Below are 57,671 nucleotides of genomic sequence, written 5' to 3' on the forward strand. Positions count from 1 at the left end.
AACTGGCTGCCAAGCAAGGACTTGACCTCGCCGGTGGTCAACAGCGTCGGGCTGTTCTCCAGGGACAGCGCGACGGTCGCACCCTCGATGGTCGCGATGCCGCCAGCGACAATGCGGTCGCTGCTGGTTGGCGAGACTTCGACGGCGTAGGTCGACCCCGGCTCGAAGGTCACGTCACCGGCGACATTCAAGGTGCCGATGGAGTTGCCCGGGGCGACGGTGCCGCCGCTTTTCGCGGTCAGCGCGCCGATCCGGCCGTTACCGCCGAGGATGCCGCTGTCGTTGACCGTGACCGCTGAGGCCAGGGAACCATTGATCGCCAAGCGGCCCTGATTGACCAGGGTCGGGCCGCTGTAGGTGTTGGCGCCGGTCAGCACCAGAGTGCCGATGCCCTGCTTGGTCAGGCCACCGTGGCCGGAAATGTCGTTGCGCCAGGTATCGAGGCCGCAGGTGATGTCGTTGCACACCCGCTGGGTCGGTTTGCCCGCATCGAGAATCGCGCCGATGCCCGGCAGATCCGCGACGAACTGGCTGGAGCCGTAAGCCCCCTCGATGCGGAACTCCTCGGGAATGTCCTGCTCGGTGACGAACATCGCCGGGCCGTCGATGCCCTTGCGCAGGTTGATCATGCCCCAGCCATACAATGCGTCGACACCCGGTGCGCCGAGGTCGGTGGCGGTGGTGCGCAATACGCTGGCGACCTGCGCGCCGGTCATGTAAGGGAAGCGCTCCATCAGCACGGCCATGGAGCCGGCCACGTGTGGTGCGGCCATCGAGGTGCCGTTGTAGTTGGCGTAACCGGTGGTCAGGTTATCGGCGTTGGTGCCGCTGATGATCGAGCTGTAGATCCGCGTACCGGGCGCCGCCACGCAGAAACTCGCGGTGTAGCCGCAGCGCGAGGAAAACGTACTCATGATGTACGGATTGGCGCTGGCCTGGTCCGGGTTCCTTTGCAACGCGGCGACGGTCATCCAGTTCGGCGCGATCTCTGGGACGAAGTAACCGAGGCCGGCGATGGCATCCGGGTTATTCAGGTTGTAGTCGTTACCCGCAGCGAAGATCGTCACGATGCCGCTGCGCGCGGCCGCGATTGCACCGTCATAGGCGCCACCGGGTTTGGTCCCGAGCAGCGTGCGGATCTCGTTGAACTGCACTTGCGCGTCGTTGACGGTGAAGTGCGGATACGCCGGGTCGCGGCCACCGAGGTCGAACCGGTCGGTGATGCCGATGCCCCAACTGTTGTTGATGATCCGCGCGCCACTGGCGATCAGCGCATCCCAGCCGGCCTTGTACACCGCGCCGTCGTTCCCCCGGACGATGCCGTCTTCCGGGCCGGGGTCGCCGTTGTCGGCGCTGATGATCTGCGCGCCGAACGCCACGCCGTGCATCACCCCGCCATCGCGGCTGCCGGCGGCGATCCCGCCGACGTGGGTGCCGTGGGCGCCGAGCTTGCCGTCGGAGCCGACCGAGGGCGAACCGTCATAGCGGAACGCATCGCCGGCCTTCACCGGGATGTACGGGTCGGTGTATTCGCGAATGCCGCTGGTGACCAGCGTGACGACTTTGTTGGTGCCGGAGAACTCCGGGTGCGCGGCATACACCGGCTGGTCGAAGATCCCCAGCTTCACGCCCTTGCCGGAATACCCGGCGGCATACGCATGATCCGCACCGATGGCGCCCAGGCCCCAATCGGCCTGGAACTCGGTGCTGCGCCAACTGGCGGGATCGCCCAGCCGACCGTTCTCGACATAGGGCGCCGCTTGTGCGCTGCCCCAGCCGGTGAGTGCGCACAGAACGGCGCAATGCAAAGTTTTCAGGCGAAAGCGGCCACCCGATTGCGCGGGGGTGTTGTTGTTTTTCATCCAGCGACCTTCCTTAGTGATGTTGCTAAAAATCCGTTTCGTGCGCCACGCAGCGGTTTGCAGGAGCGCAGCCTCAGAACTGCCAGTTCAGACTCAAGCCGACCCCGTGATGCTTCTCGCGGCTGGCCAACTGGCCGCTGTAATCGACATTCACCCGCACATCGCGGCTCAGCGCCAGGCTGGCCTGCACGCCCACCAGCGCGGCATCGCGCACCTGTGGCGAACTCTCGACGGTGTACGGCGCACTGCCGCTGGCGAAGCGCAGATGCTGTTCGGATTCGATGTCGGTAAGGCTGTGCTGCCAGCCGACGTGCCCACTCAGATCGAGCGTGTGCGCGGAAGTCAGGTCAAACCTCTTGATCGCCCGTATCCCGAGGGTGCTCAGCACCGCGTCACGCTGGTCGTCGCCGCTTTTCAACGCGGCCGCATCGCCCTTCTCGGTAAAGCCATCGGTGTCCAGATGCACGTAGGCCAGGTTGGCGAACGGCTCCAGCGCCATGGTTTGCACAGGCAGCCGGTAAGCCGCCTCACCGAACACCTGAGTGGTGGCGGCATCGACCTTGGCTTTCTGCCGGGCGCTGACGTCGCCGTATTGCAGATCGCGTTTCACATCGGCGCGATGCCAGCTGTAGGCCGCACCGCTGCTCAGGCGCCAGGCGCCGATATCGTGGCCGACGTAAGCGCCGAGGTGATAGCTGTCGACCTTGGCCGAGGAATGCGTGCCCGAGCCCTGGCTCAGCGAGCTGTCGCTGTAGCCGGTGACCAGACCGATGCGGGTCTGTTCGTCCAGCGCACCGTCGACACCGGCCAGCAAACCGCCGATCGAGGTGTTGTAGCCGGCGGTGTCGTGGCGCGAATCCGTGGTGCCCCAGGCGCCGAGGGCCTTGATCCAGCCGTTGCTGTGCGCGGTTGGCGCGTCGTGCAGGCGTTCGCCGATGGCATTGCGCAGTTGCCGACTGTCATTGATCAACACCGAACCCAGGGCCGGGTAGATCTCTCCGCTCAACTGCTGGAAGGCCTGTTGCGCCGAACTCGCGTCGGGGGACAGCAGCAGGCTTTCGTACACCGAACTACCGGCGCCCAGGCCTTCGACAGCGGCGGCCACGGCGCGTTGATTCGGGGTCTGGCCAACACTGGCGAAGGACGTTGCGTTGCGCTCGACCGCCAGTCCGATGCCATTGGCCGTGTAGCTCAGGTTGCCGCCGATGAACAGATAGTCCGGCAGCACCGCTCCAAACTGCCCCTGAATGCCACCGGCCGCTTGCAGGATGTTGTACTGGCGGCCGAGCAGGCTTTTCGCTTCGGTGGTGCTGAGCAAGGTCGGGCTGTTTTCCAGCGCCAGGCTGACGGTGGCGCCGCTGACGGTGGCGGTTCCTCCAGCGACAATACGATCGCTGCTGGTCGGCGACAGCTCCACGGCGTAGGTCGAACCGGGCGCGAAGGTCACGTCACCGGCCACGTTCAAAGTGCCGATGGAGTTGCCCGGCGCCACGCGAGCGCCGCTGTTGACCATCAGCCCGGCGATTCGGCCGGAGCCGCCAAGGGTGCCGTTGGCATTGACGGTGACTGCCGACGCCAATGAGCCGTTGACCGTCAGCAGACCGCCATTGACGGTGGTCGGGCCGCGAAAGGTGTTGTCGCCGGTCAGCACCAGGCGCCCGGCGCCGGACTTGATCAGGCTGCCCTGGTAAACGCGGTTGGCCGCTGCGGCATCGCGGGCCATGCCCACGGCGTAATCGGTCTGATCCTGTTGACTGGCGCCTGCCGGAACGCCGTTCTGCCAGCCTTTGTTTTGCAGGGTCTGTTGCCAGGCCGTGTGTTCGGCGAGGTCTTCGCTCTGACGCTGGAGCAACGCCTTGTCGGAGATGTCGTTGCTCCAGACGTCACTTTGCCCCGTCGCCAGATTGGCATCGAACGCCCCGAGCAACTGCCCCGGCCCGCGCATCGCCCGGTTCAGGTTGGCCACGCCCCAGCCGACCCGCTCGGTCGGCGCATCGGTCACTGAGCCGTCGAGCTGCGTGGCGGTGGTCAGCAGCACTTCGAGCGCCTGCTGATTGTTCATGTAGGGGTAGCGTTCCATCACCAGCGCCAACGCGCCGGTGGCGTGGGGTGCAGCCATTGAGGTGCCGGACTTGATCGCGTAGCCGCCATCGGGAATGGTGCTGTCGATCTTCGCCCCCGGCGTGGTGATGCACCAGTATTTGGCGATGCCGCACTGGTTGTACTTCTGCTGATTGCTCTGATCCAGCCCTGACACTGCCAGCCAGTGACCCTCGAGATCCGGCTGAAAGTACGGCAGCGCCGAACGCACACTGGCATTCGGGTAGCCGCTGTTGCCGGCGCTGAACACCTGGATCACACCGCGACGTGAAACGTCCGCCGCCGCATCGAGCCAGGTGCCCTGGTTCCAGTGCTGGGCGTAGGCCGCGTGCAGGTCGGCAAGGGTCCGGTAGCTGACATCCGGCGGCTGGCTGCCCCAGCTGTTATTGATCGCCCGCACACCGGCGTCGGCCAGGGCGTCGTAGACCGCTTTGAAATAGCGCGGATCGGGTTTGGGACCGAACAGGAAACTGTCGTTTTTGTTGGTGTTGCCGACGAAAATCTGCGCGTTGTACGCCACGCCATGCATGCCGCTGCCATCGCGGGACGCGCCCATGGTGCCGACGACGTGGGTGCCGTGGGAGTCGTTGTTGGGGTTGAGCGTGCCGTTGACGTTGAACGGCGAACCGTCAACGTAACTGCCGGAGGCCAACACCGGGTGATAGCGGTCGGTGGCGAATTCGGGGTGGGCGGCATCGAAGCCGGAGTCGAGGGCACCGATTTTTACGCCTTTACCGGTGATGCCGGCCGCGTAGGCTTGATCGGCCTGTATGCGGCCCAGGCCCCAGTCGCGGAGGAATTCGGCCGAGCGCCAACTGCCGGGATCGCCGGGTTTGCCTGACTCAAGGTATTGCGCCTGGGCCTGCGTCGCAGAAATCACAAGCAGCAGGGCGCCGACCGAAATCGGCTTGATGTGTACGTCCATGTTCACCACTCATTTTTTATTGTTTGGTTTTGCGGGTTTCAGTTATTCCTGCGGTATCTGCCCCCTCACCCCAGCCCTCTCCCGGAGGAGAGGGAGCCGGTAGGCGGTCAGTCCCCTCTCCCTCCGGGAGGGTTAGGGTGAGGGCTGGCCCTCAAGCCGGGCACGTCAGGGCCGTCCGACCCCGAACGCTTCGTCCACCCGCGCCAGATCCTGCTCGCTCAAGGTGCCCGCGTAGTAATGCAGTTTGGTCCACGCCATCAGGTAGTCGTACCGCGCCTGCGCCAGATCGCGGCGGGTGGTGAACAGTTGTTGTTCGGCGTTCAGGGCATCCAGATTGGTTCGCTCGCCGCCGAGAATGCTTTGTTTGGTCGAGACCACCAGCGCCTCGGCCGAGGTCAGCGCCTTCTGATAAGCGCGCAGTTTGCTGACGCCGGACAGGCAGGCGCTGAACTGGCGGCGCAGTTCGATAAGGGTTTCGCGGGTCTTGCCGTCGAGTTCGTACTCGGCCTGCTCCATGGTGCGGCTGGCCTGGCGGGTCGATGCCGACACCCCGCCACCGGCATACAACGGCACGCTGACCTCGAAACCAATGGTGTTGGTCTCGTAACGCTGGTTGTAGGTGTTGCCGCTTTCCGATTCGTTCTGGCGCATCGCCGCATAGGCGTTGACTTTCGGCAGATGCCCGGCGCGATTGCGCTCCACTTCGTAACGCGCGACTTCCACCGCCTGACGTTGCGACGCCAGGTTCGGGTTGTTGCTGATCGCCAGCTCGTGCCAGGTGTCGTAGTTGGCCGGTTGCAGGGTGAATGTCTGGAAGTTCTGGTCCAGTGGCGCAAGGTCGCTGATGTCCACCGCCGGCGTGCCGATCAGAGCGCCCAGCTCACGCAATGCCGCGTCCTGCTCGTTGCGCGCCTCGATCTCCTCGGCGGTCGCCAGCTCATAGCGCGACTCGGCTTCGAGGATGTCGGTGCGCGTGCCCTCGCCCTGGCGGAACATGTGTTCGTTCTGTTGGAACTGCTGTTCGTAGGCCTTCTTCTTCGCCTGGGCGATGTCGATCTGATCCTGAGCAAACAAGGCCTTGGTGTAGTTATCGAGCACCCGCACCAACAGTTCCTGACTCTTGCCCCGGAAGTTTTCGTCGGCAAACAGCGATTGCGCCACGCCTTTGCGATACGCCGCGTAGGCTTCGTAGTCGAGCAGCGGCTGTTGCAGGGTCAGGGTCGAGCCATAACTGTTGTAGTTGCGGTCTTCGGTACGATTGCGAGCCCGCTCGTCGAGGGACGTGGCCTTCGACGTGTTGTGGCCCTTGTTGTAGTTGTAACCCAGTTTCGGCAACAGCCCGGCGCGGCCAATGGCGCGGTTTTCCAGGCCGGCGTCACGCTCCTTGATCGCACCGAGGAACACCGGGTCATTGCGCAACGCCTGTTCGTAGATCTCGAACGGCCCCATGGCCGCCACCGCACTGTTGCCCGCCAGCAGCGCGAACGCTGCCGCCAGCATCGAAAACTTATTCATACAGCCGAACATCCTTATTCCTCGGTCAACGCGGAGCCGGCCCGGTCGAGCAGCGGTTTGAACAGATAGTTGAGGAGTGAACGTTCGCCGGTGCGCACGAACATTTCCGCAGGCATGCCGGGCTTGATCACCAGACCGTTGAGTTTCTCCATGGCCTGATCGCTGACGCTGGTGCGCAACACGTAATACGGCGCGCCGGTTTTCTCGTCGATCATCTGGTCGGCGGAAATCAGGCTGACTTCACCGGCCACTCGCGGGGTCCTGCTCTGGCTGAACGCGGTGAACAGGATGTCCACCGGCAAGTGCGTGCCGACCTTGTCGATCAGGTTGATCGGCAGGTGCCCTTCCACTTCCAGTTGCGTGCCTTGCGGAACGATCTCCAGCAGGGTTTCGCCCTGACGCACCACGGCGCCTTCGGTATGCACACCGAGGTTGACCGCGACACCGTCGGAGGTGGCGAGGATTTCGCTGTGCTGCAGGTCGAAACCGGCGGACGTCAGTTGCTCCGACAGCGTGACGCTTTTCAGTTGCGCGTCGGCCAGTTGGCTGCGCACTTCTTTCTGATATTCCTCGCCATGCTGTTGCAGCTTCAGCCGCGACTCGAGGATGCCCTGCTCCACCCGACCGCTTTCACCGGTGTTTTCCGCCAGTTGCTGCTGCACTTGCGAGAGCTGACGCTGGTACTCCATCAAGCGGTTGCGCGGGATGTAGCCGTTGTCTGCCAGTGGTTGCAGGTTTTTCAGCTGCTGTTGCAGCGAGTCGGCCTGAGCGTTGAGGTCGGTGCGGGCGCGGCGCATGCCGGCCAGTTGCGAAGTGGCGCCTTCAATGCTGGCGCGCAACCCGGCCTGCTCGCGGGAATAGGCTTCGCGGCGGCTGCTGAACAGTTGCCGCTGGCCTTCGAGCACCAGCGCCAGACGTGGGTCCGGGTCGCTGCTCAGCTCGGCCGGGAATGTCACCTGCTTGAGGTTGTCCCGCTCGGCCTGCCAGCGCGCCAGACTGGCCCAGGCCATGCGGTACTGGGCCTGCAGCGATTGCACGTCGGCCGCGACCTGGGTCTGATCGAGGCGGAACAGCGGTTGCCCCTGCTTCACGATCTCGCCTTCGCGCACCAGAATCCGGCTGACCACGCCGCTGCTCATCGACTGCACGGCTTTACGCTTGCCGGACACCACCACCGTGCCCTGCACCGGAATCCCTTGATCCAGCGGCGCCAGTGCCGCCCAGGTGAAGAAACTGCCGGCGCCGACCAGCGCCAGAATCCAGCCCATGCGGGCGAAAAACTTCGCGTCGCGTTCCGGGCGCTCGGTGATGTAGGCGTGTTCCATGGTCGCTTCGTTTTCCGTGTTCATGCTTGCGCTGCTCATACACCCGAATTCCTTGTCGTGGGCTGGTACTGCCGGCTCATGCTGAGCCCGCCCGGTGCCTGCGCAGGTTTTTCACGTTGTTGTTCCTGGTGGCCGGACAGTGCCTTGAGCACGTCCTGGCTTGGGCCGAAGGCTTGCAGACGGCCATCGTTGAGCACCAACAGTTTGTCGGCCTGGGCCAGCACCGAAGAACGGTGAGTCACCAGCACCACCGTAGTGCCCTGGGCCTTGAGCTGGACAATCGCGCTGGACAACGCAGCTTCGCCGACGGTGTCGAGGTTGGAGTTCGGTTCATCCAGCACCACCAGGCTCGGGTTGCCGTACAGCGCACGCGCCAGGGCCACCCGCTGTTTCTGTCCGCCGGACAGGCCGCTGCCGTCCTCGCCCAATTGGGTGTCATAGCCTTTGGGCATGCGCAGGATCATTTCGTGAACGCCGGCCTGTTGCGCGGCGGCCACGACTTTCTGCGGATCGGCTTCGCTGAAACGCGCGATGTTCTCGGCGATGCTGCCGCTGAACAGCTCGATGTCCTGGGGCAGATAGCCAATGTATGGACCGAGCTGATCGCGATTCCAGCGATGGATATCGGCGCCGTCCAGACGCACGGTGCCCGCCAGGGTCGGCCAGACGCCGACCAGCACCCGCGCCAGAGTCGACTTGCCGGAGCCCGAGGCGCCCAGCACGCCGAGCACTTCACCGGCCGCCAGATTGAAATTGACCATGTGCAGCGTCGCCGCGTGCTGACCGGGCGGGCCGGCGCTGACCTGTTCAAAACCGATCTGGCCTTTCGGCGCCGGCAGAGCCATGGCCTCGTCGCTTGGCGGAAACGCCTGGAGCAGCGCGTCGAGACGGCGGTAGGCGAGCTTCGCCCCGCTCCACTGCTTCCACACTGCGATCAACTGGTCGATCGGGCTCAGCACGCGGCCCATCAGGATCGAACCGGCAATCATCATCCCGGCAGTCATGTCGCCCTTAATCACCAGCAAGGCACCGAGGCCCAGCACCAGCGATTGCAGGCACAGGCGCAGGGTCTTGCTCAGCGAACTGATCACCGCACCGGTATCGCTGGCCTGGTTTTGCAGGCCGAGGAAGCGCGAATGCACGTTGAACCAACGCTTGCGCAGCGAACCGAGCATGCCCATGGCTTGAATGGTTTCGGCGTTGTGCAGGTGGCTGGTGGCCAACTGGCTGGACTTCTGCGAGAAGCCAGCGGCCTCGCCCAGCGGTTTTTTGGTCATGTATTCGTTGAGGATCGCCAGGGCGATCAGCAGCACCGCGCCGGCGGTGGCGAGTACGCCGAGCCAGACGTTGAACAGGTAAATCACAAACAGATAGATCGGGAACCACGGCGCATCGAAAAACGCGAACAGCGCAGGCCCGGTGACGAATTGGCGGATGTGGGTCAGATCGCCCAGGGATTGCCCGGCGTTGCCTTCGCCCTTGAACAGGTTGCGCTCGAACGCCGCCTGATAGACCCGCAGGTTGAAACGACGCTCCAGCTGGCTACCGATACGGATCACGATAAAACTGCGCACCACTTCCAGCAGGCCGATGAAGGCGAAGAAGCCGACGACCATCAGCGACAGCATCGCCAGGGTCGTTTCGTTCTGTGAAGACAGCACCCGGTCGTAGACCTGAAGCATATATATGGAGGGCACCAGCATCAGCACGTTAATCAGTGCAGTAAAGCATCCGACGCTGATCAGAATGCTCTTATAGTCACCCAATGCCTTGAATAAGGGAGCGGTGGCTGGGGCCTTCGCCATCTTCATTGATTATTCCTGAAATGATATTCCCCGCCATTCTTTGGCGAGACGCTTCAATTATTGATCCGTGCAGTTGCCGGAATATGTCTTGCAAGTTTTCCGCTTACACTTCAATAACAACTTTTCTCTTCCAAAGAGCATTCGCGTTATTGATGCACTGCTTATAACTGCAACGTGGCACCTTATATTCAACTTGCAGTCATTACCGATGTTCATGGCTGTTGCGCGGCGCGTTTCAGCGTAATCACCAGGCCCGACTTCAAAGTGCTCAGATAAAGCCCATCACGTTGTCGGCTGAAGAACTGGATTCTTGAGCCTTCCTTGCCGGTGATCGACAGGCCGTCAGGGTCGGGAAACCAGCCGATCGGCGTCTGCTCCAGCCAGGCTCCCAGGCAATCGGCACCCTTGCCCAGGGTCTGGTCGGGTTCAAGGTCGATCTGACAGGTGTTCGAGGGCTTGTCTTGCAGTGCCTGGGCATCAGCGGCGTCAGTGGGCGCGGTCAAGGTCGCGTGCCAGTGGCCGGCGAATGCCGAGGGATCTTCGAGCCTGAGGCTGCTTGCCATGGTTGTTTCTCCGGAAATCATCAGCATCGGCAGCAGAAAGGTCGCGGCCATGCGGGTAAAAGCCTTTTCGATCATGGGAAATTTCGCTCCGAAGCGTAGCCTTGCTGACGAATCAAGGCGATGCAAGTGAAGAAAGCGGCGCATCGAGCGCCGCTTTCCCGTTTCACATCACGCCACGATGTCGCTGAGCGCTGCCTGGCCTACGGTGCTGACCTGGAAATCAGCCACGCCATGCCCGGAGAAGTCCACCGACAGCAGACTGTTGCCGCCCGACGAGGTCAGGACTGCGTCGCCCGCCGCGCCGGTGAAGGCGCTGACGAAGTGCAGGCCGGCGCCTTTGGTGATACCGGTCAGGTCGATTTTGTCCAGGCCGCTGACAAAATCGAGGATCTGATCGATCGCACCCGGCTTGGAGTCGGAGCTGGCCGCGAACACGAAGGTGTCCGAACCTGCGCCGCCCCACAGCTTGTCGGCGCCACCGGCCCCGTAAATGATGTCGTTGCCGGCACCACCCTTGAGCTCGTTGGCCACGCTGTTGCCGATCAGCAGGTCGTTGCCCGAACCGCCGATGGCGTTCTCGATGGTGACGCCCTTGGCGATGGACACGTTGCCCACCAGGCCGCCAACATCGGAGAACGAGGCTTCATTGAGGTTGATCTTCTGGTTCTGGGTAAAACCCGAGAAGTCGAAGGTGTCCTTGCCGCCCGCGTCCCAGACCGAGAACACCAGCTTGTCGGCCGACGACGAGGCGCTGAGGAAATCGCGACCGGCGTTGGAGTTGAAGCCGTAGGTGGTGTCACCGGTACGGGTGGTCATGTTGGCGCCGTAGAGCTTCTGGATCGCCGCGATATCGTCCATCAGCGGACCGGACGAATAGGCTTCCACCCCACCCTTGCTGAAGTTCTGGCTGGTGTTGCTCTCGCTCCAGTAACTCATGACGCTGTAGCCGCGGGTGTCTTGCCCGTAGGTGGCGTCGTTGTAGGTCGGGTTGCCGTTGCCGGCGTTGTAGTCGCCCGGATGCGCCAGGCCCAGGGTGTGACCGATCTCGTGGGTCAGAGTCTGACGGCCGTAGTTGTTCAGGTCCGGGGTCTTGTTCGGGGTGTAGCTGCTGTTGATCAAGTACCACGAAGTACCGTCATAACCGGCACCGGTGCCTGGCAGATAGGCGAACGCCGCAGCGCCGTCCTGGCCGCCACTGTAGTTGCCGAAGGTCATGTGACCGTCACCGCCCGAGGCTTTCTCGGTGAAGGTGACGTTGGCCACATCGGCCCAGGATTGCATGGCGAGCTTGGCCTGGGTTTGTTGTTGTGTACTGAACTGACTGAACCCGCTGATCCCGTGCTTGTTCATCGTGCTGGACGATGCCGAGGTCAGGAACGTGTAGGTGAGTTCGATCTTGCCGCTGCCATCCTTGTCCTGATAGGCAGCGCCGTCGCGCAGCAACTGGGTTGCGGCCTGGTCGACGGAAAAGGAGGGTTTGCCATTGACCGTGAGGTTGCCGCCACGATCGTATTGATGGCTGAAGCTATTGATCTGGTTATACGCCGTGCTGGCGGCTGCCAGAGGTTGCGGCGCCGCGCCCAGCTGGAAAGCCTGTTCGGCGGTATCAATAGCGTTAGCTTTTACTTTCGACATAAACACACTTCCTTGTTTAGCAATGGAACAGTTTTTGTCCGATAGCGACAATCTCTGGCGAGATCGTCCTATCACTCGCCCAATGAAGGCGAAAGAAAACTGACACAATTTGAAATCATGCGTCTAGCGTTTTTTTGAGTTCAAATCGGGCTGTTCCGGGGAAACTCCCGTAAACAATGCTTATGCCGCAGAAAGAATGTTTAATTATTGGTACATTTGCCTAATTGTCTGACGATTTCTTATTTAAATATTAAATATCGGTAAGTTATTTTTTGTTATGCGCGTCTCGTTTCTGCACTTTATCAGTGCAAATGCCAGTGTATTGATATCAATCAACTAACAGACGCCGGAAAAAGCTTTTGTGGGAGCGGGCTTGCTCGCGAAGAGGTCGTATCAGCCAGCATTGTTGTGACTGACACACCGCCTTCAAGGGCAAGCCCGCCCCGACAAAAGGGGGGGGGTGGCGGATTTTCAGTTGCCGGTACGAATCTTGTTCCACACCCGCGTGCGAATCCGGTCGATGTTCAGCGGCATCGCTTCCAGTGCGAACAGCTTGCCCATCATTTCGGGGCTTGGGTAAACCTTGGTGTCGTTCTTGATCGCCGGGTCGATCAGGCTGTCGGCCTGCTGGTTGCCGTTGGCGTAGTGGACGTAGTTGCTGATGCCGGCCATCACGTCCGGACGCAGCAGGTAGTTCATGAAGGCGTAACCAGCCTTCTCGTCCGGGGCGTCGGCGGGCATGGCAACCATGTCGAACCAGATCGCCGCACCTTCCTTGGGAATCGAGTAGCCAATATCGACGCCGTTCTTCGCCTCTTTGGCGCGATTCTCCGCTTGCAGGATGTCGCCGGAGAAGCCGACCGCCACACAGATATCGCCGTTGGCCAGGTCGCTGGTGTACTTCGAGGAGTGGAAGTAGCTGACATACGGCCGCACTTTCATCAGCAACGCTTCGGCCTTCTTGTAGTCCTCGGAGTTCTTGCTGTGGTGCGGCAAACCGAGGTAATTGAGCGCCGCCGGGAGCAGTTCCGGACCGTTGTCGAGAATCGCCACGCCGCACTTTTGCAGTTTTTCCATGTATTGGGGCTTGAAGATCAGGTCCCAGGAATCCACCGGTGCATCATCCCCCAGCACGGCCTTGACCTTGGCGATGTTGTAGCCGATGCCGGTGCTGCCCCACAGATACGGAAAGCCATGTTCGTTACCCGGATCATTGGTCTGCAAAGCCTTGAGCAGTACCGAGTTGAGGTTCTTCCAGTTGGACAACTGGCTCTTGTCGAGCTTCTTCAGCGCCCCGCCCTGGATTTGGCGCGCCATGAAATGGTTGGAGGGAAACACCACGTCATAACCGGATTTGCCGGTCATCAGTTTGCCGTCGAGGGTTTCGTTGCTGTCATAGACGTCATAGGTGACGCCGACACCGGTTTCTTTCTCGAAATTTTTCGTGGTATCCGGGGCGATGTAGTCGGACCAGTTGTAGACCTTGACCGTATCCGCCGCATGAGCGAGGGACACGGCGAACATCAGGGGCGCCAGAGCGAGGGTCTTTCGGATCATGGATCGATTCCTGTGTGGGCTGTTGTCTTTTTTGTTGAAGCTGGCAGGCAATCAAAGGATCGGAGAATCAGAAAATCAGGACGTAGCTCTTGCGCACGGTTTCCTGGATATCCCAGACGCCGAGCGTGTTGGCCGGCAACATCAGCGCGTCGCCACCTTGTATGTGCAGGGTTTCTCCTCCGCCATCCGGGGTGAAGGTGCAGCGCCCGGAGATGAAATGGCAGAACTCCTGGGCAGTGATCTGTCGGCGCCAGCGACCGGGGGTGCATTCCCAGACGCCGGTTTCGACGCCATCGTCGCGCTCGACGCTGGTGGTCGAGGCGATGGCCACCGGCGTGCCGATCGGCACGGCCACCGGGTTGGATTCGTCCAGTTGCAGGCTGGCGGTGTTTTTGAATTGGGTGATGCTCATGGCGTTACCTGTCTTGGAGAAAAACGACGTTTAGTGCATGAAACCTTCCATGAACCCGGCCACGCTGCTGGCGAGCTTGCGCCGCCATGGCGCGGTCGCCGGGTTGGCGAGGGTCTGGTCTTCGTGAACGAAGCTTTTGATGATCGCGTTGTAGCCGAGCCAGCGGCACGGTTCCGGCTCCCAGGCCCGCAGCGCATGAATACCGCCGTCGGGCAGCACCCAGGGCTGGCGCACCAGGTCGGTGTCGCGCTCGAGAATCAGGTCGGCCAGGGTACGCCCGCCCAGGTTGCTGGCGCCGACACCCTCCCCGCCGTAGCCGCCGGACAGCGCGATGCCATTGGCCCGATCGCAAAGCATGTGCGGCTTGAAATGCCGGGACATGCCGAGATTGCCGCCCCAGGCGTGGGTGATCTGGACGTTTTTAAGCTGGGGGAACAGTTCGCCGAACAGATAGCGGCGCAATTCCACCTCATCCCGGGTCAGGTCGAAGTTTTGGCGCAGTTTGCCGGCGAACTGATAACCGCCCCGAGCGCCGAAGATCAGTCGATTGTCGGCGCTGCGCTGACCGTAAGTGACCTGCCGACTGAATTCGCTGAAGGCCTGGCCACGATTGAGGCCGATCTCGTCCCAGGTGGCCGACGACAACGGCTCGGTGGCGACAATCAGGCTCTGCACCGGCAACTGATAACGCCCGAGCGGCGGCAGCGTCACCGAATAACCTTCGATGGCCGGCACGATCCAGCGACTGCGCACACTGGCCCTGTCGGTGCGCAGGCTGCCCGCCCGCCAATGGGTGACCGGGCTGTTTTCGTAAATCTTCACGCCCATGTTCGCAACAGTCCGTGCCAGACCCCGCACCAGTTTCGCCGGCTGAATGGTCGCCACATGCGGCGCATAAATCGCACCGTACGGTTTGGCGACGCGCAGCTGTTGCGCCAATTGTTCAGGGTTCAGCCAGCGGTAATCGTCGTCGGTCAAACCCTGGGCATGCAGCTCGTCGAGGTAGCGGCGCAGGCTCGTCTCCTGCTCCGGGTAACGCGCGGCGCAGTACAGCGCTCCGCCCTTGCGGTAATCGCAGTCGATGCCTTCACGTTCGAGGACGATTTCCACTTCATCGGGAATGCTGTGCAGCAAATCGAAGGAGGCTCGGCGCTGTTGCGGCGACAGCCCAGCGAGCAGGCGATCCTCGCCGAGCAGATTGCCCATCAGCCAGCCGCCGTTGCGTCCCGATGCGCCGAAACCGGCGGTCTGCGCCTCGATAATGGCGATGTCCAGGCCCGGCGCGAGTTTCTTCAGGTAGTACGCCGTCCACAGACCGGTATACCCGGCGCCGATGATCGCCACATCGACATCCAGGTCCTGCTCCAGCGCCGGGCGCGCGGTCAGCGTCTCGTCGAGTTGGTCCATCCACAAACTGATAGTGCGCCACGCCGACATGCAAGACTCCGCCAATCAAACTTTCGATGGCGTCGATCCTAGTGGCTGACCTCAGGGACTGTCTTGCGCGCGTGCCCGCAAAGAAATTTGTTTGGCGTAGGCCTTGGGCGACTGGCCGGTGTGCTGGCGGAAACAGCTGTAGAACGCCGACAACGAGTTGAATCCGGCGGCGAACGCCAGCTCATCAATGCGCAGCGGCACCGGAGCGCCATCGAGCGAGCGCAGCAGATGCTGCAACCGCGCGTGATTGACGTAACGATAGAAGCTCTGCCCCAGCACCTGGTTCAACAGGTAGGAAATCTGATTGCGGCTGTAGCCGCACTCCTTCGCCACCCGCTGCAGATCAAGCTCGGGGTCCAGGTACGGTTGCTGGCGCTGGAAATACTGCTGCAAGTCATCCGCCATGAAGCTCAGCTGACGCGGTGACAGGCCGAGACGGCTTTCCGCCGGACGCTGATTCGGCGCCTTGGCGCGGGACGTTTCGCCGCGAACCAGCGAAGCGTATTCGTTGACGCGCCAGATCAGCCCGTCCTTGACCGTGATCGCTTCGCTGGAGCGAAACGACACCAGGCCATCGCCACCTCGCAGCGTGACTTCGTATTGAATAAACGCCGTGTTGCCATCGATGCGGATGCGGTCGCAATGCTCCAGCGCTTCGTCCGATTCACGAGGCATGCTCACGCGCACGTACTCACGCAGTTCGTCGAGTCCAAGCACCCGGTTCTGAAAAAAATCGTTGTACTGGATGTCCGGGTGATACAGCGCCATCACGCCATCCAGGTCCCGATGTTTCCAGCACAGGTGATAGCGCATGACCGTCTCGCCCGTGGCGCGGGTCTGCTGCGGGCCGTCATCATCAGCGTGCATAGAGGACTCGAAAAAAAGAACCGAGCTTGCCCAACTTCAGGCCGGCCAGCAATGACCAAGGCAGTGATAGCACTTTGACCAAAAGTCGCGTCAGCGTGACATACATCAAAAAAATCAGCGCAATCGCTAAATGAACTGAAAATTCTCACAGGATTTTCACAGGCGGATGCTACTTTTAATGGAGTCATCGGTTGAGCCAATGAAGGCTCTTCCCACCTACCTGAGCAAAAGGAAGCGCTCGATGAAGAAGGCGGGCTACACATGAATCAAGGGTCAAGCAAAGTCACGTTCCCCAATGCCTGCCAGCTGATGCGCTGGCATTTTCATCCCATGGGGTTTGAAGCGACCATGGACGCACCCGGCAGCATGATCGCGCGCCTGTTCGATCGCGCCAGTGGTGAAACCAGGATTGCCATCGCCGGCATTCCCTGCGCGACGGTGATGAACGCCGCCGATGTCGAACGAATAATCGAAGCCGTAGAAGACGAACTGGAAGCTTTCATTCCCCCAGAGTCTCTTAAAAGTTACGCCTAAGCTTTTGCTTTAAAACAAAAAAGCCCGCTTTATGCGGGCTTTTTTTGTGAGCGCGGGAATCAGGCGCTTTTCTGTGGCGGACGGTGATCGACGAAAAACGCTTTGTCCTTAGCGACCCGGTCGGAGGCACGCGGCATGTTCACTGCCTGCGCGTCCTGCGGCTCGACATACCAGTAGCAATGGCTGACCGCACGGGTGATCCCGACATACGCCAGGCGCAGGATTTCGTCCTTTTGCGCGCTGTCGTACGGCTCGCTGTCGCCGGTCTTGCCCAATCCGGCCATGCGGTAAACCTGATTTTTGTAGGGCGAACTGGTCAGATGCTGGCAGTCACCGAGCAAAAACACCGCATCGGCCTGCAAGCCCTTGGCGCTGTGATAGGTCAGTTGTTTCAGGCGTCGGGACTCGTACGGCAAGCTCGAATCAACATTAACTACGTGCTGAATATGCTGCTCTATCAATGATTTATCGCTGCTTTTTCGATAAAGCATGAGGATTGAATCACCTTTTCGATAGTGCTCGGCCAAGCGCTCGGCCAGGGCCTGATCGTCGCGTTCCAGCACATTGACCGGCTGCAACGGCCGGTCCGCGCCGCTGGCTTTGGCCTTCTTGCCGGGAATCGCCGGCGCGGCGCGAACCACATGCTCCGCCGCATCGATGATGTGCTGGTGACTGCGGTAGTTGTCGCTGAGCATCACCCGGGTGGTGCTCGGCGAGGAAAACTCCTTGTTGAACTCCATGAAGTAACTCGGCGAACTGCCGCGCCAGCCGTAGATCGACTGCCAGTCATCCCCCACGCAGAGCAGCGACGAACGCTGAGCGCCGCGCCCGACGTGCATGGCCGGGCCACGACTGCGGATTTCCGCGAGACTGGCACGTATCCACGAAACGATTTGCGGCGAAACGTCCTGAAACTCGTCGATCATCAAGTGCGACATTGGCCTCAGCAGCTCATCGCCCAACAGCTTGAGGTTTTCCGGCGAATGCTCGCTGAACAGCGCGAACATGCGGTTGTAAGTCATGACCGGCGGCTTCTGGTCGAGCAAATGATCTTCGAAGGCACGCCAGAACAGGCTCAGCGCCTCGAAGAAGAAGCGGTCCGGATCGTCCCTGGAGAAACTCATCCGGCCAACGGCATCCGGTACATCCAGCCCCAGGTTTTCGATGAAACCGGCGGCGGCGACAAAACAGTCGAGCAATGGCGCTGATGCCAGCTCGCCCTTGACCTTGTAATCGAAGCCCGGGCCGGCGCTGGCATCACCGGCCAGACTCGCCAGAACCCGCTTTAACGATTCGTAACTATCAAGCCATATCAATGGCTTACGACAGAAAGCTTGAAACAGGGTGCGCTTTACAGCCCATTCCGCGCGCACGCTCAACTTGGCGTTGGGACGGCAAACCTGCGGGTTTTCCCGAGGATCGAAACCCAGCACAACCCAGGCATCCAGACTCGGGATGTAGCCGTGGCTGTGGAAACGGGAGCCGTTGATTTCGAACACCTGACGGTTCGGCTCGATGCCCTTGATCGGCCAGGCGCCGGCGCGGAACCACAGATCCTCAATCACATCGCACAGCTCTTCGTCACGCTTGGCAGCCAGTTCGGTCACCGCCATGCGTTTCTGCACGTCCGGGTGATCGCGCTCCAGCTCCTTCAGTTGCAAGGCGTGTCGGGACAGCGGCTGGATTAGCTCGCGGAAACGCTCATCCTCGGTGAACAACCGGTGGTAACAGGCGTTGAGCTGCTGGCGCTGGACATCGTTGATACGCAGATCGAACGGGTTGCTGTCGACATCTTCATCGCCGCCCGGCGGTCGCTGGCTAAGGTTTTCGAACGCCTGCAGGCGCTCGAATCCCGGCAGGCTGCGCACCATCGGCAAAATGCGCGAGTGAAAGGTCCGCACCAGCTCCCGCGCCTGCTTCTGCCCCAACGCCCGGCCCCACAGCCCGAACAGCTCGATCAGTTTGTTGATGAAGTCCTTGCGCGATTCGCGGGTGAAGGTGACCACGGTCATCGAATCCAGCTCGAAGCCCAGATAATGCACCAGCAGCAGAATGCGCAGCACCAGCGTGGTCGACTTGCCCGCCCCGGCGCCGGCAATCACCGAGGTAGACGGGGTATCACTGAAGATCATCTTCCATTGCGCCACGCTCGGCTGGGCGTGAGCCGGCAGCAAACTGGCGACATCAGCCTTCATGCGCTTCTTCAGCTCAGCGCTGAGCGGCAGACGCCAGTCGTCGAACAAATGATTGTCGACGCTTGGCGGGCGATGCTCGGTGCTGCGACTGTCGCGAATCAACAGCACCTGACGGCCTTCCTCCAGACCCTCGAGCTTGCCTTCCTTATAGCCGTAATCCACCCCGGCGGTGTGACCGCTGCGGAAGCCATCGGCCTGGCCATGCAGCCAGGACGCCCGATGCTGGGCGCGCAGTCGCGTCAGACCGTGACCAAAAAAACGCGCGGCCAGGCGCTTGAACCAGGGCATCTCGCTCAGAGGACGAAGTTCGGGAGGAAGATCGGGGGTGTGCTGCGCCACGCTGACGGACTCCGGTGTGAGGCTGAGGGTGGGTATGGTGGCTGCATTTGCTTTTGAGTTCTAGCAATTGCTTGCAGGTCATTGGTTTAGGCGATGAATCGAAGGCTGAGTGAGAGTGTTTCGAGCCTCATTAATATCAATCTATTCGATCAGAATGCCGCAGTTTTTACGCTTTTTATCGATCATAGGTTGATAGATGATGCCGGTCATACACCACCGGTCTCGCATCGTGGCTCAGGCCCTGCCGCCCATGACGAACCTTTTGAGGAGACGAACATGCTTGAACTCAGACCTTTCAACTCCCTGGGCGGCGCCCACCACGGCTGGCTGGATGCCCATCACCATTTTTCGTTCGCCGAGTACTACGATCCGCAACGCATGAACTGGGGCAACCTGCGGGTGTGGAACGACGACATCATTGCCCCCGGCACCGGTTTCCCGACCCACCCGCACCGCGATATGGAAATCATCACCTACGTTCGTGAAGGTGCGATCTCCCACCAGGACAATCTGGGCAACAAGGGCCGTACCGAGGCTGGCGATGTGCAAGTCATGAGCGCCGGCACCGGGATTGCCCATAGCGAATACAACCTCGAGTCCACGGAAACGCGGATCTTCCAGATCTGGATTCTGCCGACCGAAACCGGCGCACCGCCATCCTGGGGCGCCAAGCCGTTCCCCAAAGGCCAGCGCGAAGGCTTCGTGACGCTCGCCAGCGGCAAGGACGGTGATGACCAGAGCCTGCGCATTCGCGCCGATGCCCGTTTGGTCGCCGCGAATATCAAGGCTGGGGAAACCGCCGAATATCGCCTCGATGCCGGGCGCCGCGCTTACCTCGTACCCGCCACTGGCGTGATTGAAGTCAATGGCGTGCGGGCAAACGCTCGAGACGGTGTAGCCGTGGCCGATGAGCAAGTGCTGACGGTCACTGCGCTGGAAGACAGTGAAATCGTGTTGGTGGATCTGGCCTGATTGCAGTAAATCCCAGGCAAAAAAAAGGGGCGACCGTGATGGTCGCCCCTTTTTCATTGCTTTTGCACAATCACTTCGCGGAAATCGCGCCGTCCACGAGGGTCTGCGCTTCGGCCACCAGTTGCTTGAGGTGGTCGTCGCCGATAAAGCTTTCGGCGTAAATCTTGTAGATGTCTTCGGTGCCCGACGGACGCGCGGCGAACCAGCCGTTTTCGGTCATCACTTTCAAACCGCCAATGGCCTGGTCGTTGCCCGGCGCGTGGCTGAGGATGCTCTGGATCTTCTCCCCGGCCAACTCGGTCGACGTGACCTGCTCCGGCGACAGCTTGCTCAGCAGCGCCTTTTGCTCAGGGTTGGCCTTGGCGTCCACACGTACCGAGAACGGCTCACCCAGCTCATCGGTCAGCGCGCGGTAGGCCTGGCTTGGATCGCGACCAGTGCGAGCTGTCATTTCTGCCGCCAGCAAGGCCGGGATCAAGCCGTCCTTGTCGGTGCTCCAGACGCCGCCGTCCTTGCGCAGGAACGAGGCACCGGCGCTCTCTTCGCCGCCAAAACCCAGCGACCCGTCGAACAGACCGTCGGCAAACCATTTGAAACCGACCGGCACTTCATACAGGCGACGGCCCAGGCGCTTGGCCACGCGATCGATCAGACCGCTGCTGACCACGGTTTTGCCCACGGCGGCGTCGGCGCGCCATTGCGGACGGTTCTGGAACAGATAGTCGATAGCGACGGCCAGGTAGTTGTTCGGTGCCAGCAAACCACCGGACGGCGTCACGATGCCGTGGCGGTCATGATCCGGATCGCAGGCGAACGCGACATCGAAGCGTTCCTTGAGACCGATCAGGCCTTGCATGGCGTGGCTGGAGGACGGGTCCATGCGGATCTGGCCATCCCAATCGACAGTCATGAAGCGGAAAGTCGAATCGACTTCTTTATTGACCACGTCCAGGTCGAGACGGTAGTGCTCGGCAATCGCCGACCAGTAGCGCACGCCGGCGCCGCCCAGCGGATCGACACCCAGACGCAGCTTGGCGCCACGAATGGCATCGAAATCGATGACATTGATCAGGTCGGCGACGTAGATGTTCACATAGTCATGGCGATGGGTGGTGCTGGCTTTCAGCGCCTGCTCGTAGCTGATGCGCTTGACCCCGGCCAGTTTGTTGGCCAGCAGTTCGTTGGCCTTGGCTTCGATCCACTTGGTGATGTGGGTATCGGCCGGGCCACCGTTGGTAGGGTTGTATTTATAGCCGCCGCTTTGTGGCGGGTTGTGCGAAGGCGTGATGACGATGCCATCGGCCAGGCCCGAAGTGCGGCCACGGTTGTAGCAGAGAATCGCGTGGGACACGGCAGGTGTCGGGGTGTATTCGTCACCCTCGGCGATCATCACGGTCACGCCGTTGGCCGCCAGCACTTCCAGAGCGCTGGCGCCGGCCGGGGTCGAGAGTGCGTGGGTGTCGATGCCGACAAACAGCGGCCCGGTGATGCCCTGGGCTTCACGATACAGGCAGATCGCCTGGCTGATGGCCAGGACGTGCCATTCGTTGAAACTCAAGTCAAAGGAACTGCCCCGGTGCCCGGACGTGCCGAACGCTACGCGTTGAGTGGAAATCGAAGCATCGGGCTGGCCAGTGTAATAAGCCGTTACCAGTCGCGGGATATCGACCAACAGTGCTGCCGGTGCCGGTTTGCCCGCAAAAGGACTGAGTGTCATGCAAAACCTCTGAGTCAGAGTGGTTCGAGAAATACCGCGCAGTTTACTGGCAGTTTGACCGCAGTGCGATGGGATCTATCCGAGGCACCCTGACAGTTTTTCCCAATCAGTCGCCCGGCGCCAGTCGCAAGGCGTCACCGAGCAGCCCGACAACGCCGGCGAGCTCATCGTCCGCGTAGCCGATCGGACTCAGGCGCAGATGCTGCCCGTGCAATCCGTGCAGGCTAAACAGCTCGCCCGGCGCAATAATCACATGCTGTGCAAGCAAGCGCTGGAACACCATCGTCATGTCTACCTGACGCGATGAACGCGCCCAGACAGTCGCCCCACCCTGCGGCTCGACGATGTGCAGCGACTCCCCCAGGCGCTCGCGCAACAGTTGAATCAACTGGATTCGGCGTTCCTTCAGCAGCCTGCGCAGGATATGCAGGTGCTGGTCGATCCGCCCGCCGGTGTACAACCGGGCGATGGCTTTCTGGCGAACCGGCGACAGACGAAACGAGCGCAACAGAAAATGCCGCTGCAACTCGCGGCGCCACGCTCGAGACAGGACAAAACCATAAGCCGCTTCAACGCCCATGAATTTCTCGAAGGTCGAGAACACCAGCAGCCGATCGGGGTCCAGCAGGTCGCGCAGACGCTGGCCTTCACCGTCATCATCCAGCTCGCTGTAGCAGTCGTTTTCCAGCACCCAGGTGCCATGGCCCGTCAGCAAATCAGCGATTACGCTGCGGTTATTCTCCGGAATCAGACTGCCACACGGCATGTTCAGCTTCGACGACAGCAGGATCAGCCGCACGGGTTCGATCTTCAGCAGGTTTTCCAGGCGCTGCGGGTCAAGCGCCCCGCCCGCCTCCAGCGGCAATTCGATGACCCGGACTTCGGCGCTCTTGAGCAAACGCAGGATCACCCAGTCACAGGGCGATTCGATCACGACCGTGGCATGGCGCAGGCCCAGTACGGCAATCAGGATCTCCAGCACGCCGCGCAGGTCGGCACCGATGTAGACGTCATCTGCATGCCAGCAATGCACCGGGGATGTGGTGTAGCGTGCGGCCAGCAGCGTGCGCAATTCCAGCTCGCCACAAGGCTGGCTGAGCCATTGCGGTTGCCGCGGATACTGGCGCAATAGCTCCCGTTCAAGCATCAGCAGCGGACTGTCCAGCGGCTGCAGCGCAGCCGGATCATCGGTGCTTAGCACGCGCATGCCAGGGCGCCGGGCGTTGACGTAGATTGTTTCGAGCAAGTCGTTACCGCTGCCGGGAGCCATGAGACTGACCACGGCCGGTGCGTAGTAGCCAGACTTGGCGACCGAATACACCCGCCCCTCCTTCTCCAGTAACGAATAGGCATACTGGATGGTGGAGATCGAGACCCCCAGGCGCTCGGCCAGTTGCCGCAGTGACGGCAGGCGAACCGAGCCCTGATGCCCGGGCTCATTGATCAACTGATCCAGATAACGGTACACGGCCTGATAAGCGAAATCGGTCTCCCGCGTGATTTTCATGAGCCTGTATCCGTGGGATGCAACGCCCGCTCAGGCAGTTCATCCACGCTCAACCTTCCGCCGAGCAGTCGTCGGCGACGGCATCGGTCTCGTCCAATCCGCTCTCCAACGCGGGAGCGCTGATGCTTGGCGGGGTCATGGCGTACAAACGCCCGATCAGCTTGACCGGCAGGCCACTGACGTCGGTCATCCAGTGCAGGACCTGCTCCGGCGCGTGCAGCCCTTGCATGGCACGGTGCAGGTCAGGCATTGCGACCAACATGCCCGGGTGGCAATGGCGCAGGAATCGCTCGAGTCCCGCGCCATTGTCGACGAACGGCGCAAACATCAGGCAGACCATTTGCGCTTCGCTCAGGCCAAAGGTCTGTTGCAGGCATTGCGCCATTTGCCCGCGCGACTCTTCGTGATCGCGCAGGTGACCCAAGGTGTCCAGCAACCGTTCGCAGACCGTCTCGGGAACCTGTTTGCGATGCAGTGTCGCCAGACAGCTTTGAAGGTACTGCGAAACCCCGTCCTCATAGGCCCGGCCTTCGACCAGGCTTGCCTGCAAACCCCGCAGATGCGCAGCGAGCAGCGGATCGATGTATTCGTTTTCGCCCAGATGCAAGGCCATTTCCTCGGCGTGAAACCCGAGGAAATCCGTAAGCAGCGGCCAGCGTTCTTCGAGCTTGCCGACCACCATGTCGTGGATGTCGATGAAACTGGTGCGCCGGCAGGCCTCGAACTGCCCGGCGGGACGCCATGCCATCAACTCGCCGTCGGTGTAGAACTGGCGATAAACGTCGCCGCCCAGCCCATCAAGGACGGGAAACAGATCGTCGAAACTTGCAGCAGACGACGGCAACGTGCCAATTCCGGCCTTCTGCACGGCACGGTTCAGCCCATCGAGGAAATGCCGCTGGCGCTGCAACGGCTCGCTGGCGACCAGAGCATCGACGCCATTGCTCCAGCGGGCAACCTGACCATAAAACTCGGCGGTGGAGAGATAGACGTCATCCCACAGCTCCAGGCCTTCATTCCTGGCGCGCCGGTGGCCCATCAGTAATTGGCTGATCCGATTGGCTTCGCTGCCGTCGTCACTGACCGGCGCCTGCTCATCGAACGGCAGTACCTCGCGGTGATCAACCATCAGCAATTCGACCCGTGGGTCGTCGTAGAGGAACAGCGCACTGTAACTGCGGTGTATGTTGTGCATGGCCGGCGCACCGATGCCGGTGCGGCGTAGGGTGGCCACCCGCAACTGGAACGTGGCCGGCGCACGCCCGGCGATGCTCAACTGCGCGGCACGCATCAATGCCAGGGCATAGCAACTGTCACGAGTACCGGACTGCACCACCAGCACCTTGAAGGATCCGATGCGATCCATGCCACCGGCGGCGACCGCCAGCCGCTGAATCAGCAACTGCAATGCAGTGCGCTCGGCGCGGGAGAAAAAGCTCAGCAAGCGTTGCAACACTTGCTGATAAACGTAGTTCATTGCCTGATCATGGATTGTGCTCATCGGTACTTCACCCGGTATCAAAAAATTCATATCACGCAGCCGATACGCGAGCTGCGCAATAACTCATTAATTATTAATAGACGCTCAAATGCTAACACTTAGTTTTTCGTAGTTATTTGAAACACTTGATCAGGGTGCGAGCTGAAAGTGCCATCATCTTGCGCGAAACCCCTGCCAACGCTGGGTCTTGCGAACCAGGCCATCGTCCTAGGAAACTTCTTACATGCTCCCACGCACTATGAGCACATGAAAAAAAGAACGGATTACGCGATAGCCCTACAGTTATTAAACAGAACTTCGAAGAGCACTCGGAGATAACCGGGCGAGGATGGGCGAGACAAATAGAATGCACAGACATGGCTCATTCCTTGAGATGAAAGTAATCACTCAATTATCAGTAATTATGGGGCGATTAGAAGATACAGATCGACGGCAAAAACCAGTTCAGTTGCTGAACGGGCTCGGAGCGAAGGCCGTGCAAGGTCGGCCTGGAGGGGGAATAAACGCAAAAGAGTCCGTGGGGCCACGGACTCTTTTCGACAGGGTTACGCCGGTTCGATCTGCAGCGCAACGCGCTCGCGGCATGGGCATTCGTCCATGTAGCGGTGAGCTTCGACGAACTCGTTGAACGGGAAAACCCGAGTCTTGAGCGGCAGCAGCACGCGATCGGCGGTCAACTGGTTGATATCGCGCAAGGCACGCTGCAACGCGACGTGATCCTGAACGATGCCCAGTTCCGGCTTGCCGGTGAAATTGCCGATGCAGTGCACGAAAAACTGAATGTTCTTCTGGAACGCCGCGCAGGCCGGGAACGGTGTCTGGTTGCCGCCTTGCAGGCCATACAGCACCAGGCTGCCACGAGGGGCCAGGACATCGCCGAGCAAGGACATCTGCGGACCGCCAAGACCGTCGAACACCACGTTGACGCCCACGTTGTCGGTAATCTTGTTGACCCGCATCAGCAGATCTTCTTCCTCGGTGACAATCACCTTCTCGGCACCGAGCGAGAGCAGATAATCGCGCTCGTCCGCGGTTTTCGTCGCGGCAATCACCCGCACACCCAGCGCCTTGCCCAACTGCACAAAGGACGGGCCGGCGCAGTGGCTGGCGTCGGTGATCAGGGCGAACTGGCCGGGTTTGACCCGCGCCAGATCGGTATAGCCGAAATAGGCGATCAACAGCGGCGTGTAATGCACGCTGGCTTCGATCGGGCTGAGTACGTCCGGATACCGGGTCAGCGCGGTGCGCGGCAGAACGATCAGCTCGCCGTAGACCGGATAATCGTTGGGGCTCTCGGCGGGGAAGCTCGCCACCTTGTCGCCGACCGCCAGGTCTTCGACACCGTCACCCACAGCGGTGACCACGCCGGCCATTTCATGGCCAAGGCCTGAAGGCAGGCGCGCCTGGGACGAGGCCAGATTCTGACGCCAGAGCGTGTCATACCAACTGATGCCGATCGCTTCGACGCGCACCTGCACTTCGCCAGGACCTGGCTGAGCGGCCGCATGCTCTTCGCACTTGAGCACCTCGGCCGGACCAAACTTGTGAAAACGAATCGTGCGGGACATCGCAAACCTCGTCAAAGTAACCTCTAATGCCATGAACTCTATCTGGGCTTTTCGACCAAGACCATCAGTGGCTATTAATAGTCGACATGCCTGTCATTGATTCCGCAGTATGGCCTGCATTGAGCAAATCCATGAAAAAACTGCCGAAACCTTCGCGCCAAAGCTGAATTTCCCGGTGCAGAGTACCAGCCTTTACCCGTAGTATTCATGCCGGCCATTGTTCCCATATGGCTGCCCTCGTCAAGCTTGATGACTCTGCCAGGACTCCAGATGAATCGTAATGACCTGCGTCGTGTCGACCTGAACCTGTTGATCGTATTCGAAACATTGATGCACGAACGCAGCGTAACCCGTGCTGCGGAGAAGCTTTTCCTCGGCCAGCCGGCCATCAGCGCCGCGCTTTCGCGGCTGCGCGGGCTGTTCGACGATCCGCTGTTCGTGCGCACCGGGCGCAGCATGGAGCCGTCTGCCCGGGCGATGGAAATCTTCGCCCTGCTCTCGCCGGCCCTGGATTCGATTTCGACGGCGGTCAGCCGTGCTGCCGAATTCGATCCGGCCACCAGTACCTCGGTGTTTCGCATCGGCCTGTCGGACGACGTCGAATTCGCCCTGCTGCCCATGCTGCTCAAACGCCTGCGCGCCGAGGCGCCGGGCATCGTGCTGGTGATTCGTCGCGTCAACTACATTCTGATGCCCAACCTGCTGGCTTCCGGCGAAATCTCCATCGGTGTCAGCTACACCACGGACCTGCCGGCCAATGCCAAGCGCAAGGTACTGCGTCGCAGCCAGCCGAAACTGCTGCGCGCCGACACCGTGCCCGGACCGTTGAGCCTGGACGACTACTGCGCCCGCCCCCACGCCCTGGTGTCGTTCGCCGGCGACCTCAGCGGCTTCATCGATGAGGAACTGGAAAAACTGGGCCGCAAACGCCACGTGGTCCTGGCCGTCCCACAGTTCAATGGCCTGGGCACCCTGCTGTCGGGCACCGACATCGTCGCCACCGTTCCGGACTACACCGCCGACACACTTACGGCGGCCGGAGGCCTCAGAGCAGAAGATCCACCATTGCCGACCCGCACGTTTGAACTGCATATGGCCTGGCGCGGGTCGCAGGATAACGATCCGGGGGAGCGGTGGTTGAGGTCGCGGATTCAGATGTTTTTCGGGGATCCGGATAGCCTCTGACAGTATCGAATGCTTGATAGCATTCGATCGTTAGTCGCTGCACATCAATGTTTGGCCCATCCCGTGCAGCTACTAGCAGAGGCTTCAGAAATCGCTGTAGATCGCGAGCGCTTTCGCCATGTCGACTTTGATCAGTTCGAAGAAGCCTCGCTCAATGTCAGCGACGCGATACCTACCGGTGTAGTAAGTCTGACTGATAGATCGACACTCATCACACCACAGGCCGTAGACCAGCTCGTTATTCCGGGTAATGGGAATTCTGGTTGTGTAGACCTTCAGCCGATCCAGCGCTCTGGGTATGGGCCGCCCAGTTCTCCTTAATTTGCTGATTTGAAGGTCCAGAACACAATAATTCTGCGGGTCGAGAAACATCAGAATCTTGGACACGAAGGAAATGCCTGAGTAGCCGGGATAACCCAGCCGCCGGATATTACCCAAGGACGCGGCGCTCCCGGCAATCAGGCCGTTGAACCCCGGATATGGCGCGTATGCCCCAATGCGCGTACGAAAGTTGGCAAACCTGCTGTCTCGATATCCCGCCGTTGCGTTTCCCCAGTAGATGATATTTCCCAGACCCTGCTCAGTATCGACAGGCACTCCAGACTTGAGCTGGGACTGAATGATTGCTTCCAGATGCCGAATACTGCTCGCTTTCTGCGGGTTATGCGTATGCGCCAGATTGTAATCGTAGTAGTCGAGGGGAAAACTGTAGTTGCGAATCGCGTAGTCAAGATCGTGAATCTGAGTACTACTCAAAGCCATAGAGCCTCCTTGCTGATCACAAGCAGCCGTCAGCGGTCGACTCCAACTCTCCTGACAAGCAGCCATTGTATTGCTGAGCAGTGGCTAATAAACATCAATTGGGAGGGTGGCACAAAAGCATGGCAACATGCCATCCTTATCAGGATTTACCATATTGCAGGGAAGCAGTAAGCGGTTTGGGAACCAGTCCTCCTCGTTACTGTCGTCGAGCCCCCGCCCCCGCTTGGCCCGGGCTTCCAACCGGTCTGAGTCTACTGCGAGGTGAAGCCCTGCCGGACTGCATTTCACCACAAGGACGCGCAATGAACACCCCCGAAGATCTCAACCGCCTCTATACCGACGTATCAGACAGCATCGGCAGCGCCATGGCAGACATCCTCGCGCTCAACGTCGAGCACAAGGACGGCAAGCGCGAAATCGGAAGCATCACCGACAAGCTTCTCGACATACAAACCCGTTTCGACAGCGAACTGCACCAGTTGAAAACCCATGCCGAGTGGGACACGTTCACTCTGGCGTTTTTCGGCGAGACCAACGCCGGCAAGAGCACGATCATCGAGTCACTGCGTATCCTTTTCAAGGAAGAATCCCGCCAGGCACTGCTGCAGCAGCATGCCGAGGATCTGGAACAGTTCACGCAGGCCCTTACCGCTCACCTGGAGCAGGTCCGCGAAGGCCTGCACGCCTTGTACAGCGAATACACCGGTGAACTGGCGGCCATCAGCCAAGGCACCGCCCGGCTGGCGCAAATTGTTCAACTCGAGGCCCAAGAACGAACCACAATCGCCCAAGTCGAAGCAGACGCCAGAACCCGAATCGCCCAGCAAGAGGCCCAGGCACGCCTTGAGGCCGAACAACAGGAAGCAGCACATCGGCAGAAAATCGCCGAGCAGGAATCCAGCGCTCGCCTGACAGCAGAGCAGCAAGAAGCCTCGCAGCGCCTGCAAATCGCGCAAGAGCACGCCGCATCGCGTTTCAAGATACGTCTAGCGCTGTTCGGTGCCGGCGGAATCCTTATCGGCGTCACGGCTGCAGTGGCATTGCTGAAACTGGCAGGAGCCTGAGATGAGCCGCCATGAACTCGATGAACTGTTCGATGAGGCAACGTCAACGTCCTCGCCAGTCACCCCCACTGCCGCACCCGCCCCTCAGCACGTCGAGGTGCATTCCCCCGCCCTCGATGCACTGCTCAATCATCAATTCATCACGCTGCTCGACAAACTGCTGGCCTTCGAGCGCAAGAAGGCTCAGGTGCGTCGGGTAGACGGCCTGATCATTGGTACTGGCGAAGCCGATTTCACCAAGGGTAATACGCTCTATCCCCTGAACTATAAGGGCAAGCGCTTTCAACTGATCGACGTGCCCGGTATCGAGGGTGACGAAAGCAAGTACGCGCATATGGTCCGGGAGGCGGTGGCCAAAGCTCATCTGGTTTTCTATGTAAACGGAACCAACAAAAAGCCCGAGAAGGCCACCGCGCAAAAAATCCGGGCCTACCTGCGACTGGGCACCCAGGTCTGTCCGTTGATAAACGTACGCGGCAATGCCGATGCTTATGAATTTGAGGAAGACCGTGAGTCGCTGACCGCTCACAGCGGGTCCACGGCAGCCCTGCAGCAAACCGAAGAAGTCTTGCGCTCGGTACTGGGCAGTAATGTCATGCAACCCGGTCATTGCGTGCAGGGGTTGCTGGCGTTCTCGTCGCTGGCGAGCGATGCGCAAACCGGGCGCACGACCATCGATCCGTCCCGTAGCCGGGACCTGGTCATTCAGCAACGCAATTACCAGAAACACTTCGCCTCATCCAAGGCCATGTACGAGTTCAGCCAGATCAAGTCAGTCGCCAAAGTGCTGCACGGCAAACTGGCGACCTTCCGGGAAGACATGATCGAAAGCAACAAGACCAAGGTTCACGAGTTGCTGGTCGAAAACTCAGCGACGCTGCAAACCTTGTACGCCACGCACGAAGCATTCGTCGCCAGGACCGCGCCAGAGTTCGAAAAGTGCCGTGAGGCGATCAAGGCGGCCCTGGAGCGATTCGAGCGACTGGTCGTTGCCGGAAGAAAAAACCTTTGGGACAAGCTCTTCAATAGCCTCAAAGACGACGCTGACGAAATCGTCGAGCGTCATTTCGGCGACAACGACACCATTTCCAGCAAGATCAATCGTGCCTTCAAGACCCGACAGGAATCGCTCAAAGATGATCTGCAGGAGCAGTTTGAAACGTACCTCAAAGACCTCCGCCAGGATCTGCAGCAAGCCATGCAGCGGCTACTGGAGGATGTTTCACGGGTCGAGTTCGAGCAATTGCTCTGTGACGCCGACACCCTGAACATCAACTACAAAACACCTGAGCTGGGCCTAGGCCTGGAGCTTGGTGACTATGGATGGATAGCCTTCAACATAGGCTCCTATGCCTTGACAGGGGCTGGTATCGGCACCGCATTTCCAGTGATAGGTAATCTGATAGGCGCCGTTGCCGGCGCTCTGGTGGGCATTCTGGTCAGTTTTCTGAGTTTCTTAACCAGCAAGGAAAAACGTATTCGCAAGGCACAGGGGCAAGTGCAGGAGAAGATCGACGAGGCCTGGTCCGAAGCCCGTAAGGCCTTGCAGAAAGAGCGCAAGACACTGTTCGCTCCCGTGCGCAAGCAAATCGACGAAGCCGTTTTATCACGCGTGCAACAACTCGATGAGTCGCTCAAACAACCCTTGCAGATCATCGACCAGCAGATGGCGCTGATGAAACGTACCAAAGAACAATTGGAGAACATGCCTTATGGAACAATTCAAACAGTTCAACGTTGAGAAACAGACCGCACTCAAAGGCCTGGAGCAACTGCGTGCAGTACTCGACGAACTAGGCGAGATGGGCGCGGACGTTGGCAGCGAGCTGCGTAAGATCGATTCGGCAGTACAGGCAGTCGAATCCGACGTCTTGCGTATCGCCCTGCTCGGCGCCTTCTCCGACGGCAAGACCAGCGTCATTGCCGCCTGGCTGGGCAAGGTCATGGCCGACATGAATATCGACATGGACGAGTCCTCCGACCGTTTGGCCATCTACTCTCCGGAGGGGCTGCCGGAAAAATGCGAGATCGTCGATACCCCTGGTCTGTTCGGCGACAAGGAAAAGACTGTCGGCGGCGAACAGGTGATGTATGAAGACCTGACCAAACGCTACATCTCTGAGGCGCATCTGATTCTGTATGTGGTGGACGCTACCAACCCGCTCAAGGAAAGTCACAACGACATCGCCAAGTGGGTGCTGCGGGACCTGAACAAACTGTCCTCGACCGTTTTCGTGATCAATAAGATGGACGAGGTCACCGACCTCACCGAACAAGTGCTGTTCGATACCCAGGCCACGATCAAGAAAGACAACCTCAAGGCCAAGCTGCAGCGCGCGGCCAATCTCAGCCCGGACGAGATGGCCCGGTTGAATATCGTTTGCCTGGCATCCAACCCGAATGGGCGTGGCCTGGAGTTCTGGTTCGGCAAGCCCGAGCACTATGAAAGCCGTTCACGGATTAACGACCTCAAAGCCATGACGACGCAGGTGCTACGGCACAATGTTCCGGCGGTGCTGATTGCCAAGACGGGCCTGGATGTCGTGCGCGATGTTGTCGGCCAGCATGTAGTGCGCGCCGAAGAACAGTTGAATCGGCTCAAGGCCTTTGCCGATCAGAATGCCGAGGAGTCGGCGCGCATCAGACAGGACATTGCCAAAGGCCGTCGTGAAGTCAAACGGCTGGCCGGCGAACTGTTCGAGGAACTACAGAACATTGAGAAAGGCTTGCTGGGCAAACTCCGCCCTCTTTCCCTGGAAAATATCCGAGAATTCCTCGAGGATGAACTTGGCTATACCGAGGATGGCGTCGGCTTCAAACTGAACCTGAAAATCAAGAGCGCGATTGATCGCTCTTTCGATCAGTCTTCCAAAGTCACCAGCCGTATCTCTCAGGATATCGGCCGCCAACTCAACTCCAGCGAAAGCTTTCTCAACGCCATGGGCGAAAGCGCACTGAAGTCGATGGGTGGGGCCGCCAAAGGGGTTGCCAACCTTAGCCCGGACATCATCAAGGGCGCAGTATTCGCCGCCCGCGATGCGCTCAGCGCGGTGACAGGTGTCGCGATCAAGTTCAAGCCCTGGCAGGCGACCAAGATTGCCGGAGCCATTTCCAAATGGGCAGGCCCTGCGGGTGCGGCCATCAGCCTTACCTCAGATCTGCTCAGCGCATACAAAGCTCATGAACTGGAACAGGAGTTGAAAAACGCCAAGGAGTCCATTGCCGACGTCATCAAAAGCGCCTTCAAGGATATCTACGACATCATCGGTGACGACGAAAAACTGCTGGATTTCTTTGCCCCGCAGCTCAAGGCGTTTGAGAAGATCGTTGAAACGTTGGAGGAGCGTTCGACATTCATCAATACCAGTCAAGCCAGGCTCCAAGGCGTAAAAGCCAAGCTGAATGCACTGATGTCGGCACCTGCGCGACTTGAGGCAATGACCTGAGTGAATGGCAGGGGGCACGCCCCCTGCTACTGACGGCATAAAAACCTGATCACGCTCCATCACCTACAATCACCTTCATACCCTGGCAGCCCAAACCTGCCCTATACCTCTGGCAGCACTCTGGAGTAAATCCCATGCCCGCCGCGCTGTGGCTTGTCGTGCTACTGATCTTCAGCACCTGCGCAGTGAGCGGGGAAGACGACAATCTGGATATGTGGTCGGCACAGAATCTCGCCGAACCAAAAATTCAGTTTCTGGGCGTAGGTGGCTGGCTCATCCACTGGCGCGGGGAAGGCCTGTTGCTTGCGCCGTCGTTCAGCAATCCAGCGTCTTTCATTCCGGATTATCCACCGATTCTGGTCAAGGCTGACAAACGACGTATCGACACCTACATGCGTACACGCCCTGTAGACGACGTCACCCTGCTGCTGGTCGGCCATGGGCATTACGATCATTTGCTGGATGTGCCTTGGGTGATGCGCAAGTACGCGCCCAAGGCGGTTGTGTACGGTTCGGATACCGTCGTACACATCCTGCATTCGATGAAGGATTCCGCCAGGGCCGAAACCGAGGACTGGACCTGGGTCGACCCCGACCGGGTCAAAAGCGCGAGAGGCTACATGGCAACTGTTCCCGGTTGTGATGGCGCCCCCGGACCTGCCAAACCCGGATACTGGATCACCTCCACGGGCGGGGCCATCAGAGCCATGCCCATCCAGAGCATGCACGCACCGCACATTCTGGGTTACACCGTGGGCCATGGCAGTTACACCGAGGATCTGACCGAAGTTCCGATCTCCGTATTCGGATGGAAACAAGGCCAGTCAATGGCGTGGTTGATTGACTTGCTGGACGCCAAAGGAAAGCCGGAGTACCGCATTCACTTTCAGGACAGTGCCGCGCCCGCTCCCTGCGGTATTCCGCCTGCGTGGCCGGATCAAACAGCGATCGATGTCGAGATACTCAGCGTCGGCTCCTGGACCAAGGCTGATCAGTACCCCGAGCAATTGCTGAAAGCGACCAAACCTCGGGTGGTGCTGTTGGGGCACTGGGAGAACTTCTTCGGCAATGATCCTTACAACCCTGAACCCCTGATGGGCAATCACGTTGCGAGAATGATGGAAAAGGTCAAGGCCGTGGTTAGCGAGCAGAAAACAGCCGCAACCGTGTACCTGCCCAAACCCTTCGCAGAGATCCCCCTGCCACCGACGCTCAACGGCGCTTCCTCAGAACAATTAATCGTTCGGCCCCATAAATAAAGGGGTCCGAGTCGCTGCAGGCGTCTTGCTTTTTCGGATTCATTGGCTTGACTCAACTGGAAGTGAGCGGCCATGTCGCCCACGTCAATCCACTGATAAGCCCAGAGACGGGTCTCGACGACCCCAGGCAGTTCGATAGGCAGAACTTGTTTCAGGGAGATATATGTCCAGACATCCGTTCTCCACGGCACCCGTTCTGTTGATTGTGTTCCTGCTGATATCAAGCTGCTCCCTCTACCATAAGGAGTTCGAGGCCCAAGACGACATTCAGACCAACTATGAACTGCGCGTCGTGCAAGTCGACGACTTTGGCTCATGGTGGAACCGAGGAAAAGCTCAGAACGCGATCGATGCGATCAAGCAATCCGCATCCAAAACCAACACCTATGTCGTGCTGTTCATCCACGGCTGGCATCACAACGCCGATACCAAAACGGACGAAAATTATAAAAATTTCCAAGAGACACTGAAGGCTCTGGGCGACAAGTTGGCGGCGCCCGAGTATGCCCAGGCGCGGGAAAGAATCACGGGCGACCCTACGTTTAAACTGATGGGTGTCTATGTCGGCTGGCGAGGCAGGTCACTCCCCGGCTACCTCGACTACGCCACCATGTGGTGGCGTAAAGCGGCGGCCGAACGCGTGGGAGACGGTGATGTCAGCGAGTTCATCGAGCGCCTGCAGCGTATCTATCTGAGAACCAACGCGCTCAGTGTGCGCTCCGAGATTCCGCAGGCTGATACCAAAAAACCTTATATGGGGCTGGTGAGCATCGGGCACAGTTTCGGTGGTCAGGTCCTGATGAAATCGCTCGCCCGACCTATGGAGTATTACCTCACCGAACGCGCACCGCAGTTAGGCAACACTCTTGAGAAACCGACTACGACGACTGAGGCCGACCGGGAGGAGCAGAGAGTACCGATAGACAGCTTTGGCGACGTGAATATCCTGCTCAACCCTGCTCTCGAAGCCTATCAGTACGCCAAGATCGACAGCCTTTATCGCCAGATCCGGTTTTCCTACAAGCAGGCACCGCAACTCGTTGTGTTTTCCGCCAACAACGATTCGGCCAGGCAATTTTTCTTCCCGATTGCGCGGGGGCTGACTCGCCCATTCCGCCCTGGCTTCAGGAGCGACTATCAAGGCGATCTCTATGGCCAGGCACTGGGTGAATTCGAACCCCAGCGTACCCATACCCTTGAGTTGGCGCCTGGCACGGCTGATTCGCTGAAGGCTGCGGATTATGTGAACAAAGAAGTTATTTCTCACTTCGACTTCACTGGTGACGTGTCATTCAGTGGCTTGACCCTCAAGCCACTACCCGGCCCTCGGGTAGACAACAGCCCTGTCGCCGTCATTTATTCCAAGAACGAAATCATCGATGGCCACAATGGAATCTTCAAAACCCAGTTCGTCGATTTCCTCGTCAAATACGTGGATTTCATTGAGGGCAAGAACCTCGCACTAAGACAAGCGCGCTGGGAGGAACGGCGTAAAGCGCAGGCTCAGTTAGCCGTCTCAACCGAGAAGAAGCATGCTGCAGCGTCACCCAGCGTCGAGACATCGGTTCCTTGAGCGCTCACGGCTTTTGCGGATTACAGCTTCGTAAGGACTTCGCATAGGGCAAGCAGCCATGACCGACAACAATCCCGCCGGACAAGCACCACAAGCCGCCGACCCTGACAAGCGGCCCGAGAACGACTCGAACGAGTTGATCGCCACCCGGCGCCACCAGCTCAAAAAAGATCAGGCCAGAATTGCCGGGCAGTTGCCTGAAGGCAGCAGCGATATATGGGGTCTGGCGCTTTCCGGGGGCGGTATCCGCAGCGCGACTTTCAGCCTTGGCCTGCTGCGTGGACTTGCGAAAAAGAAATTGCTCAACCGCTTCGACGTCCTGTCGACAGTCTCCGGCGGCGGTTATATCGGCAGCCTGCTCGGCCGGCTCTATGATCGTGAGCGCCCGGATGCGCAGCAGATCGCCAAGGCATCGACCGCACCGGGCGCCACCGCCTCCGCGCCGAGCGCCAAGCCGTCTGCAAGTGCCGCCGCCGATCGAGTGGAAGACGCCATGGCCAACGCCGAGAACACCTGGTTCGGCTGGTGGTTGCGCTCCAACGGTCGCTACCTGGCCCCCGCAGGATTTTCGGACCGCTTGTTTGCCATCACCCTCTACCTGCGCAGCCTCCTGGCATTGCACTTTGAATTCGGACTGCTTGCCGTACTCGCAGGCTGCGTGCTGGCGGCGCTGGATCTTGGTGCATGGCAGATCCTCGCAGCCGCCGGTTTTCAGCCAGACACACCAGAGCTGTTCCATTGGCTGCTGTTCCTCAAACAATGGCTGCCAACTGCCTGGCTGCTACTGACGGTCATTTTGCCAATCGCCCTGCATCTGGTGTTCACGTATTGGGACACCCAATGGGTCGGCAGGCGGTTTGCCGGGTACTGCCTCGGCAAGGCAGTCATCTGCGTAATTCTGCTGGCGGCTGCAGCGAAAGTCGGGGCTTTGGCGCCGCCACCCGTAGCCAGGTCAGACACGGTGACGCTGGCCAATCTGCTGCCTGGGGTGGCGGCGCTGGTCGTACTGCTGCTGACCACTTCAGCAATCCATGCCGGCCTCGGCTGGCTCTACATGGTCGGCAAGAACGCGAAACTGGTCGCCCGGGGTGAGCCCGAGAAAGATGCTCTGTCGGAGATGCGCAACCAACTGACGCGCCAGCTGATGTGGTTCGTCGGGCTCACCCTGCTTGTTCTGGCACTGGGTATCGCCGAGCGTCTTGCCTGGCTGCTGGCATTCCAGACACAGGTATTCGAGACGCTTGACCTCGGCATACTGCTGGCTGTCGTCTCCGGAGTCGCCCAAGCGCTGATGCTGAGCCTGAGGTCGGCCAAGGGTCGAACTCAGCAGCCCGACAATCCCGCCAACCGCATCGTGCCTCACCTTCTTCAACTGACCGGCTACCTGCTCGCAGGCGCGCTGTTCGTCTGGTGGGTATCGCTGGTCTTGAAAATCAGCTTCGAGCCGGTGTTCCCCACTCTCATAAAATCCGACGGCACAGTCGTCGACGTGATCCTGCCGTTGTTCGACAAAGGCTGGCAGGCGTTGGCTTGCATCTTCGTGCCCACAGCGCTCTATGTGGCGGCCACCGGGTCCAATCTGGGTTTCCTCAACCTGTCTTCCTTGCATACGTTCTACAAGGCACGGCTGGTACGCAGCTATCTGGGGGCGACCAACAATTGGCGCTTCAGTGGCGCCGGCGCGAACTCGCCGCTGGCAACGATCGAAGCCCATGAACTGACGACCAGCAAGGTTCGCAATGTCGGCAAGGTCGCGCCTGGAGATGACGTCGCGCTCGCCGATTACCAGCCGCACCTGGCGGGCGGCCCGGTTCATATCATCAACACGTGCGTCAATCAGACGGCCGATCCCAAGGGTCGATTGTTCAATCAGGATCGTAAAGGTTTGCTGCTGAGCGTGCGGGCCGGTGGCGACTCGCGCCTGAGCCAGGAAGGTTGGCGCAGTGAGTTCCAGGGGATCGGCAAACTGAGCGTGGGCGGCTGGATGGCGATCTCCGGTGCGGCAGCCGCGCCCGGCCTTGGCGCCCGCACGCAACGTGGACTGGCGGCGCTGCTGACCTTCGCCGGCGTGCGACTGGGGTACTGGCTTTCCCGTGACGAGCGAGGCGGACCGGATGCTACGTGCTCCCTCCCAGGGCGGGTGCTGGCCGGCATGACCAGCAAATCGAAGGCACTGTTGCGCGAGCTGTCCGCGACGTTCGGGGCCGGCCCCAAAGACAATTGGTACATCAGCGATGGCGGATTCTTCGAGAACACCGGCGTCTACCCTCTGCTGCTCGAGCGTGCCCGCGTGATCGTGCTGGCCGACTGCGGCGCCGATCCCGGCTACTCGTTCGAGGACGTCGAGAACCTGGTGCGCAAGGCTCGCATCGATCTGGGTATCACCATCACCTTCCGCCAGCCCGTGGCCCTGGCCACGCTCGAATGGGCAATCCCTGAAGCACCGGCTGAAGAATGGTGCCAAAGCCTCAGCTACTTCGGCTCGCTGCAGGATCTTGCGAAAGATGACAACGAGAGTTGCCTGGCACTGGCCACGGTTCACTATCCGGACGACGTACCGGACTCGGAACCGGCAATCCTCATTCTGGTGAAACCCAATACGTTCAGGTCGGTTTCGATGGACGTGGCGAACTACAAGCGCCAGAACCCTCTGTTCCCGCAGGAGCCCACCGGCGATCAGTTCTTCAGCGAGAGCCAGTGGGAGTCTTACTTTTCGCTGGGCACGGACCTGGGCGAGCTGCTCTGCGACACCCTGATCGGCCAACTCAGGATGCACCTCGACTCGCTGTTCGAGGAGCCCTCTGCAACAGCGCCTTCCTTGCCTGAAGCGGGCGATACCACAACGCTCGGCAAGCCTGTCGTTGTCCGCGTATCGAGAAGTGTCTGGGGGCGGCAGGTGGGTGCCGTGGGAGCAACTCTGGGGGCCGGGGCCGTTTTGTCACTGGGCGTGGCCGCGTGGCAATCCTTCGAGTCATACCGCACGGCGTTGAGCTCGCGGACGACTGGCGAGCGCACCGCTCTGCTGGAAATATCGAAACTGTGGGAAAAGCTGCCACCGGGAACACCGTCAGCCGATCCCGAAGGTGCCGCCAATCGACTTGCCGTAGCGCTGCTGCGCGCTGGAGATTCCTATTGCATGAAGGGTGAGGCCGGTTGGCTGATGAACTCCGACTTCGGCATGCGGGTGATTGCGGATGCCGCCAATTCTTGCGCAGCGCTCAAGGCAGACATGGGACGTGCCTGTCAGGTGCTGGTGGAAGCCAGAACCGGCCTCGTATCAATGTCTGCAGGGGCGTGCCTGGTGAAAACATCATCGCCTTCGCCAGCGGTCTATTGGGGCTACGACTACAGCGCGAGCGGAGCCTGGAATACGCTGCACCCATGCTCCACGCAGCGCGAAGCACTGGTTGAACAATACGAGAACCTGTCTGAAAGCTACTCGATCAACGCCAGGGATGCGCGCAAGCGCAATGAACTGGAGGGCCTTCAGGAGGCATGTCCCAAACCCGCGAAGTCCCAGCCCCCTGCGACCCGGGCGCCAGCCTCCGTCAACCCTGAACCGCAACCCCTTGCTCGCGAACTGGACAATCCGGTCTGCAAAGGCAATACGATCTACATGCAGATCTATGGCCCGGAGATGCGTGACCAGGTGCGTGCATTCAGAACGTGGTGGCACACCAACTGGCACGCCAGCGTACCGCCCATCGAGGATGTCGTCGCTACCGCCTTCCGCGCGGCCCGTCCGGCGCCAAAAGAGGTGCAAAAAACCACCTTGCGCTACCACGACGACCAGGGAAGAAGCTGCGCTGACGCTATTGTCGACGCGGTGAACACCGAGGTATCCGGCGCCGACTGGAAAAGCGAGCCTCTCTCCCCTGCTTTCGTTGGCGCCAAGGGGGTCATAGAGGTCTGGTTCAGCAAGGGTGACAAGGTCAGCGAGGCACTGTTCAAAAGCGGCGCCAAGGCGAGCGGAAAATCCCCGTAATTCAAGTTACGGGGCGCTTTTGTCGTCCGGCGTCTCCGTCACGCCAGCCGCCTCGATCCCCCAATCTCCCGGCGAATCCCAATCCTCGCCAAAAATTTCCACCGGATGCATCGTGCGGTCGGAGCCGTTGCCGCAGGCCAGGGACTTTGCCGGACAATAACGATCACAGCCCCAGCAAATGCGTTCAGGATGGCTGGGGTTGGCAGGAAAGGGTTTGGCCATGCCGTTCTCCGATCATTGAGAGGCGTGAACCCAACCTACAACCTGCGCAGAAAACCGGCCTTGATGCATATCAAGAACCGCTCCGCGCAACGACGGGCCACGACCTCGTTTTTAAATCCTCAAACTTGATAACAATCATTATTGTTCGCAGCGAAGCTTTCTAGACTCGGGTTCCCAACCTCAGTGCTCAGGAAGAAACCATGCGTAGCCCGTTTTCGCTGTCACTCGCCCTGCTCCTGCTGACGCCGCTGGCGCAGGCCAAGGAATACCCGATCGGCTCGCCACAGATGTGTGCGGGACTGGAGGTCGGAGCGGTGTATTTACAGCCGATCGAGATGGAACCTGCCGGGATGATGCGTGCCACCGCCGATTCCGATGTGCATCTGGAAGCCGATATTCGTGCCACCGCTGACAATCGCAATGGCTTTCAGGAAGGCAGTTTCGTGCCTTACCTCAATGTGTCCTTCCACCTGAAAAAACAGGGCAGCGAAGCGGAAATCAAGGGTGACTTCCACGCGATGGTCGCCAATGACGGGCCGCACTACGGGGATAACGTCAAGCTGCTCGGCCCCGGTAAGTATCAACTGACCTTCACCCTCCTGCCGCCCGCCGGCCATGCGTCCCTGGGCCGCCACACCGACAAGGAAACCGGCGTCGCACCGTGGTTCGAGCGCTGCGAATTGCACTACGAATTCGTCTACGCGGGCATCGGCAAAAAAGGCGGCTATTGAATGAAGTCCTGGCTGCTGCTTGCCGCTGCGCTGACGCCGCTTTCGGCCCGCGCAGAACTACCCAGCTATGAACTCAGCCTGAACGATGGCCACTTCACCCCGGCCGTGCTGGAGGTACAGGCCGGCCAGCGTTTCAAGATCATCCTGAAAAACGTCGGCCAAGGCCCGGCCGAATTCGAAAGTACACCGTTGCGGGTGGAGAAAGTCCTGTCGCCGGGAGTGACCACGTTCGTGGTCATCCACCCGCTCAAACCCGGGCACTACCCGTTCTTCGACGAGTTCAATCCGCAACTGCCCGAGGGCGGGATCCTGGCGCAATAGTCCGCTCACGCAGGGAGGTTCCATGAATCAATCGATGTTCATCGTCTGGCGCGAAAGCGTCGAGGCCCTGTTGGTGATCGGCATTCTCCAGGCCTGGATCAGCCAGCAAGGTCAGGACCGGCGTCTGGTCAAATACCTGTGGGCCGGTGTAGTACTGGGGCTGATGCTTTCCGGGTTGCTCGCGGTGCTGATTCTGTTTGCCGGCGACGCCATGAGCGGATCGGCCAGTGAATGGTTCCAGGCCGCGCTCGCGCTGGTTGCCAGCCTGTTGATCGTGCAAATGGTCGGCTGGATGCACCGTCACGGACGTACCCTCAAACAGGATCTGCAACGCCACGCCGACAGCCAGCTGGCCCGTCAGGGCGGCGTGGGACTGTTGGTGCTGGCCATGCTCGCGGTCAGCCGTGAGGGCAGCGAAACCGTGGTGTTCCTCTACGGCGCCGGTGCGCAACTGCGAGGTACTCAGCTCGGTTGGTTTGCCCTTGGCGGGGCGTTGGGGCTGGTGCTATCGGCACTGACCGTGACCCTGCTGCACAGCAGTCGACGGTTGATTTCCTGGCAACGATTCTTTGCCCTCAGCGAAGCGATCCTGCTTCTGCTCGGTGCGGCGTTGCTGGTCAGCGCCGTCGAGCGAATCGGCGGCCAAGTGCTCGCCATGGATTTGCCCGAAGTGGTCTACAGCAGCGTCGGCGCAGCACTTTGGGACAGCAGCGCCTTGCTCAGCGACAGCCATGGCCTGGGTGGTTTTCTCGCCGGTTTCGCCGGTTATCGAGCAACGCCCAGCGCCCTGACCTTGCTGGTGTGGATCGGTTACTGGCTGGTCGTGGTCGGCTGGCTACGGCAACGGCCAGTAGAAAACGCCCCATGCCTGAGCTGAATCGCTGGCTTCAACGGCTCGGCGATGGCATGCGCCGTCACGCCCGCGCCATTCGTGCCGTGCAATGGATCGTCGTGCTGTTTTACGCATTGCTGCTGGTGGTTCCGGCGTTGCTGCCGCTGCCGGACAGTCAAGCGCGGCTCCTCGGCAACCTGACCCTGCTCGCGCAGTTCCTGTTCTGGGGGATCTGGTGGCCGTTCGTGCTGCTGTCGATCGTGCTGTTCGGCCGACTCTGGTGCGGCGTGTTGTGCCCGGAAGGCTCGCTCAGCGAATGGGCCAGCCAGTACGGCAAGGGCATGGGAGTGCCGCGCTGGTTGCGCTGGGGCGGTTGGCCGACCCTGGCGTTCTGCCTGACAACCCTCTACGGCCAATTGATCAGCGTCTACGACTACGCCCAGGCAACGCTGCTGATTCTCGGCGGCTCGACCGTCGCGGCGGTGGTCATCGGATTGTTGTTCGCCCGGGGCAAACGGGTTTGGTGCCGCTATCTTTGCCCGGTCAGCGGGGTCTTCGCCCTGCTCGCCCGACTGGCGCCGGTGCATTTTCGCGTCGATGAACAACGCTGGGTGGAAAACACCGCCGCGCGCCTGCCACCGCCCAACTGCGCGCCGCTGCTCGACATCCGTCGCCTGCAAGGCGCCAGTGACTGCCATGCCTGTGGGCGGTGCAGCGGCCAACGCGGCGCCGTGCGACTGATCGCCCGCTCCGGCAATCAGGAAATCCTCCAGGCGACGTCGCGCACGCTCTCCCCCTGGGATGTGCGGCTGCTGCTGTTCGGGGTGATTGGCCTGGCGATGGGTGCGTTTCAATGGACGGTCAGCCCCTGGTTCATCGCCCTCAAGCAAACCCTCGCGCAATGGCTGGTCGAACATGACCAGTTGTGGGCGCTGGAAGACAACGCGCCGTGGTGGCTGCTGACCCATTACCCGCAGGTCAACGACAGTTTCAGTTGGCTCGACGGTTTCAGCATCGTCGTTTATCTGGGATTGAGTTCGCTGCTGCTTGGCACGGCGCTGATGGGTGTCCTGCGCCTGACGACTGATCGTGACCTGTATCGGCCTCTGGCACTGACCCTCACGCCCCTCGGGGGTGCCGGCCTGTTTCTCGGTCTGTCGGCAACCACGGTGAAATTGCTGCGCTATGAAGGTCTGCTGCTCGACTGGGTACAACCGGCCAGAACCGGCCTGTTGATTGCGGCGATGGGCTGGAGTCTGCTGCTCGGCTGGCAACGCCTGAGCCGCGAACGCCTGTCGCGGCCCAAACGAATAGCCGGCGCTGCCGGCCTGTTGCTCGCCAATGGCTTGATCGGGTTTGGCTGGTGGTTGCAATTCTGGGGCTGGGCCTGAGCGTCGCCACCACCTCGCCGCTTCAACTAGACCTTGAAACGTGCCACGGTCTGGTGCAACGCCCCCGCCATCTGCGCCAATTCGTGGCCGGCGGTATCGGTATGCCGGGCGCCGAGCAGCACCTGATCGGACAAGTTGCGGATACCCACCAGATTGCGATCCACCTCCCGCGCGACCAGCGCCTGCTCTTCCGTGGCACTGGCGATCATCATGTTGCGTTCGTTGATCTGCGAAATCGAACGGGTGATTTCATCCAGCGCCTCGCCCGAACGCTGCGCCACTTCCAGGGTCGCGCGCACCCGCTCGCTGCTGCTTTGCATGGCCGTGACCGCCAGGCCGGTGTCCTGGCGCACGTTATCGATCATCTGTTCGATTTCCTCGGTGGACTCCTGCGTGCGATGCGCCAGCGCCCGCACTTCATCGGCCACCACCGCGAAACCGCGCCCGGCATCCCCGGCCCGCGCCGCCTCGATCGCCGCATTGAGGGCCAACAGATTGGTCTGCTCGGCAATGCTGCGAATCACGTCCAGCACCTTGCTGATGTCCTGCACCCGGCCGGCCAGTTGCTCGATACGCTGAGATGTATCGGTCACCCCGTCGGCCAGTTCGCCAATCGAGGCCACGGTTTCCTGGACCTGTTCACGGCCGCGTTGCGCCGTTTCCTCGGATTTTCGCGAGGCCTCGGACGTGCTGACCGCGTTGCGTGCCACTTCATCCACCGCTGCGGTCATCTGGTTCACCGCCGCAGCCGCCTGCTCGATCTCCAGCCCCTGCATTTGCAGGTTGCTGGCGGTCTGGCTGCTGACCGCGCTCAGTTCTTCGGAAGAGCTGGCGACCCGGTCAACCGAACCCGCGATGTGCTTGACCATCGCATTGAGGCTCTGCTGCATCTGCTGCATGTTGACCATCACGCTGCCGTCGGCGCTGGAGCTGACCGGCACCTCGATCGTCAGATCGCCCTGAGCGATCTGACTCAAGACCCGCGCAGCATCGTCCGGCTCGCCACCCAGCGGCCGGGTGACACTGCGGGTGACGATGACCGCCGCAGCAACGACCAGCGCCACGCAGAACAGGAACAAGCCGAGCATGTTGCGCCGCGCATCGCTATACAGCTCCTGCGCCGACTGCTCACGGTCGGCGAAGATTTTCCCCTGCAACGCCATCAACTGATCCAGGCTGCGGTAGACCTCGGCCTCGGCCGGGACAACCTTCTGTTTCAACTGAGCCATGGCTTCGTCGGCCGCGCCCTGGCGAATCAGCGCCTGCACCTGGGTGAACGCGGCCACATAGGCTTCGCGGTTGGTTTTCAGGGCCGCATATGCGGCTTTGCCCTCAGGCAGATAGAACAACGGTTCGAGGGTTTCGAGTGCCTGGGTGATGCGTTTTTTGGTGGTGTCGATGGACTGCTGGACTGATTGATTGTCTTTGTTGATCAGTAAGTCCCGGGTGTTGCGGGCGTTATCACGGACGCCGGTGGCAATCACCATGATCGGCTCGATCTTCGGCCAATCCTGTTTGACGATCACCACCGCCTGTTCCTTGAGGGTTGCCAGATCGTGCAGCGCGTAAAACGCCAGGCTGATCAGTGCCAGTGGCGCAATTGCGAAGCCGATGACGATTCGTTGTGCAGTCGAAAATCTTGCCATATCAAATGCTCCCTGTTTGATACCTGCCCGATGGCAGCGCATTTGAAATTCATGGAGGGTGTGTAGTTACTGAAGGTTGTTGCGCCGTCTCGGTTATCGGCGCAACACGAAGGCCGGGAACAACTCGCGCATCGCTGCCCAGAGATCGGGTAGCAAGGCTTGTGCCGAAATGCTCGGCAACAACGGATCGAACATCCGCTCGGTGCGAACCAGTTGCACGGCGAAGCGCTTGACCCCGCGCTCGCTCAGACGCTGCGCCAGGGTCAGCAGGCGCTCCGGCTCGAACAGGTGCCAATGCACCGTGGTGCGACATTCGTAATCGACACCGCTGGCCAGCAGGTGATCGAGGCTGCGCCAGTTGGCGCGGCCGCTGCCCTCGACCCGAGTGATGATCTGGCAATCCTCGGCCAGCGCCTTGACGTCGAAACCGACCCAGTCCGCGCCGCTCAAGGCCTTGGCGAAGGCTTTCGGCTTGATCCCGGCGCTGTGCAGGCCGATGCGAAAACCCAGGTCGCGCACTTCATCCATGGCGCCGGGCAAACCGTCCTGCAAGGTCGGTTCGCCGCCACTGAATACCACGGCGTCGAGCAAGTCCTGGCGGCGTTGCAGAAACGCCAGCACCCGCCGCCAATCCACTTCCTCGGTGCCACGCGGCGGGATCAGTTGCGGGTTGTGGCAGTAACGGCAACGCCAGGCGCAGCCCTGGCAGAACAGCACGCAGGCGAGCTGCCCCGGATAGTCGATAGTGGTCAGGGGCACCATGCCCCCGACCCGCAGTGTTCGGCTCATTGGCGCCCGGTCCACGCGGCGCCTTCAGTGAAATGCACCCGCTCGCGGTGCTCCGACTGTTTGCCGGGATTGAACGCCGACACCGGACGGTGATAGCCCATCACCCGGGTCCAGACTTCGCAGCGTTGGCGTTGCAGCTGAGTGAGAGGTTGCGATGCTGTCATGGTGAAGCTCCTTGCGTTGAGTGGATCGAAATCAGTGAACGGTGCCGCCCTGCTGTTCTTGCAGCAGCAAAACCTCGTCGCATTTGGGGCAGAACTCGTGTTCGCCATCGAGGTAGCCATGGACCGGACAGATCGAGAACGTCGGGGTCACGGTCAGGTAGGGCAGCCGGAAGCGCCCAAGGGCCTTGCGCACCAGTTGCTTGCAAGCCTGGGTCGAGGAAATCCGCTCAGCCATGTACAGATGCAGGACCGTGCCGCCGGTGTATTTGCATTGCAGCTCGTCCTGCAGCTCCAGGGCTTCGAACGGGTCTTGGGTGTAGCCCACCGGCAGCTGCGAGGAATTGGTGTAGTACGGCGCCACGGGGCTGCCGGCCTGGAGAATGTCGGGGTAGCGCTTGAGGTCTTCCTTGGCGAAGCGGTAGGTGGTGCCCTCCGCCGGTGTGGCTTCGAGGTTGTAGAGGTGACCGGTTTCTTCCTGGAACCGCAGCAAAGTGGCGCGCACATGATCGAGCAAGTTCACCGCGAAGCGCCGGCCCGTCTCGGTGTGCATGCCCTCCTCGTCGCCGGTGAAGTTGCGCAGCATTTCATGCAGGCCATTAAGGCCGATGGTCGAGAAGTGATTGCGCAAGGTGCCCAGATAGCGCTTGGTGTAGGGATACAAACCGGCATCCATGTGGTGCTGGATCACCTTGCGTTTGACCTCCAGGCTTTCCATCGCCAGCTCCATCAGCGCATCCAGGCGCTGCAACAAGCCGCCGGTGTTGCCTTTGAACACGTAGCCCAGGCGCGCACAGTTGATGGTCACTACCCCCAGCGACCCGGTCTGCTCCGCCGAGCCGAACAATCCGCCACCGCGCTTGAGCAGTTCGCGCACGTCCAGTTGCAGGCGGCAGCACATCGAGCGCACCTGATTGGGCTGCATGTCCGAATTGAGGAAGTTCTGGAAATACGGCAACCCGTAACGCGCCGTCATTTCAAACAGTCGATCGGCGTTTTCACTGTCCCACGGAAAGTCGTGGGTGATGTTGTAGGTCGGGATCGGAAAGGTGAACACCCGCCCCTTCGCATCGCCGGCCTGCATCACCTCGATGTAGGCGCGGTTGAGCAGGTCCATTTCGGCTTGCAGGTCGCCATAGGCGAACGGCATTTCCTCACCGCCGATGACCGGGATCTGCTCACGCAGATCCTGCGGACAGACCCAGTCGAAGGTCAGGTTGGTGAACGGCGTCTGGGTGCCCCAGCGCGACGGCACGTTGAGGTTGTAGATGAACTCCTGAATGGCCTGGCGTATCTCGGGAAAACTCAGGCGATCCTTGCGCACGTAAGGCGCCAGGTAGGTATCGAAGGAGCTGAACGCCTGGGCGCCGGCCCATTCGTTTTGCAGGGTGCCGAGGAAATTGACCATTTGCCCCAGGGCACTGCTCAGGTGCTGCGGCGGGCCGGCCTCGACTCGCCCCGGCACACCGTTGAGGCCTTCGTGCAACAGGGTGCGCAGCGACCAGCCGGCGCAGTAACCGGCGAGCATGTCGAGGTCATGGATATGCAGATCGGCCTCGCGGTGAGCCTGACCGATCGCCTCGCTGTACACCTCGTCGAGCCAGTAATTGGCAGTGACCTTGCCCGACACGTTCAGCACCAGCCCGCCGAGGGAATAACCCTGATTGGCGTTGGCCTGAACCCGCCAGTCTTCGCGGTCGAGGTATTCGTTCATCGACGTTGCCACCTCGACCATCGTCCGGCGGTCGCGGCGCAGACGTCCATGCTGTTCGCGGTAAACGATGTAGGCGCGCATGGCGTGGAAAAATCCGGCGTCCATCAGCACTCGCTCGACCCGGTCCTGGATCTGCTCGACATGCAGCCGTGACATGCCCTCCAACCGAGCAAGCACCGCCGCCAGCAAACCCTCGACTTCAACCTCGGTGTACTCGCCCGTGGCCTTGCCGGCGGCGATCAGCGCCTGACGGATCTTGTCGGCATCAAAGGCAACCAGATCGCCATTGCGCTTGTGCAAGCGGTTACACCCTACTGAGATCAACGTGCTCTGCATTTGGCCTCCAAACACCACATATAGATTTCGAACAACTCAAAACCACAACATGCTGTGAAGACTACGGACAAAGCACGGCGCTGCAATTGATCGGCATCAAGTTTGGACGGTGAAAAAACGGCGAATTCAATCTAGGGACGGGTGGTCTTCAACCGCCGCTCATGTTCATGAACCGCACGATCTGCACCTCCCCTTGCGGGGTGAAGTCGTGGCGCAGGGGTTTACCGCGCAGGGCTTTCTGGATCGCGTGGATCAGCGGTTGATCATCCAGCGGATACCGTCGCAGCAATCCGCGCAGGTCCAGCGCATCGTCCTGGCCCAGACAGAGCAACAGCTTGCCTTCAACCGTCATCCGTACCCGGTTGCAGGTGCCGCAGAAGTTGTGGCTGTTGGCCGAGATGAAGCCGATCCGCGTATCCGGATGCTGCTCCAGACGCACATAGCGCGCCGGTCCGCCGCTGTTCTCGGTGCTGTCGAGCAGCCGATGCCGACTGGCAATCAGCGCCCGCACTTCATCGCTTGCGCAGAACGATTCGCCACGGGAACGCCCGACATCGCCCAAGGGCATTTCCTCGATGAAGCTGATGTCGATGCGCTGGTCGATGGCGTATTGCACCAGCGCCGGCACTTCATCGAAGTTGCGCCCCTTCATCACCACGCAATTGAGCTTGATCCGCTCAAACCCCGCATCCCGCGCCGTTTCAATGCCGTGCAGCACCTGATCCAGATCGCCGTTGCGGGTGATCGCGCGAAATCGCCGGGCATCCAGGCTGTCGAGGCTGATGTTCATCCGTTTCACCCCGGCGTCGACCAATGGCCGCGCCAGTCGCCCCAACTGCGAGCCGTTGCTGGTCATCACCAGTTCGCGCAAACCGGGCAACGCTGCAATGTTGCGGCACAAGTCGACGATCCCCGGACGGATCAATGGCTCACCGCCGGTGAGGCGTATCTTGCGCACGCCCATGCCGACAAACAGCGTCGCCAGGCGTTGCAGTTCCTCCAGCGTGAGCACCTGCTGACGCGGCAGGAACGTCATGTTTTTCGCCATGCAATACACACAGCGAAAATCACAGCGGTCTGTCACCGACATCCGCAGATAGTCGATCTGGCGCCCAAAACCATCCTGCATCACAGCGTTCATCACGTCCCCCGGCCTACTGCACCAACGGTGAATCGGCGCCCTGCAAACGGATGCCGCGAATATCCGCCGCGCCGATCAGGGTTTGCAGGTACTGCACCAGCGCCTTTTGCCACACGCCCTGCTGCAACTGGGTGCGAATCGCCGTCGCCACCGCTTCGTAAGGCAACTGCGCGCCTTCGACCCGCTGATCGACGCTGACCACATGCCAGCCATAACGGCTTTCCAGCGGCTTACCGGCCAGACCCGGCGCAAGAGTGAACAACTGGCGCTCCAGCTCCGGCACGGTCTGGCCCTTGCTGATCTGCCCCAGCGATCCGCCCTGAGCCTTGGACGGGCAGGCGGAATACTTCAGCGCCAGCTCGGCGAAACTGCCAGGGAACTCATCCAGCCGTTGCAGGAGAATTTCCGCCTGGACATGGGCCAGCGCCCGGGCCTCGGCATCGTCCGGCGCGCATTCGAGCAGGATGTGCCGCACGGCCAGCAGCGGCGCACTGTGAAAGCGCCCGCGATTGCTTTCGTAGTAACGCCGCGTGGTGTCCTCATCGCACTCCGGCACCTGTACCTCACGCTCAAGCAACAGGCGCGTGGCCGCTTCCTCTTCGTTCTCCCCGGCGCCGATCTCCAGCGCCAGCCCGAGCTCGGCAATCCGCTGCTGCAACAACTCGCGGATCACCAGCGCCCGGGCGGCCAGGTAAACCGCTTCCTCGCGGTTTTCGGCCGGGTGATATTGCAGCTCCTGGGCCATCGCCTGCGGGGTGATCGCCACCTCGTTGACGCTGATGATCGGCCATTCCTGTTCACTGCTGGCGATCAACTGCGCCGGGGCTTCTTCCACCGCCAGTTCCTCAAACGGCGCCGGAGCGCTCTCTGGCACTGGCACTGCCTCCGCTTTACTTGAAGAACCGCAGCCACCGCTGCCGCCATTGCCGCCACCACATCCGCATCCACCTGACATGACTGCCTCCTCAGAACTTCTGCCGAACGATTTGATAACGACGGCCCAGATACCAGACCGGCGCACTGACGATGTGTACGAGACGCGTGAACGGGAACAGCACAAACAGAGTCAAGCCAAGGAACACGTGCAGCTTGTAGGTCAGCCCGACCGGACTGATGGACTGCGCCGCTTCCATCGGCCGCAGCATCACGATGTTCTGTGCCCAGTCGGCGAGCATCACCATCACCGAACCGTCCATGTGCGCGGTGGACGCGACGATGGTCAGCAGGCCGAGCAGCAACTGCGCCAGCAGCACCAGCAGGATCAGGATGTCCGAGGTGCTGGAACTGGCACGCACCCGGGGGTCAGTCAGGCGCCGCTTGATCAGCATCAACAAGCCGATCAGGCACAGCAGGCCGAAGAAGCCGCCGGACACCATCGCCAGCAACTGCTTGTGCTCGGTGCTGATGACGTGGTGATAGACCGACGCGGGGGTCAGCAGCCCGACAAAATGCCCGGCCAGCACAAACAGCACGCCGATGTGAAAGAAGTTGCTCGCCACGCGCATGCCGCGCGGGTTGAGCATCTGGCTCGAGCCAGCCTTCCAGGTGTACTGCGCCAGATCGAAGCGCGCCCAACTGCCAATCAGGCAGATCGCCAATGCGACGTAGGGGTAGATCCCGAACGCCAACAGATTCCACTTAGACATTGCCTACCTCCCGGCCAGGCGCTGCGGCCTGCCCTTCATGCTGAAAATCCACCCAATGCAACGGCACCGCGCTCTCTTCCCGGGCCTTGCCCGGCGCGCTCGGTATTGCACTGCAACGGTCCTGTTGCTCGGCCTTGAGGAAATCCACGGCCTCTTCTTCCCAGATTTTGTCGAGGGCTTCGAGGGAGTCGTCGCGGGTTTCCGCCGCGACTTGCTCACGCAGGTCAGCGACCGCCTGATGCGGCTCGGCCCCGGCAATCTGCAGCAAGGCGCGGAAGCAACTGGCGTAGGCGCTTTCACGCTCATCCAGACGCGCCGCGAGCAACGCCAGCAGGTGCGCAACGTCGGCCAGGCCCTCGCGGGCTTCGAGGTCGTCGCGGGTGGAGAGAAACTCCAGGTACAGCGGGATGTAGTCCGGCAGCTCCTTGACGCTGATGGCGAACCCGGCAGCCTCGTACTGGGCCAGCATGTCGACCATGGCCTGGCCCCGGTCGCGGGACTCACCGTGGACATGCTCGAACAACAGCAGCGACAGCGCCCTGCCCCGACCGAACAGCGCACCGTAGTGTTCCTGCCCGTCCATCAGGTCATCGCCGCAGATCAGTTCGAGCAATTCGAACAACGCGCCGCGCTGTTTCGGGCTGATTTCCCGCGCCTGATGGATGGCCTGCTCCAGCTCATCGCGGCCCTCGATCAGGGTTTCACTCGGGTAATCGAGCAGCAGCGAAATCACTTTGAGAATTTGCATGCTCAGTCCTCCCACAACTGCACGGTTTTGAGGATGTCGCGGCGGTTGGCTTTCTTCGCCCCGAACATATTGGTGTCGGAGCTGCCGCTACAGCCGCTGCCGAAACTGAAGCCGCACCCGGAACGCTCGGCAAAGGCGTCGCTCATGGCGTCTTCACGGTGGGCACTTGGCACTACAAAACGGTCTTCGTAATTGGCGATGGCCAGGTAGCGGTACATTTCCTCGACCTGGTCCACGCTCAAGCCGACATCCTTGAGCACTTGCAGATCCTTGACCCCCTCGACCTGCTCGGAACGCTTGTAGGCGCGCATCGCCAGCAAGCGTTTCAGCGCCCGTTTGACCGGACGTACATCACCAGCGGTGAGCAGGTTCGCCAGATAGCGCAGCGGAATCCGCAAGCTGTCGACATCCGGGATCACTCCGTTCATGCCCACGGTGCCGGCAGCGGCGGCGTTCTGGATCGGCGACAGCGGCGGCACGTACCAGACCATTGGCAAGGTGCGGTATTCCGGGTGCAGCGGCAGCGCGAGTTTCCAGTCCACGGCCATTTTGTAGACCGGCGAGCGCTGGGCCGAATCGATCACCGATTGCGGCACGCCGTCGGCCAGGGCCTGACGAATCACCGCCGGGTCATTCGGATCGAGGAAGATCTCCAGTTGTTTTTCGTACAGATCCTGTTCGTTGGCAGTGCCCGCCACTTCGCTGATGCGGTCGGCGTCATACAGCAACACGCCGAGGTAGCGAATCCGCCCGACACAGGTTTCGGCGCACACGGTCGGCATCCCGGCCTCGATACGCGGGTAGCAGAAAATGCACTTCTCGGATTTGCCGCTTTTCCAGTTGAAGTAGATCTTCTTGTACGGGCAGCCGCTGATGCACATCCGCCAGCCCCGGCATTTTTCCTGGTCGATCAGGACGATGCCGTCTTCTTCACGCTTGTAGATCGCTCCGCTCGGGCACGACGCCGCGCACGCCGGGTTGAGGCAGTGCTCGCACAGGCGCGGCAGGTACATCATGAAAGTGTTTTCGTACTCGCCGTAGATGTCCGCCTGGACCTTGTCGAAGTTCTTGTCCTTGCGCCGCTTGGCGAACTCGGTGCCGAGGATTTCTTCCCAGTTCGGCCCCCACTCGATTTTCTCCATGCGCTTGCCGGAAAGCAGCGAACGCGGACGTGCGGTCGGCTGGTGCTCGCCCAGCGGCGCGGTGTGCAGGTGCTGGTAGTCGAAGTCGAACGGTTCGTAGTAGTCGTCGATGCTTGGCAGGTCCGGGTTGGCGAAGATGTTCGCCAGCACGCGGAATTTTCCGCCAATGCGCGGGTTGATCGAGCCGTTGGCATTGCGCACCCAACCGCCCTTCCACTTGTCCTGGTTTTCCCATTCTTTCGGATAGCCGATGCCGGGCTTGCTTTCGACGTTGTTGAACCAGGCGTATTCCATACCTTCGCGGCTGGTCCAGACGTTCTTGCAGGTGATCGAGCAGGTGTGGCAGCCGATGCATTTGTCCAGGTTCAGCACCATGCCGATCTGTGAGCGAATCTTCATCTCAGTTCTCCTCGATATCGGTGGGCAGCGGACGTGGCAGGTCATTGCCATCGGAGCCATCGAGCCAGTCGACGCGCGACATCTTGCGCACCACGACGAACTCGTCGCGGTTGCAACCGACGGTGCCGTAATAGTTGAAACCGTAAGCCTGCTGGGCATAGCCGCCGATCATGTGGGTCGGCTTGAGCACCACGCGGGTGACCGAGTTGTGGTGGCCGCCACGGGTCTTGGTGGTTTGCGCGCCGGGTACGTTCACGATGCGTTCCTGGGCGTGGTACATCATCACCATGCCGTCCTTGATCCGCTGGCTGACCACCGCGCGGGCGGTCAGTGCACCGTTGGCGTTGAAGCACTCGATCCAGTCGTTGTCCTCGATGTTGGCGCGCCTGGCATCGTTCTCCGAGAGCCAGACAATCGGCCCGCCCCGGCTGAGGGTGAGCATCAGCAGGTTGTCGCTGTAGGTGCTGTGAATGCCCCATTTCTGGTGCGGAGTGATCCAGTTCAGGACGATTTCGGTTTCGCCGTTGCTGCGTTTGCCCTTCACGCCTTCGATGGTGCGGGTATTGACCGGCGGGCGATAACTCATCAGTTGCTCGCCGAACGCCTGCATCCACGGGTGATCCTGGTAGAACTGCTGGCGACCGGTGATGGTGCGCCACGGGATGTTCTCGTGAACGTTGGTGTAGCCGGCGTTGTAGCTGACATGATCGTCTTCGAGCCCCGACCAGGTCGGGCTGGAGATGATCTTGCGTGGCTGGGCCTGAATGTCGCGGAAGCGGATGGCTTCGTGCTCTTTGGGCAGCGCCAGATGGCTGTGATCCAGGCCGGTGAACTCCGACAGCGCCGCCCACGCCTTGACCGCCACATGGCCGTTGGTTTCCGGGGCCAGGGACAGAATCACTTCAGCGGCGTCGATGGCCGTGTCGATTTTCGGCCGGCCCTTGCTGATCCCCGCCTCGCGTTCGTGATGATTGAGCTCGCCGAGGAATTTCACTTCGGCCTCGGTGTTCCAGTTGATGCCCTTGCCGCCGTTGCCCTGTTTCTCCAGCAACGGGCCGAGGGAGGTGAACTGCTTGTAGATGTTCGGGTAATCACGCTCGACCACTTGCAGGTTCGGCGCGTTCTTGCCCGGTTGTGGCGCCACTCCGGCGCTTTTCCAGTCGGTGCCGCCAAACGGCTGGGCCAGTTCGCCAACGCTGTCGTGCATCAGCGGCACGGTCACCAGATCCTTCTCGACGCCGAGGTGCCCTTCGGACATCGCCGAAAACGCCTTGGCGATGCCCTTGTAGATTTCCCAGTCGGAACGCGATTCCCAGGCAGGATCGATCGCCGCCGACAACGGGTGAATGAACGGGTGCATGTCCGAGGTGTTCATGTCGTCCTTCTCGTACCAGGTCGCGGTCGGCAGGACGATGTCGGAATAGACGCAGGTCGAGGACATGCGGAAGTCCAGGGTGGTCACCAGATCCAGCTTGCCGATGGCACCCTGATCGACCCATTCGGCTTCTTCAGGCTTGCAGTCGCCGACCTGGCCGATGTCTTCGTTCATCACGCCGTTCTTGGTGCCGAGCAGGTACTTGAGCATGTACTCGTGGCCCTTGCCCGAGGAACCCAGCAGGTTGGAGCGCCAGATGAACATGTTGCGCGGGAAGTTGACCGGGCTGTCCGGCTGCTCGCAGGCAAAGCGCAACGAGCCTTCGTGCAGCGACTTGACCACGTAGTCCTTGGTGTCCATGCCCGCCGCAGCGGCATCGCGGCAGATGTGCAGCGGATTGGTGTTGAGTTGCGGCGCGCTCGGCAGCCAGCCGGCGCGTTCGGCGCGGATGTTGTAGTCCAGGGCGTGTTCGGGGAACTGCGACTTGTCGGCCAGCGGCGAGAGCACGTCGTGCATGTTCATCTTCTCGTGGCGCCACTGCGAACTGTGGGCGTAGAAGAAGCTGGTGCCGTTCATTTGCCGTGGCGGACGGCTCCAGTCCAGGCCGAATGCCAGCGGCAGCCAGCCGCATTGCGGACGCAGTTTTTCCTGGCCGACGTAGTGCGCCCAGCCGCCACCGGTCTGGCCGACACAACCGCAGAGCATGAGCATGTTGATCAGCCCACGGTAGTTCATGTCCATGTGATACCAGTGGTTCATCGCCGCGCCGACGATAATCATCGAGCGACCACGGGTCTTGTCGGCGTTGTCAGCGAACTCACGGGCAATCTGGATGGCTTTTTCGCGGCTCACGCCGGTGATCTGCTCCTGCCAGGCCGGAGTGCCGGGCACCGAGGCGTCGTTGTAGTCCTTGGCGACGTTGGCGCCGCCCAGGCCACGGTCAATCGCCAGGTTGGCGGCCGACAGGTCAAACACGGTCGCGACCTTGGCCACGCTGCCGTCGGCCAGCGTCAGGCTGTGTACCGGCACGCGGCGGTATTGCACGGCATCGCCGGCCACATGCTCGAAATACTCGTGGGCCTCGCCAGCGAAATACGGGAACGCCACTTCGGCGACGTCATCACCGATCAGGCTCAGTTTCAGATCGATTTCACGGCCCTCGCCGCCTTCACGGGCGAGGATGTTCCACTTGCCCTTCTCGCCCCAGCGATAGCCGATCGAGCCTTGCGGGGAAACCAGTTCGCCGTTGGCATCCAGAGCGATGGTTTTCCATTCCGGGTTGTTGTCCTGGCCGAGGTTGTCGGTCAGGTCGCTGGCGCGCAGGAAGCGATCCGGCTGATAACCGGCGCCCGGCGCGGTGCCGAGCATCGGCTTGAGCAAGACCAGCACCGGCAAGTCGGTGTAGCGCTTGGCGTATTCGGTGAAATAGGCGCTCGGCTGGTCGAGGTGGAATTCCTTGAAGATCACATGATTGAAGGCCTGGGCCAGCGCGGCATCGGTGCCCTGCTTGGGGTTGAGCCACAGGTCGGTGAGTTTGGCGACTTCCGAGTAATCCGGGGTGATCGCGACAGTCTTGGTGCCCTTGTAGCGGACTTCGGTGAAGAAATGCGCGTCCGGGGTACGGGTCTGCGGAACGTTGGAGCCCCAGGCGATGATGTAGTTGGAGTTGTACCAGTCGGCCGATTCCGGCACGTCGGTCTGTTCGCCCCAGACCATCGGCGAGGCTGGCGGCAGGTCGCAATACCAGTCGTAGAAGCTCAGGCAGGCACCGCCGATCAGCGACAGGTAACGCGCGCCGGCGGCGTAGCTGACCATCGACATCGCCGGGATCGGCGAGAAGCCCACCACCCGGTCCGGGCCGTACTGTTTGATGGTGTAGACGTTGGCGGCGGCAATGATCTCGTTGACTTCATCCCAACTGGAACGAATGAAGCCACCCATGCCGCGCTTGCTTTTGTAGGAGTCGGCCTTGGCCTTGTCCTCGACGATGCTCGCCCAGGCCTCGACCGGCGCCAGGGTCTGCCGCGCTTCGCGCCAGAGCTTGAGCAGCGGCTTGCGGATTTTCGGGTACTTGAGGCGGTTGGCGCTGTAGATGTACCAGCTGTAGCTGGCGCCACGCGGGCAGCCACGGGGCTCGTGGTTGGGCAGATCGTTGCGGGTGCGCGGGTAGTCGGTCTGCTGGGTTTCCCAGGTGATCAGGCCGTTCTTGACGTAGATTTTCCACGAGCACGAGCCGGTGCAGTTCACCCCGTGGGTGGAGCGCACGATCTTGTCGTACTGCCAGCGCGAACGGTAGACGTTCTCCCAGTCGCGGGACTCCTTGCGGGTCTCGCCATGACCGTCGGAAAACTCGTTTTGCTTGCGATTGAAGAACCGCAATTGATCCAGTAAATGACTCACGGTGTAGTCCTCTCAGGCTTGCTGCGGGGTTCTGCGCCCCGCCCACGCAATGGTTGGATTCGGGTCGTCTCAGCAGGGGGTCTCGGCGCCTTTGCGCGCGTACCACCACCAGGTCACGACGATGCAGCTCAGGTAAAAGCCGACGAACATGTAGAAGGCCATCTCCGGGCCGCCGGTCTGGGCCATCGAAGTGCCGAAGGATTTGGGAATGAAGAACGCACCGAAGGCGCCCATGGCCGAACTGAAACCGAGGACGGCGGCGGACTCCTTGCCGGCGTCCTTGAGCGCTTGCTCGCGCACCGCTGGCGCCTTGCCGGCCGAGGCTTTTTCATGCTGGGCGCGGAAGATCACCGGGATCATGCGGAAGGTGGAGCCGTTGCCGATGCCGGTGGTGATGAACAGCAGCATGAACAGGCCGAGGAAACCGTAGAAGTTGCCGCCGCTGCCGTTCTGCGGCAGGAAGTGCAGGACGCCGAAGACCATCACGATCATCAGGACGAAATTCCACAGGGTCACTTTCGCGCCGCCGAGCTTGTCCGCCAGCCAGCCGCCCAATGGACGCACCAGCGCACCGACCAGCGGGCCGAGGAAGGCAAACTTCAGGGCGATGACATCGGGGAACGCGGTCTTGATCAGCAAGGGAAACGCCGCCGAGAAGCCGATGAACGAGCCGAACGTTGCCAGGTAGAGCCAGCACATCAGCCAGTTGTGCTTGCGCTTGAAGATCACCGCCTGCTCGCTGAACGAGGCCTTGGCGCTGGACAGATCGTTCATGCCGAACCAGGCCAGCACGGTCACCAGCACAATGAACGGCACCCACATGAACCCGGCGTTCTGCAGCCACAATTGCGTGCCGTCCGGCAGCACTTGCGCCTTGCCGCCAAGGAAACCGAACACACCGAAGGTAATCACCAGCGGCACGCAAAACTGCATCACCGACACGCCGAGGTTACCCAGTCCGGCGTTCAGTCCCAGCGCCGTGCCCTGCTGCGACTTGGGATAGAAGAAGCTGATGTTGGACATGCTCGAAGCGAAGTTGCCGCCGCCAAAGCCACAGAGCAACGCGA

At 60.8% G+C, this 57,671-nt stretch carries 42 protein-coding genes and 1 pseudogene (2 of these 43 running past the window's edge); 13 read left to right on the plus strand and 30 right to left on the minus strand.

Going from position 1 to position 57,671, the window contains the following annotated elements; translation table 11 throughout:
* From KVQ74_RS11575 to KVQ74_RS11625, 11 genes are all read right to left on the minus strand, one after another.
* A protein-coding gene (locus KVQ74_RS11575) for an autotransporter serine protease (RefSeq protein ID WP_217831205.1) crosses the window boundary here: on the minus strand, positions 1-1,862 show its 5' portion. It extends 1,225 nt beyond the left edge of the window; the window shows 1,862 of its 3,087 coding nt (coding positions 1-1,862); it begins with the start codon at positions 1,860-1,862; the stop codon falls past the left edge of the window.
* Positions 1,863-1,935: 73 nt separating this feature from the next.
* On the minus strand, positions 1,936-4,887 hold the full coding sequence (eprS, locus tag KVQ74_RS11580; RefSeq protein ID WP_217831206.1) for an autotransporter serine peptidase EprS: 2,952 nt from the start codon (positions 4,885-4,887) through the stop codon (positions 1,936-1,938).
* Between the two features lie 165 nt (positions 4,888-5,052).
* Positions 5,053-6,414 carry a TolC family outer membrane protein gene (locus KVQ74_RS11585; RefSeq protein WP_217831207.1) on the minus strand — a complete coding sequence of 454 codons (1,362 nt, stop codon included), beginning with the start codon at positions 6,412-6,414 and terminating at the stop codon, positions 5,053-5,055.
* Positions 6,415-6,416: 2 nt separating this feature from the next.
* A complete protein-coding gene (locus KVQ74_RS11590) occupies positions 6,417-7,766 on the minus strand; it encodes an HlyD family type I secretion periplasmic adaptor subunit (protein WP_217831208.1) in 1,350 nt (449 codons plus the stop codon).
* Positions 7,763-9,538, minus strand: a complete 1,776-nt coding sequence (locus KVQ74_RS11595) for a type I secretion system permease/ATPase (RefSeq protein WP_217831209.1) — start codon at positions 9,536-9,538, stop codon at positions 7,763-7,765. Before KVQ74_RS11595 ends, KVQ74_RS11590 begins: the two co-directional genes overlap by 4 nt.
* A gap of 206 nt (positions 9,539-9,744) precedes the next feature.
* The gene (locus KVQ74_RS11600; protein ID WP_217831210.1) at positions 9,745-10,170 is read right to left on the minus strand and encodes an AprI/Inh family metalloprotease inhibitor; all 426 of its coding nucleotides are present in this window, start codon (positions 10,168-10,170) and stop codon (positions 9,745-9,747) included.
* A gap of 93 nt (positions 10,171-10,263) precedes the next feature.
* Complete coding sequence (locus KVQ74_RS11605; protein WP_217831211.1) at positions 10,264-11,730, minus strand: serralysin family metalloprotease; 1,467 nt, start codon at positions 11,728-11,730, stop codon at positions 10,264-10,266.
* Positions 11,731-12,201: 471 nt separating this feature from the next.
* Positions 12,202-13,287: a polyamine ABC transporter substrate-binding protein gene (locus tag KVQ74_RS11610; RefSeq protein ID WP_217831212.1), complete on the minus strand. Its 1,086-nt coding sequence runs from the start codon at positions 13,285-13,287 to the stop codon at positions 12,202-12,204.
* Positions 13,288-13,354: 67 nt separating this feature from the next.
* Positions 13,355-13,699 (minus strand): cupin domain-containing protein, encoded by a 345-nt coding sequence (locus KVQ74_RS11615; protein ID WP_217831213.1) that lies wholly within the window; start codon positions 13,697-13,699, stop codon positions 13,355-13,357.
* Positions 13,700-13,729: 30 nt separating this feature from the next.
* Positions 13,730-15,136: an NAD(P)/FAD-dependent oxidoreductase gene (locus tag KVQ74_RS11620; RefSeq protein ID WP_217831214.1), complete on the minus strand. Its 1,407-nt coding sequence runs from the start codon at positions 15,134-15,136 to the stop codon at positions 13,730-13,732.
* A 51-nt stretch (positions 15,137-15,187) separates the two neighbouring features.
* On the minus strand, positions 15,188-16,003 hold the full coding sequence (locus KVQ74_RS11625; RefSeq protein ID WP_217831215.1) for an AraC family transcriptional regulator: 816 nt from the start codon (positions 16,001-16,003) through the stop codon (positions 15,188-15,190).
* Between the two features lie 261 nt (positions 16,004-16,264).
* Here KVQ74_RS11625 and KVQ74_RS11630 point away from each other — a divergent pair, with 261 nt between their 5' ends.
* Entirely contained in the window at positions 16,265-16,537 is a 273-nt protein-coding gene (locus KVQ74_RS11630; RefSeq protein WP_217831216.1) for a DUF1652 domain-containing protein, read from the plus strand.
* A gap of 59 nt (positions 16,538-16,596) precedes the next feature.
* Here KVQ74_RS11630 and KVQ74_RS11635 read toward each other — a convergent pair whose 3' ends face one another.
* Positions 16,597-19,071, minus strand: a complete 2,475-nt coding sequence (locus KVQ74_RS11635; protein ID WP_217831217.1) for a UvrD-helicase domain-containing protein — start codon at positions 19,069-19,071, stop codon at positions 16,597-16,599.
* Between the two features lie 276 nt (positions 19,072-19,347).
* On the opposite strand from KVQ74_RS11635, the gene KVQ74_RS11640 reads away from it, so the two are divergent.
* A complete protein-coding gene (locus KVQ74_RS11640; protein ID WP_217831218.1) occupies positions 19,348-20,043 on the plus strand; it encodes a pirin family protein in 696 nt (231 codons plus the stop codon).
* A 70-nt stretch (positions 20,044-20,113) separates the two neighbouring features.
* Here the strand turns inward: KVQ74_RS11640 and pgm are convergent, their stop codons facing one another.
* The 4 genes from pgm to KVQ74_RS11660 form a co-directional block, all read right to left on the minus strand.
* Positions 20,114-21,760: a phosphoglucomutase (alpha-D-glucose-1,6-bisphosphate-dependent) gene (pgm, locus tag KVQ74_RS11645; protein WP_217831219.1), complete on the minus strand. Its 1,647-nt coding sequence runs from the start codon at positions 21,758-21,760 to the stop codon at positions 20,114-20,116.
* 106 nt (positions 21,761-21,866) lie between these two features.
* Positions 21,867-23,267 (minus strand): aminotransferase-like domain-containing protein, encoded by a 1,401-nt coding sequence (locus KVQ74_RS11650; protein WP_217831220.1) that lies wholly within the window; start codon positions 23,265-23,267, stop codon positions 21,867-21,869.
* 49 nt (positions 23,268-23,316) lie between these two features.
* Complete coding sequence (locus KVQ74_RS11655; RefSeq protein ID WP_217831221.1) at positions 23,317-24,768, minus strand: hypothetical protein; 1,452 nt, start codon at positions 24,766-24,768, stop codon at positions 23,317-23,319.
* A gap of 545 nt (positions 24,769-25,313) precedes the next feature.
* Entirely contained in the window at positions 25,314-26,336 is a 1,023-nt protein-coding gene (locus tag KVQ74_RS11660) for a zinc-dependent alcohol dehydrogenase family protein (protein WP_217831222.1), read from the minus strand.
* A gap of 270 nt (positions 26,337-26,606) precedes the next feature.
* Here KVQ74_RS11660 and KVQ74_RS11665 point away from each other — a divergent pair, with 270 nt between their 5' ends.
* Entirely contained in the window at positions 26,607-27,521 is a 915-nt protein-coding gene (locus KVQ74_RS11665) for a LysR family transcriptional regulator (protein WP_225929965.1), read from the plus strand.
* A gap of 84 nt (positions 27,522-27,605) precedes the next feature.
* Here KVQ74_RS11665 and KVQ74_RS11670 read toward each other — a convergent pair whose 3' ends face one another.
* Entirely contained in the window at positions 27,606-28,283 is a 678-nt protein-coding gene (locus KVQ74_RS11670) for a hypothetical protein (RefSeq protein ID WP_217831223.1), read from the minus strand.
* A gap of 302 nt (positions 28,284-28,585) precedes the next feature.
* On the opposite strand from KVQ74_RS11670, the gene KVQ74_RS11675 reads away from it, so the two are divergent.
* From KVQ74_RS11675 to KVQ74_RS11700, 6 genes are all read left to right on the plus strand, one after another.
* Positions 28,586-29,347 (plus strand): hypothetical protein, encoded by a 762-nt coding sequence (locus KVQ74_RS11675; protein ID WP_217831224.1) that lies wholly within the window; start codon positions 28,586-28,588, stop codon positions 29,345-29,347.
* Between the two features lies 1 nt (position 29,348).
* Positions 29,349-31,088, plus strand: coding sequence for a hypothetical protein (locus KVQ74_RS11680; RefSeq protein WP_217831225.1), 1,740 nt, complete (start codon positions 29,349-29,351; stop codon positions 31,086-31,088).
* A complete protein-coding gene (locus tag KVQ74_RS11685; protein WP_217831226.1) occupies positions 31,060-32,793 on the plus strand; it encodes a LeoA/HP0731 family dynamin-like GTPase in 1,734 nt (577 codons plus the stop codon). Before KVQ74_RS11680 ends, KVQ74_RS11685 begins: the two co-directional genes overlap by 29 nt.
* Positions 32,794-32,927: 134 nt before the next feature.
* A complete protein-coding gene (locus KVQ74_RS11690; protein WP_225929966.1) occupies positions 32,928-34,052 on the plus strand; it encodes an MBL fold metallo-hydrolase in 1,125 nt (374 codons plus the stop codon).
* Positions 34,053-34,215: 163 nt separating this feature from the next.
* Complete coding sequence (locus KVQ74_RS11695; RefSeq protein ID WP_217831227.1) at positions 34,216-35,625, plus strand: hypothetical protein; 1,410 nt, start codon at positions 34,216-34,218, stop codon at positions 35,623-35,625.
* Between the two features lie 58 nt (positions 35,626-35,683).
* Positions 35,684-39,610, plus strand: coding sequence for a patatin-like phospholipase family protein (locus KVQ74_RS11700; RefSeq protein ID WP_217831228.1), 3,927 nt, complete (start codon positions 35,684-35,686; stop codon positions 39,608-39,610).
* A gap of 6 nt (positions 39,611-39,616) precedes the next feature.
* On the opposite strand, the gene KVQ74_RS11705 is transcribed toward KVQ74_RS11700, so the two are convergent.
* Positions 39,617-39,832 (minus strand): DUF3079 domain-containing protein, encoded by a 216-nt coding sequence (locus tag KVQ74_RS11705; RefSeq protein ID WP_217831229.1) that lies wholly within the window; start codon positions 39,830-39,832, stop codon positions 39,617-39,619.
* Between the two features lie 200 nt (positions 39,833-40,032).
* On the opposite strand from KVQ74_RS11705, the gene KVQ74_RS11710 reads away from it, so the two are divergent.
* From KVQ74_RS11710 to KVQ74_RS11725, 4 genes are read left to right on the plus strand one after another with little or no spacing between them, the layout of a single operon-like run.
* Positions 40,033-40,563 (plus strand): iron transporter, encoded by a 531-nt coding sequence (locus KVQ74_RS11710; RefSeq protein ID WP_217831230.1) that lies wholly within the window; start codon positions 40,033-40,035, stop codon positions 40,561-40,563.
* Positions 40,564-40,884: a cupredoxin domain-containing protein gene (locus KVQ74_RS11715; protein ID WP_217831231.1), complete on the plus strand. Its 321-nt coding sequence runs from the start codon at positions 40,564-40,566 to the stop codon at positions 40,882-40,884.
* 22 nt (positions 40,885-40,906) lie between these two features.
* Positions 40,907-41,761 carry an FTR1 family iron permease gene (locus KVQ74_RS11720; RefSeq protein ID WP_217831232.1) on the plus strand — a complete coding sequence of 285 codons (855 nt, stop codon included), beginning with the start codon at positions 40,907-40,909 and terminating at the stop codon, positions 41,759-41,761.
* Positions 41,749-43,107 (plus strand): 4Fe-4S binding protein, encoded by a 1,359-nt coding sequence (locus KVQ74_RS11725; protein WP_217831233.1) that lies wholly within the window; start codon positions 41,749-41,751, stop codon positions 43,105-43,107. Before KVQ74_RS11720 ends, KVQ74_RS11725 begins: the two co-directional genes overlap by 13 nt.
* A 26-nt stretch (positions 43,108-43,133) precedes the next feature.
* Here the strand turns inward: KVQ74_RS11725 and KVQ74_RS11730 are convergent, their stop codons facing one another.
* The 12 genes and pseudogenes from KVQ74_RS11730 to KVQ74_RS11780 all read right to left on the minus strand — a co-directional run.
* Positions 43,134-44,195: a methyl-accepting chemotaxis protein gene (locus KVQ74_RS11730; RefSeq protein WP_404822672.1), complete on the minus strand. Its 1,062-nt coding sequence runs from the start codon at positions 44,193-44,195 to the stop codon at positions 43,134-43,136.
* A 36-nt stretch (positions 44,196-44,231) separates the two neighbouring features.
* Positions 44,232-44,795 (minus strand): annotated as a pseudogene (locus KVQ74_RS29540) (MCP four helix bundle domain-containing protein); the annotation flags it as partial.
* Positions 44,796-44,846: 51 nt separating this feature from the next.
* Positions 44,847-45,542, minus strand: coding sequence for an anaerobic ribonucleoside-triphosphate reductase activating protein (locus KVQ74_RS11735; protein ID WP_217831235.1), 696 nt, complete (start codon positions 45,540-45,542; stop codon positions 44,847-44,849).
* A complete protein-coding gene (nrdD, locus tag KVQ74_RS29400; RefSeq protein WP_217831236.1) occupies positions 45,539-45,706 on the minus strand; it encodes an anaerobic ribonucleoside-triphosphate reductase in 168 nt (55 codons plus the stop codon). The genes KVQ74_RS11735 and nrdD overlap by 4 nt, the downstream gene beginning before the upstream one ends.
* A 31-nt stretch (positions 45,707-45,737) precedes the next feature.
* On the minus strand, positions 45,738-47,753 hold the full coding sequence (locus tag KVQ74_RS11745) for a ribonucleoside triphosphate reductase (RefSeq protein WP_217831237.1): 2,016 nt from the start codon (positions 47,751-47,753) through the stop codon (positions 45,738-45,740).
* 148 nt (positions 47,754-47,901) lie between these two features.
* Entirely contained in the window at positions 47,902-48,894 is a 993-nt protein-coding gene (gene moaA / locus KVQ74_RS11750; protein WP_217831238.1) for a GTP 3',8-cyclase MoaA, read from the minus strand.
* 13 nt (positions 48,895-48,907) lie between these two features.
* Positions 48,908-49,849 carry a peptidylprolyl isomerase gene (locus KVQ74_RS11755; RefSeq protein WP_217831239.1) on the minus strand — a complete coding sequence of 314 codons (942 nt, stop codon included), beginning with the start codon at positions 49,847-49,849 and terminating at the stop codon, positions 48,908-48,910.
* A gap of 10 nt (positions 49,850-49,859) precedes the next feature.
* Positions 49,860-50,540 (minus strand): respiratory nitrate reductase subunit gamma, encoded by a 681-nt coding sequence (gene narI / locus KVQ74_RS11760; RefSeq protein ID WP_217831240.1) that lies wholly within the window; start codon positions 50,538-50,540, stop codon positions 49,860-49,862.
* Positions 50,533-51,288 carry a nitrate reductase molybdenum cofactor assembly chaperone gene (gene narJ, locus KVQ74_RS11765; RefSeq protein WP_217831241.1) on the minus strand — a complete coding sequence of 252 codons (756 nt, stop codon included), beginning with the start codon at positions 51,286-51,288 and terminating at the stop codon, positions 50,533-50,535. The genes narI and narJ overlap by 8 nt, the downstream gene beginning before the upstream one ends.
* A 2-nt stretch (positions 51,289-51,290) precedes the next feature.
* Entirely contained in the window at positions 51,291-52,829 is a 1,539-nt protein-coding gene (narH, locus tag KVQ74_RS11770; protein ID WP_217831242.1) for a nitrate reductase subunit beta, read from the minus strand.
* A 1-nt stretch (position 52,830) separates the two neighbouring features.
* Positions 52,831-56,604: a nitrate reductase subunit alpha gene (locus KVQ74_RS11775; protein ID WP_217831243.1), complete on the minus strand. Its 3,774-nt coding sequence runs from the start codon at positions 56,602-56,604 to the stop codon at positions 52,831-52,833.
* 69 nt (positions 56,605-56,673) lie between these two features.
* Positions 56,674-57,671, minus strand: partial view of a NarK family nitrate/nitrite MFS transporter gene (locus tag KVQ74_RS11780; protein WP_217831244.1) — the 3' portion only. 400 nt of this gene lie beyond the right edge of the window; the window shows 998 of its 1,398 coding nt (coding positions 401-1,398); the start codon falls outside the window, past its right edge; it ends in the stop codon at positions 56,674-56,676.

The sequence above is a fragment of the Pseudomonas botevensis genome (assembly GCF_019145475.1).
Taxonomy (GTDB): domain Bacteria; phylum Pseudomonadota; class Gammaproteobacteria; order Pseudomonadales; family Pseudomonadaceae; genus Aquipseudomonas; species Aquipseudomonas botevensis.

Coding starts and splice junctions, on each gene's coding strand:
- eprS (WP_217831206.1), bottom strand. CDS start 4,887: ATGGACGTACACATCAAGCCGATTTCGGTCGGCGCCCTGCTGCTTGTG.
- KVQ74_RS11585 (WP_217831207.1), bottom strand. CDS start 6,414: ATGTTCGGCTGTATGAATAAGTTTTCGATGCTGGCGGCAGCGTTCGCG.
- KVQ74_RS11590 (WP_217831208.1), bottom strand. CDS start 7,766: ATGAGCAGCGCAAGCATGAACACGGAAAACGAAGCGACCATGGAACAC.
- KVQ74_RS11595 (WP_217831209.1), bottom strand. CDS start 9,538: ATGAAGATGGCGAAGGCCCCAGCCACCGCTCCCTTATTCAAGGCATTG.
- KVQ74_RS11600 (WP_217831210.1), bottom strand. CDS start 10,170: ATGATCGAAAAGGCTTTTACCCGCATGGCCGCGACCTTTCTGCTGCCG.
- KVQ74_RS11605 (WP_217831211.1), bottom strand. CDS start 11,730: ATGTCGAAAGTAAAAGCTAACGCTATTGATACCGCCGAACAGGCTTTC.
- KVQ74_RS11610 (WP_217831212.1), bottom strand. CDS start 13,287: ATGATCCGAAAGACCCTCGCTCTGGCGCCCCTGATGTTCGCCGTGTCC.
- KVQ74_RS11615 (WP_217831213.1), bottom strand. CDS start 13,699: ATGAGCATCACCCAATTCAAAAACACCGCCAGCCTGCAACTGGACGAA.
- KVQ74_RS11620 (WP_217831214.1), bottom strand. CDS start 15,136: ATGTCGGCGTGGCGCACTATCAGTTTGTGGATGGACCAACTCGACGAG.
- KVQ74_RS11625 (WP_217831215.1), bottom strand. CDS start 16,003: ATGCACGCTGATGATGACGGCCCGCAGCAGACCCGCGCCACGGGCGAG.
- KVQ74_RS11630 (WP_217831216.1), top strand. CDS start 16,265: ATGAATCAAGGGTCAAGCAAAGTCACGTTCCCCAATGCCTGCCAGCTG.
- KVQ74_RS11640 (WP_217831218.1), top strand. CDS start 19,348: ATGCTTGAACTCAGACCTTTCAACTCCCTGGGCGGCGCCCACCACGGC.
- pgm (WP_217831219.1), bottom strand. CDS start 21,760: ATGACACTCAGTCCTTTTGCGGGCAAACCGGCACCGGCAGCACTGTTG.
- KVQ74_RS11650 (WP_217831220.1), bottom strand. CDS start 23,267: ATGAAAATCACGCGGGAGACCGATTTCGCTTATCAGGCCGTGTACCGT.
- KVQ74_RS11655 (WP_217831221.1), bottom strand. CDS start 24,768: ATGAGCACAATCCATGATCAGGCAATGAACTACGTTTATCAGCAAGTG.
- KVQ74_RS11660 (WP_217831222.1), bottom strand. CDS start 26,336: ATGTCCCGCACGATTCGTTTTCACAAGTTTGGTCCGGCCGAGGTGCTC.
- KVQ74_RS11665 (WP_225929965.1), top strand. CDS start 26,607: ATGAATCGTAATGACCTGCGTCGTGTCGACCTGAACCTGTTGATCGTA.
- KVQ74_RS11670 (WP_217831223.1), bottom strand. CDS start 28,283: ATGGCTTTGAGTAGTACTCAGATTCACGATCTTGACTACGCGATTCGC.
- KVQ74_RS11675 (WP_217831224.1), top strand. CDS start 28,586: ATGAACACCCCCGAAGATCTCAACCGCCTCTATACCGACGTATCAGAC.
- KVQ74_RS11680 (WP_217831225.1), top strand. CDS start 29,349: ATGAGCCGCCATGAACTCGATGAACTGTTCGATGAGGCAACGTCAACG.
- KVQ74_RS11685 (WP_217831226.1), top strand. CDS start 31,060: ATGGAACAATTCAAACAGTTCAACGTTGAGAAACAGACCGCACTCAAA.
- KVQ74_RS11690 (WP_225929966.1), top strand. CDS start 32,928: ATGCCCGCCGCGCTGTGGCTTGTCGTGCTACTGATCTTCAGCACCTGC.
- KVQ74_RS11695 (WP_217831227.1), top strand. CDS start 34,216: ATGTCCAGACATCCGTTCTCCACGGCACCCGTTCTGTTGATTGTGTTC.
- KVQ74_RS11700 (WP_217831228.1), top strand. CDS start 35,684: ATGACCGACAACAATCCCGCCGGACAAGCACCACAAGCCGCCGACCCT.
- KVQ74_RS11705 (WP_217831229.1), bottom strand. CDS start 39,832: ATGGCCAAACCCTTTCCTGCCAACCCCAGCCATCCTGAACGCATTTGC.
- KVQ74_RS11710 (WP_217831230.1), top strand. CDS start 40,033: ATGCGTAGCCCGTTTTCGCTGTCACTCGCCCTGCTCCTGCTGACGCCG.
- KVQ74_RS11715 (WP_217831231.1), top strand. CDS start 40,564: ATGAAGTCCTGGCTGCTGCTTGCCGCTGCGCTGACGCCGCTTTCGGCC.
- KVQ74_RS11720 (WP_217831232.1), top strand. CDS start 40,907: ATGAATCAATCGATGTTCATCGTCTGGCGCGAAAGCGTCGAGGCCCTG.
- KVQ74_RS11725 (WP_217831233.1), top strand. CDS start 41,749: ATGCCTGAGCTGAATCGCTGGCTTCAACGGCTCGGCGATGGCATGCGC.
- KVQ74_RS11730 (WP_404822672.1), bottom strand. CDS start 44,195: ATGCTCGGCTTGTTCCTGTTCTGCGTGGCGCTGGTCGTTGCTGCGGCG.
- KVQ74_RS11735 (WP_217831235.1), bottom strand. CDS start 45,542: ATGAGCCGAACACTGCGGGTCGGGGGCATGGTGCCCCTGACCACTATC.
- nrdD (WP_217831236.1), bottom strand. CDS start 45,706: ATGACAGCATCGCAACCTCTCACTCAGCTGCAACGCCAACGCTGCGAA.
- KVQ74_RS11745 (WP_217831237.1), bottom strand. CDS start 47,753: ATGCAGAGCACGTTGATCTCAGTAGGGTGTAACCGCTTGCACAAGCGC.
- moaA (WP_217831238.1), bottom strand. CDS start 48,894: ATGAACGCTGTGATGCAGGATGGTTTTGGGCGCCAGATCGACTATCTG.
- KVQ74_RS11755 (WP_217831239.1), bottom strand. CDS start 49,849: ATGTCAGGTGGATGCGGATGTGGTGGCGGCAATGGCGGCAGCGGTGGC.
- narI (WP_217831240.1), bottom strand. CDS start 50,540: ATGTCTAAGTGGAATCTGTTGGCGTTCGGGATCTACCCCTACGTCGCA.
- narJ (WP_217831241.1), bottom strand. CDS start 51,288: ATGCAAATTCTCAAAGTGATTTCGCTGCTGCTCGATTACCCGAGTGAA.
- narH (WP_217831242.1), bottom strand. CDS start 52,829: ATGAAGATTCGCTCACAGATCGGCATGGTGCTGAACCTGGACAAATGC.